The 57,026-nt window shown below is 43.7% G+C and carries 55 protein-coding genes (1 of these 55 running past the window's edge); 28 read left to right on the top strand and 27 right to left on the bottom strand.

Features of this window, described 5'->3' with window-relative positions; all coding sequences use genetic code 11:
• The first annotated feature begins 205 nt into the window (after positions 1–205).
• Entirely contained in the window at positions 206–889 is a 684-nt protein-coding gene (locus AC04MM_RS09425; protein ID WP_475380100.1) for a recombinase family protein, read from the top strand.
• A gap of 113 nt (positions 890–1,002) precedes the next feature.
• Here the strand turns inward: AC04MM_RS09425 and AC04MM_RS09430 are convergent, their stop codons facing one another.
• Positions 1,003–1,539 carry a hypothetical protein gene (locus AC04MM_RS09430; RefSeq protein ID WP_475380101.1) on the bottom strand — a complete coding sequence of 179 codons (537 nt, stop codon included), beginning with the start codon at positions 1,537–1,539 and terminating at the stop codon, positions 1,003–1,005.
• Positions 1,540–1,795: 256 nt separating this feature from the next.
• On the opposite strand from AC04MM_RS09430, the gene AC04MM_RS09435 reads away from it, so the two are divergent.
• The 6 genes from AC04MM_RS09435 (at position 1,796) to AC04MM_RS09460 (ending at position 7,939) form a co-directional block, all read left to right on the top strand.
• On the top strand, positions 1,796–3,421 hold the full coding sequence (locus AC04MM_RS09435) for a hypothetical protein (protein WP_475380102.1): 1,626 nt from the start codon (positions 1,796–1,798) through the stop codon (positions 3,419–3,421).
• A 578-nt stretch (positions 3,422–3,999) separates the two neighbouring features.
• A complete protein-coding gene (locus AC04MM_RS09440) occupies positions 4,000–4,428 on the top strand; it encodes a hypothetical protein (RefSeq protein WP_475380103.1) in 429 nt (142 codons plus the stop codon).
• A complete protein-coding gene (locus tag AC04MM_RS09445; protein WP_475380301.1) occupies positions 4,425–4,652 on the top strand; it encodes a tyrosine-type recombinase/integrase in 228 nt (75 codons plus the stop codon). The genes AC04MM_RS09440 and AC04MM_RS09445 overlap by 4 nt, the downstream gene beginning before the upstream one ends.
• Before the next feature lie 265 nt (positions 4,653–4,917).
• Positions 4,918–6,585: a fibronectin type III domain-containing protein gene (locus AC04MM_RS09450; protein WP_475380104.1), complete on the top strand. Its 1,668-nt coding sequence runs from the start codon at positions 4,918–4,920 to the stop codon at positions 6,583–6,585.
• On the top strand, positions 6,582–7,121 hold the full coding sequence (locus AC04MM_RS09455; RefSeq protein WP_475380105.1) for a hypothetical protein: 540 nt from the start codon (positions 6,582–6,584) through the stop codon (positions 7,119–7,121). Before AC04MM_RS09450 ends, AC04MM_RS09455 begins: the two co-directional genes overlap by 4 nt.
• Before the next feature lie 269 nt (positions 7,122–7,390).
• Positions 7,391–7,939, top strand: a complete 549-nt coding sequence (locus AC04MM_RS09460; RefSeq protein ID WP_475380106.1) for an NHL repeat-containing protein — start codon at positions 7,391–7,393, stop codon at positions 7,937–7,939.
• A gap of 19 nt (positions 7,940–7,958) precedes the next feature.
• Here AC04MM_RS09460 and AC04MM_RS09465 read toward each other — a convergent pair whose 3' ends face one another.
• Entirely contained in the window at positions 7,959–9,101 is a 1,143-nt protein-coding gene (locus tag AC04MM_RS09465) for a glycosyltransferase family protein (protein WP_475380107.1), read from the bottom strand.
• Between the two features lie 153 nt (positions 9,102–9,254).
• Positions 9,255–11,342, bottom strand: coding sequence for a hypothetical protein (locus tag AC04MM_RS09470; protein WP_475380108.1), 2,088 nt, complete (start codon positions 11,340–11,342; stop codon positions 9,255–9,257).
• 30 nt (positions 11,343–11,372) lie between these two features.
• Between AC04MM_RS09470 and AC04MM_RS09475 the strand changes: the two genes are divergently transcribed.
• Complete coding sequence (locus tag AC04MM_RS09475; RefSeq protein ID WP_475380109.1) at positions 11,373–12,602, top strand: DNA polymerase Y family protein; 1,230 nt, start codon at positions 11,373–11,375, stop codon at positions 12,600–12,602.
• A gap of 39 nt (positions 12,603–12,641) precedes the next feature.
• Complete coding sequence (locus AC04MM_RS09480) at positions 12,642–13,598, top strand: potassium channel beta subunit family protein (RefSeq protein WP_475380110.1); 957 nt, start codon at positions 12,642–12,644, stop codon at positions 13,596–13,598.
• Between the two features lie 11 nt (positions 13,599–13,609).
• On the opposite strand, the gene ygiD is transcribed toward AC04MM_RS09480, so the two are convergent.
• Complete coding sequence (ygiD, locus tag AC04MM_RS09485) at positions 13,610–14,386, bottom strand: 4,5-DOPA-extradiol-dioxygenase (RefSeq protein WP_475380111.1); 777 nt, start codon at positions 14,384–14,386, stop codon at positions 13,610–13,612.
• 36 nt (positions 14,387–14,422) lie between these two features.
• Positions 14,423–15,058: a YceI family protein gene (locus tag AC04MM_RS09490; RefSeq protein ID WP_475380112.1), complete on the bottom strand. Its 636-nt coding sequence runs from the start codon at positions 15,056–15,058 to the stop codon at positions 14,423–14,425.
• A gap of 115 nt (positions 15,059–15,173) precedes the next feature.
• On the opposite strand from AC04MM_RS09490, the gene AC04MM_RS09495 reads away from it, so the two are divergent.
• Positions 15,174–16,070 carry a LysR family transcriptional regulator gene (locus AC04MM_RS09495; RefSeq protein WP_475380113.1) on the top strand — a complete coding sequence of 299 codons (897 nt, stop codon included), beginning with the start codon at positions 15,174–15,176 and terminating at the stop codon, positions 16,068–16,070.
• Positions 16,071–16,072: 2 nt separating this feature from the next.
• Here the strand turns inward: AC04MM_RS09495 and AC04MM_RS09500 are convergent, their stop codons facing one another.
• Positions 16,073–17,026 carry an esterase/lipase family protein gene (locus AC04MM_RS09500; RefSeq protein WP_475380114.1) on the bottom strand — a complete coding sequence of 318 codons (954 nt, stop codon included), beginning with the start codon at positions 17,024–17,026 and terminating at the stop codon, positions 16,073–16,075.
• A gap of 224 nt (positions 17,027–17,250) precedes the next feature.
• Between AC04MM_RS09500 and AC04MM_RS09505 the strand changes: the two genes are divergently transcribed.
• From AC04MM_RS09505 to AC04MM_RS09530, 6 genes are all read left to right on the top strand, one after another.
• The gene (locus tag AC04MM_RS09505) at positions 17,251–17,835 is read left to right on the top strand and encodes a hypothetical protein (RefSeq protein WP_475380115.1); all 585 of its coding nucleotides are present in this window, start codon (positions 17,251–17,253) and stop codon (positions 17,833–17,835) included.
• A gap of 72 nt (positions 17,836–17,907) precedes the next feature.
• Complete coding sequence (locus tag AC04MM_RS09510) at positions 17,908–18,642, top strand: phosphatase PAP2 family protein (RefSeq protein ID WP_475380116.1); 735 nt, start codon at positions 17,908–17,910, stop codon at positions 18,640–18,642.
• 245 nt (positions 18,643–18,887) lie between these two features.
• Complete coding sequence (locus tag AC04MM_RS09515; protein ID WP_475380117.1) at positions 18,888–19,322, top strand: helix-turn-helix domain-containing protein; 435 nt, start codon at positions 18,888–18,890, stop codon at positions 19,320–19,322.
• A 146-nt stretch (positions 19,323–19,468) separates the two neighbouring features.
• Positions 19,469–19,978, top strand: coding sequence for a hypothetical protein (locus AC04MM_RS09520; RefSeq protein WP_475380118.1), 510 nt, complete (start codon positions 19,469–19,471; stop codon positions 19,976–19,978).
• A 50-nt stretch (positions 19,979–20,028) separates the two neighbouring features.
• Positions 20,029–21,270 carry an RDD family protein gene (locus AC04MM_RS09525; RefSeq protein WP_475380119.1) on the top strand — a complete coding sequence of 414 codons (1,242 nt, stop codon included), beginning with the start codon at positions 20,029–20,031 and terminating at the stop codon, positions 21,268–21,270.
• Positions 21,267–22,220: a rhomboid family intramembrane serine protease gene (locus AC04MM_RS09530; protein ID WP_475380120.1), complete on the top strand. Its 954-nt coding sequence runs from the start codon at positions 21,267–21,269 to the stop codon at positions 22,218–22,220. The genes AC04MM_RS09525 and AC04MM_RS09530 overlap by 4 nt, the downstream gene beginning before the upstream one ends.
• 34 nt (positions 22,221–22,254) lie before the next feature.
• Here AC04MM_RS09530 and AC04MM_RS09535 read toward each other — a convergent pair whose 3' ends face one another.
• The 4 genes from AC04MM_RS09535 to AC04MM_RS09550 all read right to left on the bottom strand — a co-directional run bounded on the left by AC04MM_RS09535 (position 22,255) and on the right by AC04MM_RS09550 (position 28,068).
• Complete coding sequence (locus AC04MM_RS09535) at positions 22,255–25,209, bottom strand: proline dehydrogenase family protein (protein WP_475380121.1); 2,955 nt, start codon at positions 25,207–25,209, stop codon at positions 22,255–22,257.
• Between the two features lie 37 nt (positions 25,210–25,246).
• Entirely contained in the window at positions 25,247–25,885 is a 639-nt protein-coding gene (locus AC04MM_RS09540; protein ID WP_475380122.1) for a fumarylacetoacetate hydrolase family protein, read from the bottom strand.
• Between the two features lie 38 nt (positions 25,886–25,923).
• Positions 25,924–27,447 carry a hypothetical protein gene (locus AC04MM_RS09545; RefSeq protein ID WP_475380123.1) on the bottom strand — a complete coding sequence of 508 codons (1,524 nt, stop codon included), beginning with the start codon at positions 27,445–27,447 and terminating at the stop codon, positions 25,924–25,926.
• 111 nt (positions 27,448–27,558) lie between these two features.
• Positions 27,559–28,068: a histidine phosphatase family protein gene (locus tag AC04MM_RS09550; RefSeq protein WP_475380124.1), complete on the bottom strand. Its 510-nt coding sequence runs from the start codon at positions 28,066–28,068 to the stop codon at positions 27,559–27,561.
• Between the two features lie 57 nt (positions 28,069–28,125).
• Here AC04MM_RS09550 and AC04MM_RS09555 point away from each other — a divergent pair, with 57 nt between their 5' ends.
• Positions 28,126–29,019 (top strand): Hsp33 family molecular chaperone HslO, encoded by an 894-nt coding sequence (locus tag AC04MM_RS09555; RefSeq protein ID WP_475380125.1) that lies wholly within the window; start codon positions 28,126–28,128, stop codon positions 29,017–29,019.
• Positions 29,020–29,031: 12 nt separating this feature from the next.
• On the opposite strand, the gene AC04MM_RS09560 is transcribed toward AC04MM_RS09555, so the two are convergent.
• The 3 genes from AC04MM_RS09560 to AC04MM_RS09570 all read right to left on the bottom strand — a co-directional run bounded on the left by AC04MM_RS09560 (position 29,032) and on the right by AC04MM_RS09570 (position 30,654).
• On the bottom strand, positions 29,032–29,499 hold the full coding sequence (locus tag AC04MM_RS09560; RefSeq protein ID WP_475380126.1) for a hypothetical protein: 468 nt from the start codon (positions 29,497–29,499) through the stop codon (positions 29,032–29,034).
• Between the two features lie 26 nt (positions 29,500–29,525).
• Positions 29,526–30,023 carry a hypothetical protein gene (locus AC04MM_RS09565; protein WP_475380127.1) on the bottom strand — a complete coding sequence of 166 codons (498 nt, stop codon included), beginning with the start codon at positions 30,021–30,023 and terminating at the stop codon, positions 29,526–29,528.
• Between the two features lie 76 nt (positions 30,024–30,099).
• Complete coding sequence (locus AC04MM_RS09570; protein ID WP_475380128.1) at positions 30,100–30,654, bottom strand: hypothetical protein; 555 nt, start codon at positions 30,652–30,654, stop codon at positions 30,100–30,102.
• Between the two features lie 528 nt (positions 30,655–31,182).
• On the opposite strand from AC04MM_RS09570, the gene AC04MM_RS09575 reads away from it, so the two are divergent.
• Together AC04MM_RS09575 and AC04MM_RS09580 are read left to right on the top strand one after the other, a co-directional pair.
• On the top strand, positions 31,183–31,827 hold the full coding sequence (locus AC04MM_RS09575) for a matrixin family metalloprotease (RefSeq protein WP_475380129.1): 645 nt from the start codon (positions 31,183–31,185) through the stop codon (positions 31,825–31,827).
• 23 nt (positions 31,828–31,850) lie between these two features.
• Positions 31,851–32,075, top strand: a complete 225-nt coding sequence (locus AC04MM_RS09580; protein ID WP_475380130.1) for a hypothetical protein — start codon at positions 31,851–31,853, stop codon at positions 32,073–32,075.
• A 52-nt stretch (positions 32,076–32,127) separates the two neighbouring features.
• On the opposite strand, the gene AC04MM_RS09585 is transcribed toward AC04MM_RS09580, so the two are convergent.
• The 4 genes from AC04MM_RS09585 to AC04MM_RS09600 form a co-directional block, all read right to left on the bottom strand.
• The gene (locus AC04MM_RS09585; protein ID WP_475380131.1) at positions 32,128–32,841 is read right to left on the bottom strand and encodes an Hsp20/alpha crystallin family protein; all 714 of its coding nucleotides are present in this window, start codon (positions 32,839–32,841) and stop codon (positions 32,128–32,130) included.
• Between the two features lie 81 nt (positions 32,842–32,922).
• Complete coding sequence (locus AC04MM_RS09590; RefSeq protein WP_475380132.1) at positions 32,923–33,228, bottom strand: hypothetical protein; 306 nt, start codon at positions 33,226–33,228, stop codon at positions 32,923–32,925.
• Positions 33,229–33,266: 38 nt separating this feature from the next.
• Complete coding sequence (locus tag AC04MM_RS09595) at positions 33,267–34,079, bottom strand: hypothetical protein (RefSeq protein WP_475380133.1); 813 nt, start codon at positions 34,077–34,079, stop codon at positions 33,267–33,269.
• A gap of 37 nt (positions 34,080–34,116) precedes the next feature.
• Entirely contained in the window at positions 34,117–34,449 is a 333-nt protein-coding gene (locus AC04MM_RS09600) for a hypothetical protein (RefSeq protein WP_475380134.1), read from the bottom strand.
• A 144-nt stretch (positions 34,450–34,593) separates the two neighbouring features.
• On the opposite strand from AC04MM_RS09600, the gene AC04MM_RS09605 reads away from it, so the two are divergent.
• A complete protein-coding gene (locus AC04MM_RS09605; RefSeq protein WP_475380135.1) occupies positions 34,594–35,574 on the top strand; it encodes a PBECR2 nuclease fold domain-containing protein in 981 nt (326 codons plus the stop codon).
• 71 nt (positions 35,575–35,645) lie between these two features.
• Here the strand turns inward: AC04MM_RS09605 and AC04MM_RS09610 are convergent, their stop codons facing one another.
• From AC04MM_RS09610 to lnt, 3 genes are all read right to left on the bottom strand, one after another.
• Positions 35,646–36,335, bottom strand: coding sequence for a hypothetical protein (locus tag AC04MM_RS09610; protein ID WP_475380136.1), 690 nt, complete (start codon positions 36,333–36,335; stop codon positions 35,646–35,648).
• A gap of 187 nt (positions 36,336–36,522) precedes the next feature.
• A complete protein-coding gene (locus tag AC04MM_RS09615) occupies positions 36,523–38,850 on the bottom strand; it encodes an endonuclease MutS2 (protein WP_475380137.1) in 2,328 nt (775 codons plus the stop codon).
• Entirely contained in the window at positions 38,828–40,462 is a 1,635-nt protein-coding gene (lnt, locus tag AC04MM_RS09620; protein ID WP_475380138.1) for an apolipoprotein N-acyltransferase, read from the bottom strand. Before lnt ends, AC04MM_RS09615 begins: the two co-directional genes overlap by 23 nt.
• Positions 40,463–40,480: 18 nt before the next feature.
• On the opposite strand from lnt, the gene AC04MM_RS09625 reads away from it, so the two are divergent.
• Positions 40,481–41,242 (top strand): hypothetical protein, encoded by a 762-nt coding sequence (locus AC04MM_RS09625; RefSeq protein WP_475380139.1) that lies wholly within the window; start codon positions 40,481–40,483, stop codon positions 41,240–41,242.
• On the opposite strand, the gene AC04MM_RS09630 is transcribed toward AC04MM_RS09625, so the two are convergent.
• The 4 genes from AC04MM_RS09630 to clpS all read right to left on the bottom strand — a co-directional run bounded on the left by AC04MM_RS09630 (position 41,239) and on the right by clpS (position 47,261).
• Positions 41,239–42,657: a S8 family peptidase gene (locus AC04MM_RS09630; RefSeq protein ID WP_475380140.1), complete on the bottom strand. Its 1,419-nt coding sequence runs from the start codon at positions 42,655–42,657 to the stop codon at positions 41,239–41,241. The genes AC04MM_RS09625 and AC04MM_RS09630 overlap by 4 nt on opposite strands.
• 70 nt (positions 42,658–42,727) lie before the next feature.
• Positions 42,728–44,596: a transglycosylase SLT domain-containing protein gene (locus tag AC04MM_RS09635; protein ID WP_475380141.1), complete on the bottom strand. Its 1,869-nt coding sequence runs from the start codon at positions 44,594–44,596 to the stop codon at positions 42,728–42,730.
• Between the two features lie 10 nt (positions 44,597–44,606).
• Entirely contained in the window at positions 44,607–46,871 is a 2,265-nt protein-coding gene (clpA, locus tag AC04MM_RS09640) for an ATP-dependent Clp protease ATP-binding subunit ClpA (RefSeq protein ID WP_475380142.1), read from the bottom strand.
• Between the two features lie 12 nt (positions 46,872–46,883).
• Positions 46,884–47,261: an ATP-dependent Clp protease adapter ClpS gene (clpS, locus tag AC04MM_RS09645; protein WP_475380143.1), complete on the bottom strand. Its 378-nt coding sequence runs from the start codon at positions 47,259–47,261 to the stop codon at positions 46,884–46,886.
• Positions 47,262–47,401: 140 nt separating this feature from the next.
• Here clpS and AC04MM_RS09650 point away from each other — a divergent pair, with 140 nt between their 5' ends.
• The 5 genes from AC04MM_RS09650 to AC04MM_RS09670 all read left to right on the top strand — a co-directional run bounded on the left by AC04MM_RS09650 (position 47,402) and on the right by AC04MM_RS09670 (position 52,566).
• Positions 47,402–47,995 carry a type IV pilin protein gene (locus tag AC04MM_RS09650; protein ID WP_475380144.1) on the top strand — a complete coding sequence of 198 codons (594 nt, stop codon included), beginning with the start codon at positions 47,402–47,404 and terminating at the stop codon, positions 47,993–47,995.
• Between the two features lie 116 nt (positions 47,996–48,111).
• Entirely contained in the window at positions 48,112–48,666 is a 555-nt protein-coding gene (locus AC04MM_RS09655) for a hypothetical protein (protein WP_475380145.1), read from the top strand.
• Positions 48,667–48,721: 55 nt separating this feature from the next.
• On the top strand, positions 48,722–49,861 hold the full coding sequence (gene dnaJ, locus AC04MM_RS09660; protein WP_475380146.1) for a molecular chaperone DnaJ: 1,140 nt from the start codon (positions 48,722–48,724) through the stop codon (positions 49,859–49,861).
• 141 nt (positions 49,862–50,002) lie between these two features.
• On the top strand, positions 50,003–51,922 hold the full coding sequence (dnaK, locus tag AC04MM_RS09665; protein ID WP_475380147.1) for a molecular chaperone DnaK: 1,920 nt from the start codon (positions 50,003–50,005) through the stop codon (positions 51,920–51,922).
• 89 nt (positions 51,923–52,011) lie between these two features.
• Positions 52,012–52,566 (top strand): DUF6580 family putative transport protein, encoded by a 555-nt coding sequence (locus AC04MM_RS09670; protein WP_475380148.1) that lies wholly within the window; start codon positions 52,012–52,014, stop codon positions 52,564–52,566.
• Here the strand turns inward: AC04MM_RS09670 and AC04MM_RS09675 are convergent.
• Positions 52,522–53,640 (bottom strand): ATP-grasp domain-containing protein, encoded by a 1,119-nt coding sequence (locus AC04MM_RS09675; protein ID WP_475380149.1) that lies wholly within the window; start codon positions 53,638–53,640, stop codon positions 52,522–52,524. The two genes, AC04MM_RS09670 and AC04MM_RS09675, sit on opposite strands and share 45 nt — an antisense overlap.
• An 11-nt stretch (positions 53,641–53,651) precedes the next feature.
• On the opposite strand from AC04MM_RS09675, the gene AC04MM_RS09680 reads away from it, so the two are divergent.
• Both AC04MM_RS09680 and AC04MM_RS09685 read left to right on the top strand, forming a co-directional pair.
• Positions 53,652–54,692, top strand: a complete 1,041-nt coding sequence (locus AC04MM_RS09680; RefSeq protein WP_475380150.1) for a tRNA-dihydrouridine synthase family protein — start codon at positions 53,652–53,654, stop codon at positions 54,690–54,692.
• Positions 54,693–54,703: 11 nt separating this feature from the next.
• Positions 54,704–55,216, top strand: a complete 513-nt coding sequence (locus AC04MM_RS09685; RefSeq protein WP_475380151.1) for a GNAT family N-acetyltransferase — start codon at positions 54,704–54,706, stop codon at positions 55,214–55,216.
• Here AC04MM_RS09685 and AC04MM_RS09690 read toward each other — a convergent pair.
• Together AC04MM_RS09690 and AC04MM_RS09695 are read right to left on the bottom strand one after the other, a co-directional pair.
• Entirely contained in the window at positions 55,213–56,784 is a 1,572-nt protein-coding gene (locus tag AC04MM_RS09690; protein ID WP_475380152.1) for a B12-binding domain-containing radical SAM protein, read from the bottom strand. The genes AC04MM_RS09685 and AC04MM_RS09690 overlap by 4 nt on opposite strands.
• Positions 56,781–57,026, bottom strand: the 3' portion of a protein-coding gene (locus tag AC04MM_RS09695) for a hypothetical protein (RefSeq protein ID WP_475380153.1). 222 nt of this gene lie beyond the right edge of the window; only the last 246 of its 468 coding nucleotides appear in the window; its start codon lies beyond the right edge, outside the window; its stop codon occupies positions 56,781–56,783. Before AC04MM_RS09695 ends, AC04MM_RS09690 begins: the two co-directional genes overlap by 4 nt.

Genomic DNA, 57,026 nt, shown 5'->3' on the forward strand with positions numbered 1-57,026 from the left:
CTTTCTTAGCACCATTAGAACTTATCACATGGCGCGGTTTAAGGGGAGCAGGTCACACTCACTACGGCTAGAAATCAAATTCTAAAGATTGATTGGAAGCCTATTGAAATGTTCCCCCAAGAAGCAAAAAGATTTAAAAACTAAACTCTCAGAAGCTCTTAAAACTACTCATCCACTTATTCTGAATTAATAAAAAGGATAAGAAATGAATAAAAGAAAAGTATGTCTATATGCTCGTGTAAGTACTCAAGATCAAACAACAGGTCTTGAGTCACAAGTAAGAGCTTTAAACGAGTATTGTAGACTAAATAATATAACTGATTTCGAGCTATTCGCTGACGAGGGAATTAGCGGCACTAAATCATCACGCCCAGCTTTAGATCGTATGATGAAAGCAGTAAGGGATAATGAAGTTGATTGCGTAGTGGTCTATTCGTTTTCACGATTTGCTAGGTCTACAACGCATATGTTGAATGGCCTTGAAGAAATGAAAAAGGTAAATACTAACTTTGTTTCTCTAACTGAAAAAATTGATACAAGTTCTCCGATTGGGAAAGCTATGTTCGTGATTATTTCAGCTATTGCAGCTTTGGAACGTGATTTAATCGCAGAGCGTGTAAAGAACGGATTAGCTAATGCCAGAGCGAAAGGAAAGTTAATTGGTCGCAAGAAGCTAAGAGATTCAGACCTAATTAGAAAGCTATTAAAAGCTGGCATGACTTATCGAAATATAGCGATCATCGCAAAATGTTCTCATGGCTCTGTTCATCAAGAAAAACTAGCTATGAAACGTGATGAAATGATTGAACAGCAAAAGCTTTTAGAGAAACAAAAGTTAGAAGAAGAACAATTAGTAAGTGCTTCAGTGCAATTCCCAACAGAAGGCTAATTCTACTGTTGTTATATAAGACAAACGAAAAAGACCGCTTCTTTCGAGGCGGTCTTTTTTTTTGTTAAGATTAATCTAAAGTCTGACTAAGATTGAAGTGATTTTGGACAATTTCAATTTTCACGACAAGTAGTTACTGAATATTCACTACGATTATAGTAAGCGCCAAAAATCATCAAATTCAAATCGATGTATTTTAATCTTGAGCGGTCGCGGAAATGTCTGAACTCGACGTGAACGGATGCGTTTATAGGATCAGATACAAACTTTTCTAATATATATTCATCCAAATGTATTGGAATCCAAACTGCTTTAATTGCTTGAGCATCAGTTACTAAAGCTTCTAATTCGTGGTATTGACCGACCTGTTTGCAGTCCCCCGTGTTGTAATCTTTTTCGAGGCATTTTCCTGATAAGCTAAAATATAGATCTATTTTATTTTCAAAAACTTGATTGTTCCAGATATTCTTATGGGTATATCCAGTCTGGAAAGCTAATTTATTATCTTTTACGTAGCGATCAGAAGTGGGCTCATCCTTTAGAAATGAGTATGTGTTCTGCTTATACGGTCCTTGTGGAGTACAAGTCGTCCTAGCCTGTGTTTGAAGGCTACAAATGACAGTAACAAGTGTCAGAATAATTTTTTTCATATTAAAAAAGACTATTCCAAGATGAACACATGGTCATCAACCAAATCCTTTTAGCTTAATAGCTAACCCCCAGAGCTGGGGGTTAATAGCCTATAAAGCCGTTTAGGCTAAAACTCAGTACTTTTTAAGGCAAAGCATCGGGTGACCCATACCCCTGATTTCAGGAAAAATCAGGGGTCCCTTAAAATCAAGAAGCCAATTGTCATATATACGTTTTCAGCCTTAGTGAGATTTGAATTCTATACAAAAGACCATAGTGAATAAAGCTTACTTAAGATACTATTACAAAATGAGTCACAGCGGTTTTTTTATATTTTTAGGTGCGCTATTTTTAAATTTACATTTAGCGAGCGCGTCCTCGCTTTTCATTAGTTATAGCTCGTATAAAAAACTTAACAGCATAGAAAGAAAAGCATATATAAACAATGTCAGAAAATTAACCGCAGATTTTGAAAAAATTAATTTAAAAAATTTAGATATTTCAGAAAATAAAAATATCTATTTTTTATTGATGACATCTATAGCATATGCCGATGCAAACAAGACTTGTTTAATTGGTGGTGTTGAACAACCCCTAATCGCTGATAAGTGTTCTACCAGAAACAATGAGTGCCCGAATCAACCGAATTCGTTTAAATGCGGTGCAATTTTTGGTTCAGCTTGTATTGATAGAGTCCCTATATCGTCTATATCAGATCGCTGTTTAATAGAATCACAAGATATACGAATTAGCATAGAAGATTACACAAAATTTACTGAAACAGCAAATTCTCTCATAGCTAAAAACTGCCAAGCCGATACGATTTCAAAATCTAAAGACGGCTGTAAGAACATTACTTCTAAGCTCGATGCTCTAAAGCAGTTTTATAATCAAAATACAGGAACGAACACAGTTGGAAATTCTCAGGGTGGTAGCCCCTCTGCAAATTGTGTAAAAAAAACAAATCCTTCTGATGAGTGTATTAGCGGCTCACTTGCAATGAAGCCGATGGCAATTCCTTGCACTGATGCGGAACGTAGAACCAATGAGCCAAACTGTCGCGATTTTTATTTAGTTATGTGTCGAGATGGCTATTTCAGTGAAATATACAGCGGAGAAAAGTTGGCGCTTTTAAAATATTTAAATGCACACAAGACAGATTCTGAGGTGGCGGGGTTTCAAAAAAGTTTAAATTTTACAAGTACTGAGAGTCTGATCAATCAAATTACGCGAAACAATGATGACCAGAATATTTTATTACTAGGCGTGACAAAAGACAAAGCTGAGGATTTTTTAAAATTCACAATAAAATACAATAAAGATCAGAATTTTTGCGATAATAATGAAAATATGAATAAAGCTTTTTTAGATCAAAAAAAGATGGATGACGAATGCGAAGAACAGAATAAGACATTCAAAAAAACCAAAAAATCATTTAGCGACTTAAAGTCTATTGGAGCATCCAACAACGATGTTCTTTCAGACGCCGCTAAAGCTTGTGAAAGTGGACAAGCTCCTAAGCTTTCTGCTATAAAACTAATTTTAACCCCGACTAATACTAAGCTAAGACAACTAGAGCCAAGCCTTATACCGATAGGAATCAAAGAAAGTAATGAGGGTACATTACTAGAGTATTTAGATAGTACTGGGGTGTACAGCACTGCTCAAGTTATACAAACAAAAGCTGGGCAGCCTCAGCTGAAATCATCGTTTGGTGATACTATGTATGACATGAGTATCGAAACGGTTCATAGCTGCAAAACTGCAAACTTTTATGAAGCCAAAAGCTACAGCAAGCATCCGGAATGTACTGCTTTGTCTAATCCAAAAGGCTTTTTAAGCGGATCATCAAAAGTAAAACCAAACGTGATTCCAAGTGGCTCAGCTGGACAATCTCGTTAATACTATTTTCAATTGGGCCAATAACACTAGCTACATGATTAAATGATTTATCGAAAGCCACTGAAAAGTGGCTTTTTGTTTTTAGCTCGCGAACAAGGATCGAACATTGTGGCCACAAGCCACAATCGTTAACAAGAAACTCAAATTTCGACTGATTTAGGAAAAATCAGTCGATCTATTTAGGATTCTATAAATTGTAATTGGGATATTTATCAGATGAGCCCTTATTATCTCGTGAAATGTCTATACCTATCAATTAACTGAAAAATTATAATCATTTTATTCTTTAAATTTTGATTATATATAATCGACTTAATGGCTCGTTAAATTTGTTATGACGTCCGGATTCTGGAAATAGACTTCAAAGTAAAACATTTCTTGAAATAACAAGAGCGTTTTATTAAAATGGATGTCACTACTGTTCTTGTTTCTACTATTAAATACTAAATCACTATAGCTCAATGCCGCAGACAACGCCTTATCGCGTTCTCTGTAAGTTTTTATTTTTCATTGGGCTTCACTTATCTACTTCCAGCAAAACAAACGTTTTTACGTCTTTAGGGCGGAAAGGAAGAGTAATGGATAAAGGACTGCAAAAGTTCTTATTAGCATTGGGCGGGTTTATCGTCCTGATGAACTTACTTGGTCTTATGACCATACAGAACGGCTATGACACTAATTCAAATTTAGCATGGAGGATATTTTTCGAGCCGTTGTTTTATATTGAGTGGTGGATAGTTAAAATAGCTATCGGGTTACTGGCTTTAATAGGCGCAAGTGTCGTAGCTGAGTATTTTTATTCAAAGCCTGAACCTAAAGAAACGCAGGTAGAAGTTAAGCCTATAGAAATTAGGCCGATTGTCGCCACTTTATCTGAGGCAGAACTTACAAAACAGTTTGAAGAACAAAAAAAGAAACTTATCAAATATGTTTTAAAGAAAAAGCATCGCGATTGGAAGTTAGTCGTTGTTAAATCGCAAGAACAAGCGAGGCTTGAAGCTTTATAACTCCAGTTAAGTTTCATGACTTGCGAGCAACGTTTATAACGAACTTGTTAGCAAAGGGTGAATCCTTAGCAAGGGTTATGGCGATAGTTGGACACAACGAACTTAAAACTACGAATGGTTACTTGCGAAAAGCTGGGGTTGAACTAAAAGGAGGCACTGATAAGTTGTCCTTTAAGATCCCAAAATTGGAGGGCCAAGTCGTCAGGTTGAAATCTGCTGATTAGTTGCTACTTTTAGCTACTTTAAGGAGCGGAAGCGAGAGATATCGGGTACTTAGACCTAGACCGTCTCCCGCTCCAAATTTAAAAATTGAGAATCTTAAAATTTAAAAAACCCCGATAGAAATATCGGGGTTTTTGTTTTTTACGCTATAAATAAGCTCCTATTTTGTTGGTGTTTTGTTGATAATCCAGCAATATTCAACATTTACCGCGTCTTAAACTGAGACAATAAAGTTAAGCTCAAGTATAAAAAAACCGATAAGTAGCTATGCATTTTAAATGGAATTTAGTGCGTATCACTATCTTTTCTTTTTTGTTTATCAGTTGTCAGGGGCAAAAACTTGATCTTAATGGCGCGTCGTCATTAGGTGAGACGATTGTCGATGGCGGAACCCGCACCGACGGGAGCGATCTCGGGCAAATTTACAACGTCACTACTGTGGTGCAGGCCACTTCAAATATTCCAGAATGGTCAAATGCCGAACTTCCGTTTGCCCCACCTTCGCGGGCGCGCCAGCAGATCGGCGAAAATTTTTCAGATACACAAACGCCGTTTAAATTTACGTACACTTATCCGCCGAACAACTACAAATTAAATACCGCCCATTTATTAATTGATACATCCCGTGATAACTCGGATACCGAAGGGATTTTTGTCGACGGCGTTTTTACCGGCCGTGTACCGGGCAGTATGGTTGGCACAAGCCCGATGATCACCCACAGGCACTACGTGTGTGTGCAGCAGGCGTGTAACGGCGCTATTGCAGCGTCAAGCCCAGCGAACACCTATTACATGGATTGGTCGTTAACTCACTACAAACAACAGACCAGAAATACCTTCGACCTGGATCTTGAAGATCTGCTTGCGCCGACCAGTTTAAATCCGGTGGGGATAGTCTCTGACGGTGTGGTGCGGGTTGTGACCGGAGATGATTCGCCGATTTATCAGGCGCTGCTGGTTATGGAAGGTATCACGATTTCAAAAACCCCGCTGTCATGCTCGAATTCTCCGAACTATCCATTTACCAATGTGTATATCCATAACGATGGCAACAGTATCGCGCAGGCCGCATTTACCGGCACCGTGGTGGCGCCGAATACATCCTGGACCACCAGTCAGACCACATTTCGTTCGGTTGAATTTTACTTTGATCCGAAACTTCCACGCGTAAGCTCGCTCGATTTTATCACGATTTCGTCAGCGACAATTGCTGTTAGGGTCAAGAGGCAGGCCAGCGGAGCCGCTGCTTTAGTTGTTAACGGACTTGGTGTGGCCGAAGCCGGCTTTGATAAAAGTCAGGCAACGGCAGCGGTTGAAAGCTGGGTAGAGACCACAGCTGCCGTGAATGCCTGGACAAGTTTTGTAAGTTCGGTGCCCGCGACGAACACGGATACCGCAGTGACTTTAAATCTGGTGGGTATCTTCGGCGCCAGCGTGGTTAAAGAATTAATTGCGCAGGGTAATTTAAATATTTCTGTGGCCGGAAGCCTTGCTTCAGCCTACGGCCAGGGTCCATCATCAGAGCGGACTTACGGAGTAACCCGTGCCGGACCAGAGTTGTCATTATCTGGTTCGTTCTACAGTCAGATCTGTGCCGTGCCGGATAATCCCGAATCACCGCTAAATGATAACGGTGAGGTTCCGACTGGTTTAGATCAGGCAAGTCCGGTTGTGACATCAGTTCAGGTTGTTAATATCACACAAAATTCAGCAACCATTCAATGGTTGACCAATGAACCTGCGACAACCCAGGTTGGGTACGGCATTGGTAACACGGATACGAATTCAACGCTGGATTCGACCCTGTCTACTTTTCACAGTGTAACGGTGACGGGATTAAGCCCGTACAAGTTTTATACTTACGTCGTTAAATCGCAAGACGGCAGCGCTAATTTGACAATTTCCGGAGCCAAAGTTTTTAGGACCCAACGATGATGAAAACAAAATTTAACATCTGCATTTTAGTTTTAAGTTTTTTTGTTTCGCTGTCGGTGATGGCTCAGGCAAAACGCGTTTACCGTACGTCTCTTAGTTTTATTCCGCTGGCTACTTCGACCAAGCAGGCTGGTAACGGCCCCGAAGGCAGTACGCTACTGACCCAGTTTGAATTCGGGGTGCATAAGCCATTCTGGGGTTACGGTTTATTTTATCAGCTGGATCAGCACGGTGATTTTCAGAAAGATACCGGGTTAGGTTTAAAGTTAGAAGCCACTTACAAAGCCATGTATGTTGATGTTGGTTATTTAATTGACGTCACCCGCGTGTACAATGACCGCACCTATGAAAAAGAAACCGGTGATGGTTATTATGTCGGTTTCGGTGGTCGCATAAATTTTGGCAAACGTTATTTCTTCAATCTAAAATACACTTACCGTGTGCAAAACATCAAAAAGCAAGATGATACCGCATTGTCAGATCCAATTGTGCAAACTGATTCGTATCCGTTACTCGGCGTAGGAGTCAGTTTCTGAGAAACATAATTCTTGCGATTCTATTTTTATTTTCTTTAAGCTGCGGTAAGCGCCCAGCAGAGCTCTTACGTCTGCAGCAGACTTATCCTGAAGACTTTCCGATCTATGCCACTGTCGGTGACGGGACCGGTCGCATCTGGCAGATTAACCGCGATGGCACTCAGACCGAGTTTGTCTCCGGACTAAATGATCCGCAGGGACTGGCCACCGACGGTAAAGGAAATCTCTATGTTGTCGAACAGGGGGCATCGCGCTTATTGCGCTATGATGTGGCTACTAAAACCCAGACGGTAATGGCCACCGGATTGTCATTGCCAACAGCTGTAGCTGTCGATTCAAAAGGCGAGGTCTTTGTTTCTGAAGAAGGGGCGAACCGAATCCGTAAAATTTCTGATGCATCGATCTTGGCTACTTTTGCCAATGCTGCATCGGCCTTTACTTTCGCTGTAGGTGACCAGCCGGTAGTTGGTTTTTTTAATCTAAACCTGGTGCAGTGGGGATTAACCCGTGAGCCCGAGTTTACTGTACAAAAGCCGATCAGCATGACTAAAGATACCTTAGGGCGCGTTTATGTTTCAGAGGGAACTGATTCTGGCTCGCGTGTGATCCGCCTGGGGCCAACGGTATCTGATACACCGGAAGTTATCGTCAACGGTTTAGATGGAGCGTTCGGGGTGGTGGTCGACCGTTCAGGAAATATTTTTATCGCCGAAACAGCAGAGTCACGTATCGTATTTGTGACCCAGAACAATCAATTGTACAAATTTGTCGATATTACTGCGCCATTGTATTTAACCATGACGCGGATTCTTGAATGACCGTCACGCGTGCCAATTATTACACGCGCATCATCGACTCCTGCGAAAACTTATTGCGCTTGTAGGGTAGAGAGCTCATCAGGGTTTTGATCTCAAGTGATTTCATGGCATCAAAGGTCTGATCCCAGGATTTACTGTCTAAGTAGGTGTCAACTTTTTGCAGCCACTCGTGATTCTGCTTTTTTTGCATAGCTTCTTCACAGGCCGCTAAAAAACAGGTCGAAGTTGCGGCTGTCTTGACTAAGCCGAGTGGTTCATATTTTTCTTTTAGCACCTCGTGCGGTGTTGCTACAACCGGACGGCCGGTGGCTAAGTACTCATACATTTGCGAGGTGGTATGTCTGTTTTTACCTTCTTTGTAAGGCGCGATTGTTACATCCCAGCCGGCAAAATAGTTAGGTAAGTATTTATAATCTTTTTTGCCGAAGAAATAGATATTCGGTCGGCGGGGCAGATCGTTATAGCAGTTTCCGATCATCGGTCCTACCATGATGAAATTCCAGCTCGGCCGGTAGTCGGCAAGATCTGTTAATAAATCAAAATTTAAGTGTTCACTGATTTCGCCGCAAAAACCTAATTTAGGTCCCGAGATTTTTTTTTGATCCAGCGGTTCGCTCACCTGACGGGCCTGGCGAAAGTGATTTAAGTCAATGCTGTTGGGAAAGTTATGAATGTTGTGGTGATTGTTCTTACGGTGTGAAAATAAGTTTTCATTGGCCGCAAAAACTAAATCAGCCTTTTCAAGCAGTTCGATTTCAAGCACTGAAAGCTCGGATGGTTTTTCGGGGCTTGATTCGTTGATCACGTCAAAGATCGTGCTGATCGGCGAGAGATGACGTGTAAAATCAATGGCCTTCGGCGTGTCATACCACACTGAAAAGTTAATGATGAATTCATCTTCGATCAGGTCGTCGACGACGCGCTTTAACGCCTCGTTCACCCCTTGGTCGGTCAGATCATTCGGCAGAACCGGTTTTATAACTTCGATACTGTTTTCGGCAAACACTTTGCGGTAGCTGATTTGGTTGGTCTCCGTAAAGATAGGTTCTTCGATGAAGAATACGCGTCGGTGTTTGGCATAACGGGAAAGCAACTGCTGCGTGCGTTGATAGACGAAGCCCCAGCGTGTCTGTGAAAATGCGATCAGATCATTTTTAATCATAAATACCCCTCTTTATTGACTTACATGATTGAGATGTGGGGTGGATTGCAGGCTTAGTGCCAGTATGAGCGGCGTTCTGGGTATTAATGATTAAACCGACGGGGATATTTGGGCGCTTCGTTGCGCCAAACTGCCCCGACGGATTTATCTGAATTAGCGGTTAGAACTGCTTAGAACATCATTTTTCAGGATTAATTCATCTAAAGAGTACGGTTTGCCGTCTTCTTTTAAGAAGTTTCTTAAATTGTATGAGCGATCCAGGATGTAATTGTTTTGTTCAATGATATTTCTAAACAGATTTACACGGGTAAAGCTCTGTTCAGACGGGTATTTTAACACCGCCGAACCCATTTCGTGGCCCGAGTAAGAAAACTGAACCAGTACACACTGAGAGATTGATTCGGGGTTGATAATATTCATCATGATGGCTAGGCCAAAATCAGAGAACAGGTCGTTTTCCATGTTTAACTGGTCAAAAATACTGAATTTTTGATTTAAAGTTACCCGCGTGCTGAAAAGATCTGTTAATTTTGTCACGATCTCATTTTTTTCATCTTCATCTACTTTACCGTTCAATGAATGGATCGTGCTTAACAAGCGGGTTAAGCGCTGTTCGATCACTTCGCGCGGTAAATTTTGATTAAGTTCAAAAATCTGCTTGGTTACGAATAACTCGTAGTTTAAATACGCGTTGTGGTATTTATCGCGGATTTTGCCGCCAACATGAGGAAACGGTACGGCGTTTTTAATTTCCTGTGGCATATGCTGGCCAGTTGATTCGTAAAACTCTAAATACTTACTCTGACGTAAGCCGTAGTGTTCACGTGATTTGGCAAAGTGCACAGCAACAACTTCAGTTTTATTACCGGTAGCATCAGCTTTGAACAGTAGATTTAACTGGGTGCGTTTTTCTTTTTTCCAGTTCGAAAATAAACTGAACTTCGAGTTTTTACCGCTCGATTGTAAGTAGTAATGGTCCTTATCTGTGGCTTTGTCACCAACAACGGCAATCTCAGCTTCGGCGGCATTTTTATTGCGTGTATACTTAAGTAAACGGATAAGGTTAAAAGTACTTGTGTTTTCGTCGGCTTCAGTGTGATTTTCTGCATTAATAATTTTGATTACACGACGTTTATCAAGCGGTTTGTTTTTATCTTCGGCCGCGACTTCATTAAATTGCGACAAATCCGCGAAAAGGTCTTTATTAAATTCTTTACGATCCTTTATGAACTGGGTTTTAGAGATATAATCACGTAAAAGATCAATGTTTAAGATCTTCATTTTTCCGGCAACGATAGAATCATAAAGATCACGGGCATCAGCTGACGCCAGATTTAAAACGTAATCGCCGATATATAGGTCGGTTTTACGGTTTGTCGTTGAACCCGAAAAGATCTTGTCATCTAACAGGCGTTCGATAATTAATGAGGTGACCGGGTCCTGTGCGAAAATCTTAATGCCGCCGAACCAGCCGTGTTTTTTGTCGTTCACGGCGATGATTTTTAAGCGCACAAAGTTTTCGCTCATGCGGAAAACCTGGATATCAAATTCTCCCGAGATGAAGTAGCGGTATCCGCCGTTAATCGGCAGCAGTGTGTCGGCCAGGGTTCTGGCGACGTTTACGCTGACTTCGAAAACCAGCGGGATGCGGTAGCCGATAAAATCGCCGGATTTAAAAATATGCTGGGCATTTTTATCACGGCGAAAAAAATCTGAGGCTGAGCGCGGGATCTTAGTGATCGGGTCGTAGGGAATACGCAATAATGAGTCTTTACGGGTTTTAAACTGCTGGATATAGGTGATTTTTTTCGATGCGCTGGCGCCTATGTGCACCGGCAGATCGTAGTTAAAGATTCGTGAATCGATGCCAGCTTTGATTTCCCAGATATCGATACCTGAATAATTCTGCGCCACCGAGGCATCTGAAACGAAGTTGTACTTGCCGCCAAGTTCGATACCGCGGAAGAGTTCAACCGAAGGTAAATTGATTTTCTGACTTAGTTTAGAGCCGCGGATAGAATCTAAAAATTCTGCCCATAGGCCGTCATTTTTTTTGATCTCGTCTTTTGTGACATTTGTTTGCGCAAAAGCGACCTGCGCCGACAAAAGTAAGGCCGCTGTAAAGACCTTAAACACATTCATACCGTGTTTCATAAGCATATCCTTTTTAAATCTGATTTTATTGTTCGCTGAATTAAGAGTTGCGATCGCTGGGCCAGGTTCAAGATAATGGGTTGACATATGTAAATTATATGTAAATATAGAGGGAGGATGAGCACAACTCAAAGTCTTATTAAATATCTTCTGGTGGATTTAAACTCCTTCTTTGCATCCTGCGAACAGCAGGATAACCCAAGGCTGCGCGGTAAGCCGGTGGCGGTGGTGCCGATGGTTACCGACAGCACCAGTGTGATCGCCGCCAGTATTGAAGCTAAACGTAAAGGGGTAAAAACCGGAACCCGAGTAAGTGACGCGAAGAAAATGTGCCCGGGAATTATTTTTGTATCCGGGGGGCATCGTAAATACACTGAATATCACCATAAAATTGTTAAAGCGGTGAATGAGATCTGCCCGGTCGAAAAAGTTCTGTCTATAGATGAAATGGCCTGCGAGTTAATCGGCCGCGAGATGGTCGAAGCAACGGCCATAGAAATCGCAAAAAAAATCAAACATCATATCCAGACAACGGTGGGCGAGTGTTTAACGACCTCGATCGGACTTGGTCCGAATATTTTGTTAGCGAAGATGGCTTCGGATTTAGTAAAGCCTGATGGTTTAGTCTCGGTGCCGGCGGAAAGAATCGGGCAGGTGTTTGATCATTTACCGGTTGAGATTATTCCCGGCATTGGACCGAATATGAAGCGTAATTTAAACGCCAAAGGTTTTCATACCGTGGGGCAGCTGCGTTCGTTGAACCCGCATCAGCTCAAAGCTGTGTGGGGCGGTATCGTCGGGCTTCGCTTAGGTGAAGAACTGGCGGGACGGGATGTGCCGCGGGTGGAAAACGCCATGAAGGGAATGTCGCACGAACATGTGCTGCCGCCGCAGCTGCGTACCCCGCAGGGGGGGCGCGAGATTTTATTAAAGCTGGCAACTAAAGTGGCTGCGCGTTTACGCGAAGGCAATCAAAAATGCAAATCACTTTACGTTTACATGCGTGATCAATATGGCCTTGATAGTTTAGATAAGTCGGTCAGTTTTTCTGAAACCAATGACACATTTTTTATTTTGCAGCAGGTTAAAAATCTTACCCTCAAAGGCTGTCCGGAGCGGCCGGTAAAAGTTTCGGTGGGGGTTACAGGTTTAACCAACGCCAGTCAAGAACAGCTAAGCCTGTTTGCGGAAGCAAAAACCAATAAGCTCGGTCACATTATGGATGTGGTAAATAAAAAATATGGGGCGAATACGTTAATACCGGCAGAGTTTCTTGATGTGACGGATCAGGCAAAAGTGCGGATTGCGTTTAATCATATTCCAAAAATAGAAGATGAATTTGATTGAGAACAGAGTTAGCATCCGTTTATTCAGAGGAGATTTTTTATGGAATATCGTCGTTTAGGTCAGGCCGGATTAAAAGTATCGGCATTATCTTTTGGTTCATGGGTTACATTTTCAAATCAGGTCGATACAAAACTTGCCGCAAACTGTATGGCGGCTGCCTATGACCACGGGGTAAACTTTTTTGATAACGCCGAAGTCTATGCCGGCGGAAAATCTGAAACCATCATGGGCGAAGTGTTAAAAAAATTAGAATGGCCACGTTTAAAATATATCGTTTCGACAAAATTTTACTGGGGCATCACAGATGGGCCGAACGAACGTAACACATTAAACCGTAAATATTTATTAAACGGGATTACCGGATCGTTGAAACGTCTGCAATTGGATTATGTCGATCTAGTCTATTGCCACCGTCCGGATCCAAATACACCGATTGAAGAAACAGTGTGGGCGATGCATGATATGATCGACCGCGGTTACGCCTTGTACTGGGGAACCTCAGAGTGGAGTGCTGCTGAAATTGATCAGGCTTACCAGATCGCCGAAAAATACCGTTTACGTAAACCGGTGGTAGAACAGCCCCAGTACAATCTGTTATGGCGTGACCGCGTAGAAAAAGAATTTGCCCCGCTGTATGACAAATACGGCATGGGTTTAACAACCTGGTCGCCGTTGGCTTCAGGATTGTTAACCGGTAAATACTTAGGCGGTAAAGTTCCTGAAGGTTCACGTTTAAGTTTAGAAAGTTTAGGTTGGTTAAAAGACGAAGCCTTAGCTTCTGAAAAAACCAATAAAGTGCAAAAATTTGTTAATATAGCCAAAGAATACAATTTCGATCCGGCCCAATTGGCGCTGGCGTGGTGTTTAAAAAATAAAAACGTCAGCACGGTCATTACCGGAGCCTCTAAATTAGAACAGGTCCAGCACAACATGAAGGCGATGGATCTGGTCGCAAAGATCGATGATGAGTTGTTAACCAAATTGAATTCGTTATAGTTTGGCTAGATTTACTCAAACAAGTACGAGCGCATCGAAAGCGAACCGTTTTGTATTTCGTTAAAGAATAATTCCGGTGCTTTGGTGCGGGTTTCATAACTTGCACCTAAACAGTAGATCAGTGGTAAAAAGTGTTCCGGCGTCGGCACGGCCATCTGCGCCTGCGGATGTTCATGCCAGTGTTCGAGTAAAACTTTATCGTCGCGGTTTCTCACCTGTGCATGAATCCATGAATCGAACTCGGCTGCCCAGGGCATAGTCGGCGCTTTTTCTTTCCAGTCAAAGTTTCGTAGGTTATGCACGATGTTGCCAGAACCCAGAATCAGAATATTTTCGTCCCGTAAGTACGCAAGCTTTTCAGCCATGCGGTAGTGTTCGATAAAGGATTTGCTGCGGTCTAAACTTAACTGCACCACCGGAATATCAGCCTTCGGAAATAGGTGAACTAAAGTCGACCAGGTTCCGTGGTCTAATCCCCAGCTATTTTCTGAAGGTTTGATATCCAGCTGCAATTTGTTAGCAAACATCTGCGGGTAACCGGCGGGACGGTACTTTAATTCATACAGTTCATCCGGAAACCCGTACATATCATAGATCTGTTTTGGATTGGTATCTGCCGTATAGTAGGTACCATGATCGGTTTCCCAGTGGGCCGAAACCATAAGGATGGCCTTTGGGCGGTTTAGCAATAAACGCTCTCCCATCTCATTTAGAGTGCGCGCGTATTCGTTGTTAGCTAAGGCATTCATCGGCGAACCGTGGCCAATAAAAAGAACCGGTTGTCTCATGTTACCTCCTTTCGGCAAATAGTCAGTCGGGAAGGGTTATTTTGCTTTTGCGGCTTGTACTTTTAAAGTGATGGTGACTTCGTCGCCGACAACTGGGCCTACCTCAACAGCTTTGCTCCATTTTAAACCGAAATCTTGGCGGTTGATTTTAGTCGTCGCAGTGAAGGCGGCTTTATCATTGCCGTAAGCATCTTTAACCGTACCTAAAAATTTACCGTCTAAAGTAACCTCTTTGGTTTTATCTTTGATGGTTAAATCGCCGACGACTTTGAATTTATCTTTGTTGCCAGTGATTTTTTTGCTGGTGAAAGTCATGCTTGGGTATTTTGCGGCATCAAAGAAATCCGCGCTTTTTAAGTGGTTGTCGCGGTCGCCGTTAGAAGTATCGATAGTTGCAGTATCGATCTTAGCCGTTACTTTTGAGTCGGTGAACTTTTCAGCCAATGCAATTTCACCTTCGAACTTATTAAACCGGCCTTCAACGGTCGAAATCACTAAGTGCGGGATTTCAAATCCGACTTTAGAATGGGCGATATCAATAGCGTATTTACCGGCTTCTGAAGCGGCAGCAGCAGCTGCTGGTTTGGCCGCAGCTTTTTTGTCTGCAGCCTGGGTTGTAAAGCCTAAGCTGGTGATAGCTAGGGCGATTAAAAGTGTCTGTGTATGGTTCATGGTCTTCTCCTTGTTATTAAACAAATAGTGTTAATCTTTAAAGTCAGTATCGCCTGAATTTCAGTGTTGCAAAAGTCCTCATAATTGGAAATAATTGTTCCATTGGTGGAACAATATGACCGAACAATTAGGCTTAGATCTGAATCTCGCTAAAATTTACGTCAAAGTGATTGAATACAAGAGCTTTAGTCAGGCGGCACGAATGCTGCGCCTTCCTAAGTCCACGGTGTCCCGCTCGGTGAGTCAGTTAGAAAAAGACCTGGGGGTTCAGTTGATTCTTAGAACAACCCGTCAGTTCAGCCTGACACATCAAGGGGAAAAATTCTACCACGATTGCCGCCACCTCCTCAGCGACTTTGAGGTTAAAGTAAATCAGCTGTTAGAAAGCAAAAAGGGTGCACAAGGAACCATCCGTGTAACTGCTCCGCTTGATTTAGGGGTTGCGGTGTTAAACCCACTGCTTATCGAATTTACCCAGGCGTTTCCGCTGGTCGAAATCGAAGCCGATTATTCCGATGAGGTCATAAATCTGGTGCGCGAAGGAGTTGATCTGGCTTTACGTATCGGCCCACCGAAAGACAGCCGCTTAAAAATGAAAAAAATCGGCGAGTCGGCAAACTCATTAGTGGCAACTCATGATTACTGGCAGCGCCGTGGTTATCCGCAAAAGCCTGCGGATCTGGAAGAACTCACCTACATTAAATTCAGCCGTTTTAGCGTGATGAAGTTCAGTAACGGCAAAGACAGCTTTACTGTAAAAAACGAACCGCGTGTTTCAATCAATAATATGGAGTCGATGAAAAACATCGTGTTGGCTTCGCAGGGGTTTGGTATTATTCCGGATTTTTTCGTAAAGAATGAAATTCAGCAGGGAAGACTGGCGATCGGGCTTGAGTCATACAAAACACCGGCGGTTCCGATTTACTGGGCGATGCCAGAGCATAAAGAAAATTCGCCGGTGATTAAAAACTTTCGGGAGTTCATTACCCCCAAAATACGTGCGCTACTATAGCATTATAAAAGTAAAAGCATCGAACCAACGTTCGAATAGAACTTTACCTGGCGGTCACGGATAAGCTTTGGGTTACGTACACCTAATAAATAAAAGTGACGGTAGTCTAAAACCTGTTCCCAGTGTTCCAGCGTCAAGACAGATGATCTGTCTGAACGAACCTTGTTAAGGGTTTTTTCAGTCGTTGGAATTGTCGTTGTATGCAGTGCTGATTCGTAACTTACGATGCCGTCAGACGTTCCGGTGATAAATTTATCAGTTACACTTAACACCGCCGACATATTGGCGGCGTTGGTGATATCCCAGTTAACCGGTTGATAACCGCCGTAAGCGATAATTTTAAGGCGTGAAGGAACTCGTACAGATTTAATGAACTGTTGAACAAACGGGGTTGTTAACTGGCGTAGGCCATCGATATGGGCCCAGTCCATTAAGCTTTTAAACAACCAAGAATTTTCGCGCCAGTTTTCAACAAACTCGACACCGTTAAATGGTGTGCTCACGGTGACTAAGACTTTAATGTCGCGCGCCCCTTTGTTGATGGCATAAAGTGAATAAAGCCCGCCGGCGCTGTGGCCGATCACGCTGATTTCAGCGTTTGGAGCCAGCTTACGGATGCTTTGAAATAAATAAAGCACACGTTCGCCGTTTTCTTCGATCGTGCCAACTGGATTTAACTTTTGTGCGATTACAACGGTGAAGCCTTTGTTTTGCATTGATTCAACGATGTCACTTGAGAAGTACTCGGGCGCAAACGAACTGAAAAAGCCAGGCACGAACACGACCACACGTTTGGTCTTTGGTGAAAGCTGTTCGGTTGTTAAGACTTTGTTAGGACTCGCTTCAGCGACAGGCATTTCAAATGTGGCTTGCGCCAGTTTTGATTCACCGGCAGCAGTAAACAGTGGTGAAACTACCACACATACAGACAATATTAAGTTTGTAAGTTTTACCATTATCCCCCCTGGAAAACTCTAGAAAGCTGGGTAAGAACCTATGCTTAGGAACCTTAATCTGTCACTAGCGGTGAATGAAAAAACAAAAAATAGAGTGAAAGCCCTATAAATTTCACCTAATAATCTTTTTACAGTAATTTGACATGTTGCGACATCGCTTGAATTAGGGTATAAAGGTAGGCGCTTACAAAATGAACGAATGAATGACTTGGGGGAAGAAGACTATGTCAAATGCGGAATCAACTCCGGCAGCACTTAATGTATTAGATGGTGCGCTAGAAAAAGAAATCAAAGAAGTTACAGTAGCTAAGATTGCAAAAGACGAAGACCATGACGCTGATGACATGGATATGGAGCAGGATAAAATTCACGACCGTTTCGGTGGTGATGACGATATCGCCTTAGATAACTCTGCGGCCGTTAACCTATTATCTGAAGAAGATGAAGATTTTAACTTCGACGCGGTAGAAAACATTTTAGATTTACCTGAAAATGAATTTCCTAAATTTACTTTAGCTAAAAATAAAGCGCGTTTTTTACGTATGGTATCTTGGTACCGTCAAAAAGAAGAGTGGATCGAAGTAGCTCCATTATCTGGCGTTCAAAAGCTTTTTAAACAACAAACCAAAGAGCTTGAAGGTATCCGCGCATCTAAAATGGATTACGAAATGGAACTTGAGACCGGCACTTTAACGCCGTCACAACGTTCTTATAAACGTGACGAATTAAAAATGTGCCGCGTACAAGAGAAAATGGCTGTTCACTTAATCTCTAAGTTGCAGTTAAAAATTAAATCTGGCCGCCGCTAGGTTTTACTCTGCCGAAGGCAGATATTTTTAATAGTATTTGAACACCGAATTAAAACGGATCATGATAAAAACATGATCCGTTTTTTATTTGTGGCAACTCTGGCTCTATCTCACTTTGCGCTGGCAAAGGGAAGTTTTCACGAATTCGGGGATGAACATTTTTATCCAGTCGTCGACCGGGCCCGCGGGATAAAGTCTTCTTACATCTTACTTACCGGCGCTGTCTTAACGGCTGCCAGCTACAACAAACAGTACGAAATCACCGCTGCTGATGAACGTGAGAAAAAAGCTAAAGAGCAAAAGCTCGGGGAGCAGCTCGGTAACGGGGCGCTGTCACTGGGCCTGATTGGTATACAAGCGGTGTTTGACGGTGATGTTTATAATTACCAATCGCACCTGCGTGGCCTGGCTTACACGGCTGGTTTTATTTTTGGTTCTAAAGCCGTGCTGATGGGACGGTGGCCGGGAGCGAATGTGGATTATCAACCGTTTCCTTCGACCCATACAGCAGTCGCATTTATGAGTGCAACCAGCTTAACTTATGCCTACGGTTGGCCGGCGATGCTGTTAGCCTATCCGGCAGCGGCTTTCGTAGGTTATTCTAAACTTGGAACAGAAAGTAAACGTCTCTCTGATGTAGTCGCGGGAGCGGCCATCGGCATCTGGCTTGGGCGAGCAAGCTACTACGAAAACGCCGAAGTGGCGAAAGATTTACGTCTGCAGAAGAATCCAAAGTTAAGTTCGGTGAAAGTGCTTCCAATTTTGTCGTCTCATCACTTAGGGACTTCGGTTTACTATCAATTTTAACGCCTGTCTTTAGACCAGAAAATTCAGTTTTGAGGCGCCGAGTCTGCGTTATATTCGTTTATACGAAAAAAATGTCATCTTTTTGCAACTGGCCTCTAAAGGTTTTTTATTTCATTCCGATACATTCATTGTGAGTCGTTTGATTCATTGAGAAACAAAAAGTCTCTCGAGATTCAGACACTTTAAGTTTTTATTTTAATGGCAAAGCATCAAGGTGTGGCGCCGACGATTAAAGAGGAGGCCAGATGGCTCGTTCATTTGTATACATAGTATCAGAGAATCCTGAAGTCGTTGAGAAAGTGAAAAAATCTTGCGAAGGTCAAGACGTTAGCTTTTTCAATTATTCGGGCCCGCAATGGAGAGAAGGGATGGATAATCCATTCTTCAGAACACAATTAACTAATGGTGTTCCGGCTCTATCTGCAGGTTTAACACCGGTGAGCAATGAAGGTGGCGGAAACGTAGTTTCTTTCCCGACGTCAGCTGGTCAAACAGAAAAAGTCCAGAAAATGGAAGACATGGAAGCTCGTGCTATCGAAGCTGCTATTTACCAATATAAAGGTAATTTAACAGAAGCAGCAAAAGCATTAGGTATCGGCCGTGCGACTCTTTATCGTAAAGTAAAACAATATCACATCGACCCCTCCCAAGCTCGACGTCGTAAGCTAGTTGCAGCATAGCCTTGGCTAGCTTGCCTCAGGCAAGATTGCAGCAACTTACTTTCGACCGATATTTGTAAAATTGAATTGAATCAATTTAAAACGAACGGCTGGACCTTAGGTCTGGCCGTATCGTTTTTTCAGCGTTTCTGTGAGAGAATATTAGCATGACAAAGCCAAACAAAATTTTTGTATCCCTTGTAGGTGTTATCGCCGTTGCATTTGCCACCCATTACTTTTTTGTAAAACATATCGAAGAGCAGGATCGTGACGTGGCAAGTTTCGGTGAGCGTAACTCTGTTGATCAGATAAAATGGGAGCAAAACCTGGCGCGCGATTTGGCTGAAGGCAAAGTCAAAACCCAGCTGTCATCACAGGTTTCGTGGCAGGATGTTTTTGTCTATGAATTTTTACGTGGCCAGTACAATATTTCACTTAAACAAGGGCAGATCGACCGCATCACTTTGCAGGAACAGCACGAAGGTTTTGCCATTGATGTAAACCAGTTCATGAAAGACTACGGCGCAAAAATTAAGAACTATTCAAAGTACGAAGTTAAAAAGATCGATGCGAAGCAGGATGTTATCGTGTTACAGGATGCTTCTGGACATGATGCCGGAGCCTTTTTATTTAACCGTAATGACCAAGGTCGCGTTACCGAGATCGTCGTTCAATAATATTTATAATTTAGACTCTGATTTAGCCTCTGAGATACCGATGAGAAGTCATGGTGTTTCCAGATTTAAATTCTTACGAATTGACCTCGCAAAAATATAAACCGCTGGTGCCGATCCGTGTGCTATCTTTCGTGATCGATTATTTTATCTTTGCGCCGGTGATCAGCTTTTTAGTGCTGGTGTTTTTTCATAGCGGGGTAGATATCTACCGCTCATTTCCCAAATCTGAAGAAGCCCAATCTGTATTTACCTTTTTGTTGTTAGGGTATGTAATCCTGTCGACTTTTTTTCAGGCTTTATTTATGTCGTTCATGGGAGCGACGCCAGGGCAGTACTTTTTAAAGTTACATGTTGAATTTAAAAATACACAGTATCCTGTTTTTCTGCAGGCCTGGGCGCGCCAGCTCGGTTTTGTGGTCAGTATTCTGTTATTGGGTATTCCGTTTTTAAAGGTTCTGGCTGATGAAAACGGGCAGTGCTTTTACGAAAAAATGACAGAAAGCAAAGTGTTATCAAAATGGCCGATGGATTCGAATTCGTATTTCGCGAAGGCGATCGATATTGACCGTAAATTCTGGTCAGCATCCCTGGCTACCATCAGTTCGTTTTTGATTGCTTTAGGCTTAGTGATGTTCTGGAAAAATTATCAGTTTGTTCTGACTTCACCGGATACCTACGCCAAAATGAAAAGCAAAAAGAAGACCTGTACCGAGTTTGTCCACCTCGATTCAACAGACCGTTTACGTTACGCGATCGCGATGAATTTGGTAGGCACAGTGTCTGACAATTGCCTGGATCAGGAAGCAGATTTTGTTTTATGGCGTAATTTTACCGACGACCGTGCTCTGGCGTATTTTGCAAAATTCGTGTCGAGCACCAATGAACGCCTGGAAAACCGGTATTTAGAACAGGCGTGCAGCGAAGACCCGGCCTCTGAAGGTTGTTACTGGGCCACCACGTTTACCAAAAATAATTTTGCCGAGATCAGAAACAGCCCTGAGATGGCCAGAACCATCCTGGGAAAAGTTTTACTTTATGAATTTGCTTCAAAAGGTAATACCAAAAAACGTATTCAGGCCTTTAATGATTTAAAAGAGTACGCCGCACATAAAAGTGTAAAAAAATATCTTTTACTGGAAAACCTGCACGAACTTAGCAAAGAGCAAGAGGGGCTTGCGGCTAAAACAGAACTTAAAGACCCGAAATCACGTCGTCCGGCTAATTTTGAGCCGTTAAAAAAAGCGCCGTTATTAGATAACGATGAAGTTAAAACGCTGATCGAGGATTTATGATTTTTCCGGGTGATATTTATCATCATAAAATTCAGCCAAGCCTGACGCCGGTATGGGTGTTGATCGCCATTAACGTCTTTGTCTATATTTTTACCCTGGTCGGCTATGATGACCCGGCCCGTAATTACCGTCCTGAAATATACCAGGAAAAAATCGCCAAACTGTCAGAAATGTACCGCCAGACCCTGGATCCGATTGAGCTGGAAAATTTTGATCCGGCCAACGTGTCGGGAATGATCCGTGATTCACGTTTTTGGGTGCGGGCACAGAATTTTCCGTTTAAAGGTGACCAGGTTAAAATCGAAGACACCAAGGCATTTTTAGCTGAGCTTCGATCAGAGTATTTAAAATCGCCGCAGCATACGTTTGGTCTTTCACCGTCGCCAACCTCGATGTGGTCGTGGCTAACTTACCAGTTTTTACACACGGGATTTTTTCATCTGGCGATGAATCTATTTTTTCTGTATCTGGTTTTAACTGTCTTACAAAAATATATTCCGCAGTCGTGGATCTATTCGGTGTACGTGTTAAGCGGCATCGGTGGCGGAGTGGCGTACCTTTTTATGAACCAGTTTAATGAAATTGCGGTTCTTGGTGCCAGTGGTGCAATCTGCGGTTTGATGGCCTTTTTGGCGGTTGTGGCCAATACCAGAAATATGGAGTGGAGCTATTTTCTATCACCTCTGCAAGGGTATTATGGCATTATTTATCTACCGGCATTTTTACTGTTTCCGGTGTATTTGATTTCTGATTTTACCACAGTTTTGTATTACCAGACGGGAATTCAGGCCTCGGTGGCGCACTCGGCGCACATCGGTGGTACGCTGGCCGGTTTTGTGCTGGGTTTGGTCTATCTCTACGATCAAAAAGTTAAAAAACAAATCCTCAAAGAATGGGGCCATGCCCTTACTCGCGAAGAACACTCGGATCTGCGCGATAAAGTCGGTTAAAAAAAGGAGACCTGAAGTCTCCTTTTTTTGTTTGCTACTGATTTTCCTCCGGAGCGAATCCGCGGCGCATCGTGTTTTCAGTCACAACAATTGGCTCAGTGAATTGTTTTAAATAGTCAGGGCCTCCGGTTTTAGAACCGATACCTGACATTTTGTAACCGCCGAATGGGTGACGATCAACCATGGCACCTGTGATACCGCGGTTAATGTACATGTTGCCGACTTCAAGTTCGTGCTTAACGCGTTCAATGTTAGCCGGGCTTCTTGAGAAAATACCGCCGGTTAATGCATATTCAGTTGAATTCGCAATTTCAAGTGCGTGAGTTAAATCTTTGGCACGGATTATCGCCACGATCGGGCCGAAGAATTCGGTTTGGGCCACATCGTCTGAACCTTTTACATCGCCGAAGATTGTGATCGGAACGAAATAGCCGCCTTGCGGAGATTGACCTTTGAATAATACTTTATACTTAGCTGAAGCTTGCGCGATTGAGTTATTTAAACGCGTGTAGGCTTCTTCATCGACAACCGGGCCAAAGTAGCCTTTTGGATTTTCAGCAGAAGAAATTTCGATCGATTTAGCACCTTCAACCAAACGTTGAGTGAATTTTTCGTAAACTTCGTCTAATACGATCACGCGTGAGGCGGCCGAACATTTTTGCCCTGCAAAACCAAAGGCCGAGTAAAGAACACCATCAACCGCTTCGTCTAAATCCGCGTCGCTATCGATGATCACGGCATTTTTTCCGCCCATTTCGATAATACAACGCTTAACATGTGTTTGTCCCGGCTGAACAACGGCTGCATTTTTGGCGATTAATAAGCCCACGGCTTTTGAACCTGTAAAAGCGATCGTTGTCGTGTGCGCGTGCTTGACGATGTAATCGCCAACGATCTCACCATAACCAGGTAAGAATTGCAGAGCGCCATCAGGAAGACCCGCTTGTTTAAATAGATCGTAAAGGCCTTGTGCAACCAGTGTTGATTGTTCAGCAGGCTTCATGACAACAGTATTACCGGTGACTAGCGCCGCAGCTACCTGACCAGTCAGGATCGCAAGCGGGAAGTTCCAAGGAGAAATAACGGCGACCACACCACGGGGTTTATAGATATAGTTACTGATTTCGCCTGGAGCATGACCTACGCGAAGAGGACGCGATAATTCACGCTGGTGACGGGCGTAGTAACGTAAAAAGTCAATTGCCTCAGCCACATCAGCATCTGCTTCAGCCCAAGGTTTACCGACTTCAACGATCTGGTGAGCCATGAGTTTAAATTTATTTTTCACCATTAAATCTGCGACATCGTCTAAGTATTTTGCCCGGCGGAAAGAATCGACATTCTTCCAGGTTTTAAAACCTTCATGCGCTTTTTGCATAGCCTGTTCAGCAGTTTCAACTGAAGCCATAGAGATTTCAGCCACTGCTTGTGAAAAGTTTGATGGGTTTACACGTTTAAATGTTTCACCACCTGAAACTTTTTTGCCACCGATGATCGGTTCAATTTTAACAGGTAACTGCGATTTTAAAGTAGCAATCGCATTTAAGGTTTCAGTACGAACTTCTTCAACAGCGAAATCTAAGTAAGGTTCGTTGTGAAACTGGTTTGGTTTAGTTTCAGGATTTGGGTTGGTCGGCGTTAGGCCTACAGCCGGATCTTTTAATAACTCGGCCGTTGTTTTGCCTTCGGCAAATTTTCCGCGTAACCACGATTCGTTTGATGTGTTTTCTAATAAACGGCGAACAAGGTACGCCATGCCAGGAATGAGTTCACCGACCGGAGCGTATTCGCGCACGCGGTAACCCATGTCTGATAACGCTTTTTTAATCGGTTCAGCCATGCCGTAAAGCATTTGGATTTCATAAGCGTTTTTAGGTAAACCAAGTTGGTCAGCTTTGACTAACGCTGCCGAAATCGTGCGTACGTTATGAGATGCAAGTGCTACGCGGATGTATTTGTAGTTTTCTAACAGAAAATTCGCGCACATTTCGTAATTTGCATCTGATTCAGCTTTGTTTAAGTAAACCGGGATTGACCAGTTTTTTTGTTTGGCTTCGATGGTTTCAGAATCCCAGTACGCACCTTTAACTAAACGGATTGTAAAAGGTACGCCGCGCTGTCTTGCAAACTCTGTTAAGTCTTTAATGTCAGCGTACGAATCACGTAAGTATGCTTGTACGACACAGCCGAAGAAGCGGTAATTTTTAAATTCAGGTTCAGAGATTAGCTCTTTGAAAACTTCTACGGTTAAATGTTTTACCCCGTAGTGTTCCATGTCTAAGTTTACGAATACGCCAAGGTCCATGCCTTTTTTAAAGATCGGGCGAAGACGTTCTTTTAACATCGCTTTAGATTCATCCCAGGCTTTGTCGTTGATCTGCGAATACACCGCCGTCATTTTTACGGATACGTTGATTTTAGGAATCGGCCCATCAGCATCGCGGTCTAGAAGAGGGATTTCTTCCCATTTGGCAGCGTCTTTGGCTAGCCACTCGATTAATTCAATGTAACGTTGCTGGTACTCTAAGGCTTCTTTTTCTGAAAGTGTGGCTTCACCTAAAATATCAACCGTGAAAGTTAAATTATTTTTGCGTGCTTTTTTTAATACGGTCAAAGCTTCATCCGGCGTTTCGCCGGTAATGAACATCTTAGCCATTGAAGTTACATTTTTCTTGATCGCGCCGGCCATCAAGCCCGGAGCCAGCGAGCCTAAACCCAATCCCATGTTGAATACTGAAGGCAATTCAGATTTACCACCTTCAGTGAAGTACTCTTTTAAGTGAGTGGCTACGCCATCAGATGTTGTCAGCGATGGTAAAACGTCGACAAAGCGGAACATGTTGGTTTTGAATTTTTCGTTCTTCATCGACCAGTCCATGACTGAACCGTACCAGAAGTCTTTTGAAAATAATGAGCCTTTAGATTGAGATTCCATTCGTTTAAGAATCTCTTCACCCTTGGTTTGGATTTTTAACTGATTGTCTTGCATAAAATGAAACTCACTTTCAGTGAGATAATTTTTTACGCTAGTTAACATCCCATTGGCAAACTAAAAGCGGCGCTTGCGAGGAGCGGGTTTTGTCTCTCAAAATAGCCTCTAATTTATCGCCGGATCGAAGCGGCCCAACGCCGGCCGGGGTGCCCGTTAAAAGGACATCATGCGCCGCCACCGGAAAGTGCGCCTTAACATATTTTAAAAGCGTTTCTGGGCTAAAAATCATGTCCGCAGCATCGCCTCGTTGTTTAGTTTCGTTATTAATTTTTAGTTCGATCTGAAGTGATTCAAGATTAGGCACAGAGGCTACTTCCAGCCATGGCCCCAGAGGGCAAGAATCAGTAAACGATTTAGCTAAGGTCCACGGCAGGCCATTTTTTTTGGCATCGGCCTGGGCATCGCGTGCTGTCAAATCAAGCGCCAGTGTAAAGTGGGAAAACTGTAAATCTTCGTTAAGCCAGAAGGCGATCTCTAATTCGTGGTGGATTTCTTTAGACCAAGCGGGGAGATGGATGACACTGCCCGAAGAGATGGTGGTGCCAGATTTTAGAAAGATCACAGGATTGGCGGGAACGTCAGCTTTCATTTCTTTGGCATGATCAGCGTAGTTTCTGCCTGCGGCCCAAACATTTCTGACAAGATGTTGATGGAAAATGTTTTTCTCACTCATCCGTCTACTTTATTTGGGCCTGTAACGAAAGCGCAATCTTATTTTTGCGCCTCTTCGATTTTATCTTTTTTAGAGCGATCACGGTTAACAAAGTTACGCATCGCTTTATCTAATTGCATGTTGAAATCGAAATCGCCACTAATGCCCGGCTTTTTCTTCATGTCTTTAAGAAAGTTTACGTAATCAGCGTTGGTTAAAAAAGTCAGCGGCGGATGCTTTGATGTTTTGGTCATCGGGCCTTCGTTAAAGCGCAGGCCTGCAGCTGCGTGGCAACCTAAGCAAGACCCGTTTATGTTATCAACCGGGCCATTTAAGCGGGTGTTGTTCGCATCTAACTCAGGCGGTAAGGCTTCGCCTAATTTTACGCGGCTGATGATGTGATTGTTTCTGGCGCCATTGAAGATATGCGACTGCCCCTGGTCAAGACCGAATTGTAGACCTACCGGGCGCATATATTTTAATGGCTCCGGAATATCCATATCTGCTAGGTGTTCATTTTTATGATTCGGATCGAAATAATAAGTTAACATGACCCAATTTTTTAAAGCGGGAATTGTGCCTTTAAGGCGGGAATCTTTTAATGAAATATCAATTTGCACTAAGGCGGCATTTGATAATTTGCGAAGGCTTTCGTCTTTTGCCGTCTTGCCATCGTCTTGGCGGGCGTGGCTAACGTGTACCCACCAGTTATACGCCTTTAAATCGCCAGAACTGGCTGTCCATTGGCCGCGCATCTGGTTTTCCCAGTCAGGCATGGTGTTAAATAATAATTTGAACGCCAAACCGCCATCCTGTGTGATGAACTGCGGACGCATTTCGGTGATTTGTGGAAGCATGCTGTTTTTCTCATGGAAGAATTCAGCGTAACCATCACAGACTGGTTTGTTGAAAAATGAAATACCCCAGGTCACGGCATCTTCAGTCATTTCAACATCGCGGGGCACGTTGTATACGTGCGTGGTTCTGATAGGAAATTCTTTCGTTAAACCGTGAATGGCTTCGCGGCCTTTTTCAGTGACATTAAGCCACGGTGTGTGGCACCAGGTGCGGTAGCTATTTGATCTAAAGTGGCTGTCATACTGGGTTTTTCCTTTAGTTTTGTCCGCATCAAACCAGCCTTCAAAAATGTAACGTTGAAGCATGTGCGCCAGCTTTTCGGCGTCTTGTTTGTTTGTGACATCTAAGTTTTGTTCAATCCATGGCATTTCTTTAATGTTATTGCGCGCACGTTTTATGGCTTTCTTAGCCAGGGTTCCTGGATTTTCTTTGAATTTAAAAAGCGGATCATAGGGTTGCAAATTTAAAGCTTTTGCTTTGGCTAAATCATCCGGACACATTAAAGGAGTGATGACTTTTTCTGAGTTGCGGCTAATTTTTGTTGGGTTTAGTACGTCTAATACAACAAAACCATTTTGAAAATTGTCAGTGGGGTAATTGACAGTGCCACAGCCTTCACCTTCGGCTTTTGCATTTGGTGTACGCTGCTTTTCAGCCGTTGTACAGCCAAGGACAAACAAAAGACCCATCAAAGAAACTGCGCTAGTTGCTTTTAAAATTCTCATTTGATTTTTTCCTTATACCTTAAATTTTACGCAATGAAATCAATGACACAAAGGCCGGATTTTTTTGCAGCCAATCCTTGGTCCAGTCAGTGTTTGCAATGCATGAGAAAATCAGGCGTTGGCAGCGCCACGGGATTTATAATGCCAGATGCCGTCGTCACCGATGTGAAATTCGATATACTGGGCCGGCGACCAGCCCGCAAATTCGTAAGAATTTAGATTTCTATCGCAATCAATCACGGTCATGGCCTCTTCGACCCAGTCGTAGTGGGTGCAGGCATAAACAACCTGATTTTTATTTTCAGGTTGGGCGGCAAGGTAAGTATAAAGATTTACTAATTTTTGTACACGTGCGCGAAACACCTGGGCGGTGTCGTTGGATTCGCGCAGGTTTAATTCTGTTCTGATTTCGTGCTTTGGTTTGTAGGTTTCGATTAAAGCTGCGAGTGTTTCTTTGGTTCTGATTTTATCTGAGTATAAACAAACAGTAGGAGCCGGAAGTGATTTTTCCTGCACCATTTTTAATAGTTGCCGTGCTTGTTCATGGCCTTTGGCGCTTAAATTCGGGTTGTCAGGGGGTTCCATCGATTTATGGCCGTGGCGTAATAAAATGAAAATCATGTGTTAATCCTGCTATTAACTTGAGAACAAGTCACGAATTTGCTAAGTTAAACCGTTATGTCAAAGATTCATCGCTACTGCTCAAATGATTTCACTGTTCGTATGGCCGCCGTTGATGCAACCCTTGTTGTGCAAGAGATGCAGATGCTGCAAAACACATTGCCCATTGCGACAGTTGGTGTTGGTAAAGCCATGACCGGTGCGCTGTTAATGGCGGCGCAGTTAAAAGAAAAACAACAGGTGGGTCTTTTGTTTCGCGGTAATGGCTCGATAAAATCGATTTATGCCGAAGCCGACTTTGAAGGTAACGTGCGGGCCTTTACCCCGCACCCGCAGTACGAACCACAAAGTTACGCTAACGGCTTATCGGTGGCCGAAGCTTTAGGCTCGGGAACTTTAAGTGTCGCCCGCCACCAGCCGTTTCAAAAACAACCGTTTCACGGGACCGTAAGTTTAGTAAGCGGTGAGATCGCTGAAGATATCGCGCACTACCTGCACCAGTCACACCAGATCCGTTCAGTTGTGTCTCTGGGTATTTACCTTGATGAGTACGGTAAATGTATCAAAGCCGGCGGCGTAATTATCGAAGTTATGCCTGGTGTAGATGAAAAAGTTGTAAGTGCTATTGAAGCCAACGCTAAAATCATGCAGCCAAGTGTTTCTAAGATCCTAATGGAAGGCGGAAAACCGTTTGATCTGGTTGAACCGTTTATGCTGGGTATTCCGTTTACCGAATTAGATCATCCGTTTGAAGCTAAGTACTTTTGTCCATGCAGCAAAGACCGTGTAAAAGGTGCTCTCGAGATTTTAGGCGTGGCTGAGCTGCAAGACATCATCGACAAAAACGAAGAACAAGAAGTCGTCTGTCAGATGTGCGGTAAACCGTATTTAATTACGATTGCGGAAGTGGCTGAAATTAAAGACTTACTTTATAAAAACTCGATGCACTAAAAACGCCTGGCTTTACGGATATATGCCGCAGGCCAGAGCTAATCCTGATTCGCTTTGTTCGTTTTCGATAGCGACCAATACTAAAATTTTTCCCCGTGGTTCAAAAGTAAAAAAGCTATTAGCCGGAGCTACGGCTGAGCCTGCCAGCACTAATTCTTTGGCGGCTGGCTGAAATATTAAAAACTGATTACCTTTGGCGTTGAACGGGATTTTTTTGCCTTTGGCCGTCGGGTCATCGACCATTACCGCTACCGGATCTGAGAAGTCTTTACAGTCACCTTTGCGGTAAACCAAGATAGCGTAGTTCTGATTTTTTTCTTCGACCGTTAATTTATATTTAACTTCGGTGCGTGTGTCTTCGGTAACTGTAACAATGGCAGACGCCTTAGAATTAAAGATCGGCTTTAACTGAATTAAATCTGCAAATGCTGAAGTGCCGTAGACCAGTGAAGCTGTAAAAAATAATGATAAAGCGCGCATAGTTCCTCTAGGCTTAATTCTAACGATTATGGATGTATCCCGCAAGCAACGCCTACGCCGTTAGGCTTGTTGTTGGCGTCGGTTTCTTCGACAACCAGGACTTTGTTTTTAAAGTCGATGTTGGTTATCGGATGGCCGCTGGCTGCGCCAGAGCGCAGTTTGTGATTGGTGAACGTGTGAGGAGGTAAGGGTGTGTCCAGTTGTTTCTGTTCGAATGCCCCCCATTCCATGTGAATGAGCGCGTTTTTAAACTGCCAGTCAAAAGGAGCGGTTACCCCGTCTTTGTCAGTCGATAGAGGAATCACGGGCGAGGAGTAGCTTTGGCAGTTTCCCTGTTCATAGACGACCACCGCATAGCCCTGTTTAACTGTCGTGTGGTCAAGCTGGTAATAAATCTGCCCCTGAGAACTATGAATTGTGATTTCACCGCCGACTTTATGATGGCCAAGTGGCGTTAAAAAGACCTGGTCAGCCTGGACTGAAAGCAAAAAAAGCAGAGCAGAAATGAATACGAACGATCGCATGATTCCCCCAAAGTTCTATTTTATAGAAATAGATAAATCGTTGCGACTTTTTCGGGGGATATCTCAAATTAAGACACTATTGTTTGACTGAAGCCTGTTTGTTACGAAGCTCTGCTTTGCAGATCGTCACCTTTTCTTCGTACTCATCCTGACGGCTGATAAGTTTTGTTTTATAGCCGCGAAATCTCTGGATACGGTCGACTAAAAATTCTTCGGTTACAGCCACTAATTTTTTTTGTTCATCGATACCTATTTTAAAATCGTCTTCTTTGTCGGTGATGCGCTCTAAAGGCTCGGTCCACATTAATTTGCCGTCACCGCCGTAGCGTGGGTCAGTTAACTGGATTTTGCATTCGCGTAGGACGCCATATAAACCTAAAGATCCGAATTTACGGTTACCATAAACACGGTCTTCTAACTCATAAACTTCGTACTGAATTTTTCTAAGCTCTTCGTTGAGTGAAACTTTTTTCTGAAAAACTGCATTGCCATCTTTTACGCCGATGGCACTTTCTTGATTTATCTGATTTTGATGTTCAAGCTTGGTGTTGATGTCTTCAACTTTGTTAGGGTTCGTTTTACAAGATGCTAAAACCGATGTGGCAACCAGAGCTAATAATAGTGTTCTCACGGGAACTCCTTTGATGTGATATTATTTTAGTGAGTCGCTGGTAAAAATGCACAGACAATCACCATCATACTCGGCGTTAATCTGTTGTATTAAAAATACTTATGCGAAAACGCGGAGCTGGTGGCTCGGAGTTTTCTTCCGAATCCAGCGAAGGATAAATTGGGATGGGTAGGGTTCGCTCCAATGGTCTCCACGACTGTGGATGGGAGCGGGCTTGTTGTACTTATCCATATAGCAAGGGCCTTGCCAATTTTCTCATAATGAGATTTTCTAGTTTAATCATATAGTTACATGACTGGTGCCATGTTGGAACTTTCTGTTCCTGATATCAGGCTCGCAGCGGATAAAAACTGGGAGCAAAACGAAGCCGCCTGTTCGGTGGCAGGGGTTGCACCACAGCCTGCCCCCTTTTTGGGCTGCCCCTGTTATCGTTTTTTGTCAAAGGGCGGTAAGGATCTCAGTTTGATACACTCAGATCGATTATAGGCGATCAAACTTGGTCGAATTGTTGAAACAATGTGTTTTGACATGAATATTAAGATTATCATTCGCTTTATTATGTTCGTTTTATTAGGTGCTGCGGTTACTTCGTGTGCACCTAAAAAATCAGAAGACTGCGGCTTTGTACAAAACGTGTATGGCCAACGTATTTCATGGAAAACCACTGCACCTATTCAACTATATATAGGTACAAGCGTTCCTGCTGAGTTAAGACCGGCGATCTATCGTGCTGCGGCAACGTGGGAGCAGTCGACGGGCCGTAAAGTCTTTGAAGTTATTGAAGAAAATTCTTCACAGTCTTCATCTCCAGGTCGAGATAAGAAAAATGGTATTTACTTTTTATCGCAATGGGAGTCAGATAGAAAGTCTGAGCAAGGTCGCACGTCAGTCTACTGGGCTGGAGATGAGATTCAAGAAGCTGATATTCGTATCAATTCTCAAGATTTTTCGTACTACGATCAGAACAGAACACAACAGGTAAAAGCGGTAAGTAACAACACTTCGGCGGGTTATAACTTCGAAGCGCTTGTGCTGCATGAGCTAGGTCACTTTTTGGGCCTAAAACATCGTGAAAACGGTGGCACAGTTATGGCTAAAGAGCTTGGGGCGTATACGGATAGAATCAAATTGTCTTCAAACGACGTAGAATCTGTTCAGTGTGAGTATAAATAAAGAAGTTTAAAGAGAGATAAAAAATGAAAACGGTAAATACAACGAACTTAAATGAAATCATCAACCCACAAGCTGAAACTGCGGTTACTATCGAGTTAAATATGCCGGTTTACAATGAGCTAAATGATCAGACGCAAGGCTCAGTAAATGTATTAGCGATGATTAATGAACAATTTAAGCAGATCCACGAAATGAATAAACGCCGTTCTTTGCTTTTAAAAGAAGTGTCTGGGTATTTGGTAAAATAACTTTAATTGAAAAATTTAGATAAAAAAAGAGAGCTTTTAGCTCTCTTTTTTTTTAGCTTTCTTCGTCGAAGCGAAGAGCTTCTAATTTAGGGATAAAGAATTTTACATAATCACCCTGGCGCTCGCGGGTCATGCCCTCAGAAGCGACCGGGCGTTCAAACTTAAACTCTTCATGGAAAGTCTGAAAGTTATTAGTGCTCATTTTTTTTATACCATCTTCAACCGAATCCTGAAACTTTCTTTTGCCGGATAAAGTTGCGCGGTTGTTGGCGACCGACATTCTGATGTTATCTTTTTCGTGTTCCGGAGCGTAGGCTTCGATCACATAACCGTCGTTGTTTTCAGACACGCGGCTACCGCGGTCTTGAACTTTGTAGAACTGATCGGTTTCCTGGGTTACGTAGTTTTGTACCATAGGCGCTGGTTTTTCCACCATGATCGAACGGTTGTTGCGATTTGATGCCTGGTTTACTTCCTGGCCATTGCTGTCTTTAGCTTGGCCTTTACGGTTATACGTCGCAGCTTTAGCTTCGGCACGTTCGGCTTTCATGGCTTCGTTTTCTTCCTGAGCTTCGTACTTGATATGATTGATTGCGGCTGCAGAATCATTATCAATTTCTTTGCTCAGTTCCTGGTACTTAGCTTTAAGCTCTTTCATTTCTTCGCGCTGAGCTTCAGCGAGCTGCTTTTTCTTGTCAGCTTTTTCCTGTTGAACCATTTGAATGTTTTCTTGCGATACTCTTCGTGTATGAATTGCGTCTGCCATAGCTAAAATAATAACAAAGCTTGTCGCAAAATAAGACGGGCAAAAAGTCTAGATTTGTCTACTATTGTGTCGAAGACGCATCTATTGTGGCGGGTCTGTCGGTGGCGGAGCGGGTTCGGCCGCAGTGGTTTGTGCCGGTGTTCTTTTCTCAGGTTGTGCACAGTGGGGTTTAAAGTCGCGGGTAGCGCCTTTACAGCGCCAGGTCTGGGTGTACTGGATAATTTCATCCTGTTTTAGCGGATAGAAAGTTACCCATTGATCCGGGTCTAAGGTCGAATCGAACTGTTTATTGGCCCCGGTTTTTGTGTTGGTAATCATCAGCGTGAATACGCGGTATTCAGCTAAGACGTTTGAAGCCAGTAAAAAAACAAAAAGGAAAGTTTTCACTTTCCTTTTATCGGTTTACTGGTGATTCAATTTGAGTCTTATTTTTTTACGGCTTTAACTTTCTGATCCATCGCTTTGCGCAGCTCTTTTACTTTAGCGCCGATTATGCGGTGGTTTTTATCCGCGATACTGGTGTTAACCAGTACAAAGTCGATATAAGGAAGAATGGTTTTGACGTTGTCTGCCGAAACGCCAGAAGCCGCACCCATCGGGTGGTTGCCGATCACCGAGCGGGCATTAATCGCGCGGCTCGGATCAGTGGCTACACCGGTTTTAGGGCCTGTGATTACGATACCATCCACCCAGCCCATGGCCTGTAAAGCAGAACGCTCGATGGTTTTAGTTGGATCAACTGGGGTTGAGTACTTCATATGGATACCGCTGACGTAAAACACATCGGACGGCTTTAAAGCATCAATAGCGTGCAGACTGGTTTCAGGGGCTTCTTTGATCAGATCCACACCCGAAAAATCTGTCCAAGCGATTTGTAAGTTATGTTTTTTTGCTAATTCAAAGGTTTCTTTGTAGGTCATCAGTTTTTCGTCAGGGCCTAAAAGATTTACGCCGAAGGTTTTATCCGGGTATTTGGCTTTGATGGCTTTTAAAGCCTCGTCTAATTTTTTGTAGTCATTGGTTTCCCAGACAATAGCGTCAGCTCCGTTATTAAAAGCTTCTTCGCAGTCTTTGTAGTAATCATCCAAAGTCGCATTTACGTAGCCGACCACCCAGATCTGTTTTTTAGTACCGAATTTTTGCGTGAAAAAATCTCTGCGAGTTTGATAAGTCGATGCTTCCATGGTCTGCGAGTATAGAGCTATTACAGCGAATATAGAAATAAATACTTTTTTCATGGGTAAAGTCTCCTTGCGAAAAAAAAGGGGGGAGTAATTAGTGCGATGTATGTTTTTTGTTTGAACGCATATTGTTTTCGATAATGTAGAAGTAAGCACGGATCAGGCGTTCTTGATCCTCAGGGCTTAGTTGTCTTACAAAATCCTGCTTGTCGGTTAAACTTTTAAACTGGAGCAGTTTTAGCAGATCGTCTTGAATGCGTTTTAAATTTTCAGCCTGAAAAAAATCATCTTCTGAAAAAGCCTTTTGAAAAACATCAGCAATTTTTTTGTTGTCAAAAAGTAAATGAACGCCCAATTGTGATTGATCTAAAATTCCTTTTAGATTCTTGATCTGATCGTCATTTAAATAAACTTCTACTTTAGACAAATTTTTGGATTCCTTGCTTAGCTCAAAGCCTACTAAGCCCCAAGAGAGTTTCAATCAGAATCGATTGACTTTGTAAGTCATTCGATTTCTGCTTAGAGCTAAGAGTCTTTAGATGCTATATTTTTGTTAGGAAAAGGATAAAGTATGAGCAAAGTTGCCAGTAAATTGAACAATAAGTTAAGTAAAAAAATTGGCTCCGGTGCTGGCAGCAAAAGTAAGCAGATTAAAATCAAGGTCAAATCCAAGCTTGGCAAAAAGAAATCGCAGAAAAAAGTAAAAGCTAAAGCCAATAAGGCTGCAAAAAAAATCCAGGATAAAGAGTTAATCGTCATCGACGAATCACAGGGTCTGATTTTTGAAAACGATAAAACGCTTTTTGGCTATTTCTCTGAACAGATCAAAGCTATGGAAGACCGTTATGCAAAACACTACGCGCCTTCACGCGATTTTAACGAAGCCGAAATCGATGCCAAAGAAAATTGGTTAGAATCCACGCTGGATGATCCGGATGAAATCTGGATCGATACTGAAACTTCTCCTGAAGTTCCGCTCTACACTTTGATTAAAGCAATCGACGACCCTGAAGAGCCGTTTATCTACGTGGCCGTGGTGTATTTAAATGCCGAAGAAAAATACCCAAGTTTTGTTTTTATCCATTTTGCAACCAAAGACACGCAGCTGGCTGAAACATTTCGCCAGAAAGAAATCATATATCACCGCAAACTTGAGGCTATTCAGTTTGCGGCTATCGAAGGTGATTCGTTGTTAGAGGGCGATCATTTGGCTATCGGGCTGTTAGAGTCGATGATGAAACTGCGTAATGAAAAAGATGTGCCTGCAGAAAAATTTCAGGACTTCGCAGAACAACGTGAAGATACGATCAATAACCCTGATGAAATCTGGCGCAAGGTTGATTCAGAAGGGCACACCCTGGTTACATTCATCCGCGATATCAGCGAATTTAAAGCTGATCACTGGTACATCGTTGTCACCGAAGAAGATCCAAACACCGAGGTACATTCGCTATTATTCTCATTTCCGACTAATGACAGCACCTTAGCTGACCGTTACCGTCAGGGTGAAAACTTAGAAGCTGAAGAAGTTTCACAAGAGAGCTCCCACTAAAAGTACAAAGCCAGAGTTTGGGGGATAACTCTGGCTTCGTTTGGGGGCTTAGTTTGTTTGGGACCTGGGGACTAGAAACAAGTTGCTTGGTAGTATTTTACAAAGTCTGTTGCGGTCCATGCTGATACATCTGTTGTAGCCAGTGGGTGTAAGTCTCTTAAGATTTGGGCGCGGGCCGAACCGTCGGCGTTGTAAGCATAGTCAGCTGGTACACCTAAGAACTGTGGGATTAAGATATTTTGTTGGGCCACGACTGAACCAGAAGAGCTGTAAACCACGGCTTTTAATACCTGGTAGATGCCATCAGCGTCATCTAAGTTGATATAATAGCCCTTAGAAGTGGTTACTGTTGAAGCTGTAATACCGTCACGGGTTGAATCATCAACATTGCCAGATGATAAAACATAACGGGTTACATCTAATGGCGTTTGGTCTAAAGAAGCCGAAGAACCGGTAACTCTCCATTTAAAGAAGCGGATCGTATTACCTGCAGCTGTTGCCGCAGTCGATAAACGGTTAAATTTGATTTTTACCAAGCTGTTATTGATGGTGCCGTTTGAATTTTTAACGGCAGTGATATTTACAGACATATCGGAACCAACGGCTTTTTGGCATGAAGTAACAATTTTGTTGCCGGCATTTTCAACCGTCGATGACTGAACGATCGTTGTCGTTGTTGCTTGAGATGATTTTTTAGAACCACAAGATGTTAAAGTTACGATTGAAGCGGCTAAGATTAAAGTCGTTGTTAAAATTTTCATATATCCCCCGATATGTTGAAAGTTTGTTGTTACAAACCTATAAAGCAAGCACGGGGCCATATCTCAGTCTGAGACCGCGTGCCGGGGATTGTTATTATGCAGCTAAAAACGAAATTCTCACTCTGAGAATCCTGCGTTAAGTCGGATTGAGACGTACGGTGAATTACGGCACCCGCTGTCACATAAGTTACAGGCCAAGCTCTACCCAGGTGATGCCATCGCCACCCGTATCAGCGGTGCCGGCTTTCCATTTTTTTACATAAACAGAACGGGATAGGTAGGTGCGGATCGCTTTTTTAAGTGATTCGGTGCCGTGGCCGTGGATAACCTTAAGCCGTTCTTCCTTTTGGACAGAGGCGCGGTCTAAGGCGATCTCAAGTTCTGATAAAGCGCTATCGACGGTTTTACCTCTGAGGTCAACGGTCCTGTCTTCATCGTGAAAAGAAACCTGAACACTTGAGTTGCGTTGGGCCAGTTGGCTGGTCGGGTTGGCAAATTTATGTGCCGGTTTTAAATCCTGCCAGTGCAGCTGAAGGCGGATTGATTGCGATAGAATCATCACTTCGCCTTTGGCATTTGGCAGTGACTGCACGATGCCGTCCTGATTTAAACTTGTAACAAACACTTTTGAACCCGGCGGAAACTTTTTACCGAACTCTTGCGCCGATTGCACAGCGCTCACCTGAACAGTCTGGTTACCTTTAACGATTTCAGGTAAGTTGTATTTAATATCCTGTAATTGGCGGTGCTTGTTTAAAGTCGCTGCGGCCTTTGCTGACTGAATGGCGTCTTCAACTTTAACCGAAGCTTTTTTGATCGTTTTTTCTAATTCGTTTTCTTTCTGGCGTTCGAATTGCTGGATTTGCGCTTCTAATGATAAACGTTTTTGTTCAACACCTTTAAGTTCTTTTTTAAGTTTGTCCTGAAGGTTGGCGATATCTTTTTTTAAAGATTCGATTTCTTCAAGCTGTGAAAGCTTTTTTTGTGCCAGCGGTGATAGGTTCTCGGTGGCTTTAGCGATAATCTTTTGGTCAACGCCGACACGCTTGGCTGTTAGTAAGGCCAGCGAATCCCCGGGAATACCCGGTAAGAAGTGGTAGGTGGGTTTTCCCGAAGTTGAGTCGTATTCTAAGCTTCCGTTGACCACGACATCGTCCGGCTTCCAACCGGTTTTAAGCGGGCTTAAATGCGAGGTGATAATCGCAAAAACTTTTTGCTCGGCATAGGCTTCGATAAACGAGCGCGCTAAAGCGCTGCCTTCTTCAGGATCGGTCGATCCGCAGATCTCATCGACCAGGATTAAATTTTCAGAACCTTTAAGTTTTAAAGCCTGATCTAAAGTTTTTAAGTGAGCGGCAAATGTACTTAAGTCTTCGTCTACACTTTGTGAATCACCGATGCCGGTGCAGATTTCTTTAAAAAACGGAAGGCTCGAGCTGCGGTCGGCACAGATCGGAAACCCACAGCGTGCCATCTGCGCCGCTAAACCGATTGATTTAAGTAATACGGTTTTACCGCCGGCATTCGGGCCGGATAAAATCAGAATCGATTTTTCAGGGGTTAAGCTTACGGAATTTGAAATAACCGTACGGCCTGTCATTTTTAACAGAGGGTGATAAAGCTCGCGAAGATCAACTCTGTCGTTCGTAAAGCGGCAAGGTTTGGCTCCTAGCTGAATAGTTAACTGTGCTTTCGCGAGTAAAATATCCGCAAGCAACATTTCTTTTTCGGTTTTTTCAAAGCCGGCTTTTTGTGTGCTTAAGTAATTTGAAATCTCAACTAACAGCCGTTCGATCTCTTCTTCGATTTCAACTTCGATCTGGCGTAGGCGGTTATTTAACGGAATTACAGCTTCCGGTTCGATATACACAGTTTGTTTAGATTGCGATGCTGCGTGCACGACACCCGGAACAAAGTGCTGCATGCCGCCTTTGACTGGAATAACCCAGCGGCCTTCACGGGTTGTGACAAATTTTTCCTGCAACATGTGTTCGATCTGGTGGTCTTTGACCAGTCGGTCCATCTGAGACTGAATCTGGCGGGCTAAAGAGTCTTTTTCTTTTGAGAGGCGAAATAATTTTTCAGACGCATCCATGCGGATATCGCAAGACGGTGTGATTAAATTATCGATTGCTGAAAGCGGCTCTTCGGCGTGCATAAGTTTATCATGCAGATCTACGGCCCAGGCATTACCTTGTTCTTTTAAGGCCTCTTTAAGTGCAATCACTTCTAAACAGAAGTGACGGATATCTTTTAATTCAAGTGGTTTTAACACGGCGTTTTTACGAACGCGCGTCATCCACGTGGCAAAAAGGTCTAAACTTTCCATGTGTGGGCGGATACCGCCGGATAAAATTCCGGTGGCGCATTCGATTTCATAAAAACTTTTTTCTGCCTGTTCCGCAGAAGCCAGTGGTTTAATCGCACCGATAATCGTTTTGCCCTGTTCTGATGTGGCAAAAGCCGCGGTTTTGTCTAAAATTTCTGACCAATCAAGATTTTTGATGACGAGCACGATGCCCCCTCTGAAGAATGAATAGCAAACCCAAGACCCATAGCGCCCAGTCCCAGTAGCCGTACTTGGTGTAAAAAGTAAGATTAGTATTTTTGCGGTAAGGTACCGTGAAGGTGTGAACCCATTTCTGGTAAATCGGAGACTGATCTAAAATATCGCCGTTGGATAGAATCACTGTGCTAATACCGGTATTGGTTGCACGTATTAACGGTCTGCGGTTTTCAAGGCCACGCGCTAAGGTCATGATCATATGTTGATACGGTTCGGCCCAGTCACCAAACCAGGAATCGTTGGTCACGTTAAAAAAGATATCCGCACCGATAGTTGCAAGGCCGCGGGAAAAACCAGGGTTTAAAGATTCGTAACAAATCTGCGGGCCAAGCATTAAATCACCTGAGGGGAGCGGCATGGCTTTTCTGACCGGGCCGGGGCCACGTTCATAAACGCCGACAAACGGAAAGAGTTTGTATAAAAACGGCGCTTCTTTACCAAATGGCATGTATTCGCCAAACACTAACAGATCGGTTTTATAATAAGGAGCCGTCACTTCGCCCTGGCCGTTTAAAAAGAAGACTGAATTGCGGATAATTAAATTACCCATATGGTCACGCTTGTAGGTGTCCTGTGAGTAGGCGCCGGTGACCAGATTTTTATTCCAGGTTCTGATGCGGTTTAACACGTTCTGTTGATAAGCTCTTGAGTGGTAGGCTTTGTCTAAAGCGATCGGTAACGCCGTCTCCGGCCAGATGATCAGGTCGGTTTCGTTATTTACGCGCGCTAATTCCTGTTCGGTCAGTTTAAAGTATGAATCAAAAACATAAGGCACGTAATCATAGCCTTTTTCAGATTGCAGCTTTTCTTCGTTAGAAATATTGGCCTGAACCAAGGTGACTTTCATTTGGCTGTCGGTTTGGCTGAAGTGCTGATGTTTTTGTTTGCCTGTTACCCATAAGACCAACGTGACCACCAGGGTAGCGCCGATGGCGATCAGGCTTTTGCGTTTTTGTGTCTGAAAGTTGGATAGGCAGTAGTACAGCACCGCCTGGAAGACAAATATCAACGCCGATAATCCCCAAAAACCAACCGTGTCTGCCCATTGGGCGAACGGCGAGTTAATCCATAACAGTGTATAGCCTAAATTCCATTCAAAAATACTTGGCCAAAAACGCTCAAACAGGATGTGCACAAAAGCCAACGTGAAGATAAAGGCCGTAGGCTTTAAGGCGAACTTGCGCTTTAAGTAAGTGGCCGCAGTCAGTGCGGCCGGAATGTACAGGTGTATAAAAGCTGCAAACAGGATCACTGCCGCTAGGCTCAGTGGCACATTGAGGTGGCCGAATTCGCGGGCAGTAAAGTAGATCCAGTTAAAGCCCAGAAGGGTTAACGTAAATTGTGAAATCCAGCCCAAAAAGAAAATAAATTTTAATGATTTGCTTTCAGACGCCTTTACCGTGGCCCACCAGAGCGGGAGATAACAAAAGGCAATGGCCCATGGCGGGTAGGGAATGTAAGAAGTTCCAACCAGTACACCAGTAAGCAGTGCTAAGAAGCCTAAAAAATAAATGCTTGGATTTTTACAATTCCGCTTGAAAACTTCGCTGATATTAGCCATCCTTAATACAGGTAGCATATGAATGTAGAATTAGCAGCCGAAATTCGATTCCGTTGTCCACACTGTCAAAAGTTATTTTGTACGGATCAGACAGCTTTTGAGGGTCTGAGCGCAAGCGCTCAGGGCGCTGATTTTCAATGCACTGATTGCCAAAAAGACTTTGTTTTAACTAAACAGACTCTGGCATCGGGTCTTTACGAGACCCTTGAAATGCGTAAGCCGCAATTTTCTAACTGCCCTAAATGTTCGACCTTAAAACCTATCGGACAGGATGAGTGCCCGCACTGCGGGGTTCTTGAATCTAAGTTTACTGAACTGCAAAAAGTCGAAAACCCGCGATTGTTTCAGTTAAATAAAGCTTGGGAGACGATCTTAAAAGATATTACGGTTGAGGCTTCTCACCATGTGTTTTTGGATCAGGCGCAGAAACAGTCGGCATTAAACTTTGCTGCGCAAAAATACAACGATCTGAAAAAAATTATGGGTGAAGACCCGTTAATTGAAAAGTATCTCAAACAGATCGAACACCGTTTAGAAGCGCACGTGCAGTCGCAATTAATGAAGACACGCACAGAAGCACCGGAAGCGCAGCAGTCGCTTTTAGCGAGCGGCCGTCTTTTTATTTTTGCTGCACTTTTTGGAACCTTTATTTTGATCTTAAATAAAATTAAGCCGATGTTCCCGAACTTAACGGGTTTGGTCGTGGCAATGACTGTTCTGTCATACGGACTGTGGTTTTTAACTCGTCCCACAGCCGGCGGTAAAAATAGTAAAAATTAATTTTCAGGTAATTCGTTGGTTTTAGTACCTAAACGTTCAGGTGCAGGCTTGATCGCGGGCTTTTTATTTTTCTGGCCCATCACTTTTAATAAATCCTGGCCAAAACCGGCAATCTGGTCAACTTGCTGGCGGTTACCGACATTCGGGTCGTTGCCTTGAGCCGCTTTTCCTGACGAGAAAAAGCTTCGATCCATCGTATCTAAGAATTTGATTCCGGAAATTCCCGTAGTTTTTTCCAAGATCGTAAGAGATTTAAACAGGTTTAACTGGCGGGCTGTACGGGTTTTGTTGGCCAGTGACTGTGATGAATCACCGGTCGCTAAGATGAACTTTTTAACTTCGGTGGCATTGTGGTAAAGTTCTTTGTTGGCCATAACCAAAACGGCGGCACCGGTGACAAAGGCTGTGGCCTGCGAAGTTCCGGTCATTAAACCGTACGAGCTGTTTGGTAAGCACGATAAAATAGTCTGGCCCGGGGCTGCGATATCGACAGTTTCAGTTCCGTAGTTTGATGAAGATAAAACTTCAGTCGTTGGGTCAATCGCTGTGACCGAAATAATATTATCTAGATTATAATCGGCCGGGTAGTAATGATGTTCATCAGAGTTTGAGCGTTCGTTACCGGCAGCAGCGACAAATAAGATATTTTGTTTTGCGGCAGCGGCGACGGCCTCATATTCTTCTTTCGAGTACTCAGTACCACCACCCGAGTAGTTGATGATATGTGCGCCCATTTTGACCGCGTAGTTGATCGACTGGATGGTGTTTTTTAAGTTGTCGGTGTTGGGCACTTTCGGGTCGTAATATTTTAAAATCATTAAACTGACTTCCGGAGAAATACCGCTGATGCCCTTTTTGTTTCCCGCTTCAGCACCGATGATGCCGGCGATATGGGTTCCGTGACCGTGGTTGTCATCTAGCCTGTTATTGTTGGATACGAAGTTCCAGCCATACACGTCGTCAACGTAGCCGTTACCGTCATCGTCAATGCCATTAGTGGCTTTGTTTCTGCCTCTGGCATCTTTGCCGGATTCACCCGGATTCTGCCATAAATTATTTTTTAAATCTTCGTGGTTAATATCAATACCGGTATCGATCACTGCAACGATAACTTTTTTGCTGCCTTTTGTAATTGACCACGCACGGGCCGCATCAGATTTTTTTAAGCCCCAGGCCTGTTTGATTGCCGGGTCATTAAATAATGCCGAGGGTTCGTTCGGAACCTGTGTTGATGAATCAACAACGGTACCTAATTCTAACGTTCTGTTATCGATTTTTTTGATTTTTGATTTCTGTGATTGCGCTGTGCGCTCGGGGCTCGGGTTTTGTTTCTGCTTCCAGAAATAATATCCACCCAGCGAACAACAGAACACCACAAAAGAACCAATAACAGCATTAAAGAATTTATTATCCATAATGTGTTTATCGGTACACCGGCAGCCAAATCTTAAGAATTCGGCTGTCTTATTTTGAGATTAAACGGGCCTAGTTTTGCGTGGCCACGTCAGGCGAAAGAACGGACGGAGCACCGGTAAAGGCGTCGGTTTTTTTGATAAATTTCTCGGGAAAGCCGGTTTCTTTGGCCGGGGCTTCGATGCGATCGTAAAACAGATGGTTGCGGGCGATGATTTTTACATACAGTCTGGTTTCGTCGTAGGGGATCTCTTCGATAAAATCAACAATATCGAATTTAGGGCGGTAGCGGTTTTTAATCCAACGGGCCACGGCATTTGGTCCAGCATTGTAAGCGGCGGCAACTAACGCATACTGATCTTTCTGTTTTTTTACCTGCTCGGACAATTCGTAACTGCCGATTTTGATATTGATCTGCGGGTTGTATAGATCTTCAGGTTTTTTGTAGTCGACTTTGTGCTTGCGCGCTAAGTGTTTGGCTAATGGTGGGATAACCTGCATTAATCCTAAGGCGTTGGCACCGCTGCGTGAGTTTATATTAAAAGCTGATTCCTGGCGCATGATGGAAAAAATCAAACTTGTAGGAAGACCTGTGACATTTGCCATTTCTTTAACTTCGCTCTCCCATAAGCGCGGAAAGAGTAAGTGTGACTTTTTAACGATGATATCCTGTTTTTGTTCAACCGGAAGTTTGGCAAAGGCGATAAACAGCGGTAAAAAACGCTGGCCACGGCTGGCCAGCTCAAGACCAAGCTGGGTGAGTTGTTCCGGTTTATCGGTTAAGGCCAAAGCCGTGCGCTCGGCCAGGTCGATTTCTTCGTGCTGAAGAAGGGCATTGAAGAGGTCTTTTTGTTTGGGCTGTAAGAACGATAGTGATTTGTCGAAGTTAAATTTATCAGTGGCCTTTAGCGTGTTGAAAGCCGGAATTTTAAGTTGCAATTCATCGTAAGCTAGAAGTGAATAGTAGCTGTAAAAATCCTCTTGGGTCATGGCTGTCCAGATTTTTCTGGCTTCATCTTTTTTATCTAAGCGCACCAAACAGCGGGCCAGGAAAAAATTAGCGCGTGATTTTTCAGCGATATCTAAAGTTTCAAGTGCTAAACCTTTCATGGCCTCAGCAGCTTTCTCCCACTCTTCAGATTTGTAAAGTACCCAAGCCTTGGTCCACAGGATTTTCTCGCGGGTGATGGCCGGATTTTTTGATGGGCCCTTTTTTAATTCTTCTAACAGGCTCTCGTAATACAGCAGGGCTTCGGTAAGTTTTCCTTCATCTTCTTTCACTTTACCCAACAGATACGAAATCTCGCTTAAGTTTTGCTGTAGTGGTTTAAGGTCAACCACTGCGGCTGTTAACAATCTATTGGCTTTAACAAAATCATTTTCAGAATAATGGTGACGGCCCAAGTTAAGTGTGGCCTCTAAGTAAAGCTCTTGGTGTTTGCTGTTCTTGGGATCTTTTTTGAACGTTTTAAGAGCCAGGGCATGAAAGTCTTTTAGTACTTTAAGTGAATCATTGCGACGGTTGTTCGAGCGGTATTTGGCGCGCAATTGTTTCATAAGGCCCATTTTTTCAATGGCATTTTTTTCTTTACGGATTTGAGACCTTAAACTGTCAATCGAAGCTGTTTCTGTCTGCGCAACTTGCACCGGAGCCGAGGCTGCCGCGGCCGGAAGAATTAAAATATTGGCTTCAGCGATTTCCTGCATAAAGATTTTGCGCTCAAAATCAGAAACCGATTTCATATCAAATTTAAAACCCGGACATTTTTTAATGCCGCGGATACCGGCCAGTGAATTTAAGGCAAAGTCTTTATCGTTGGCCGCGGTCATGAGCTGGGCACAGCTCATATCTTTAACTTTGGTAAAGCCCAAAAGCTGCGCATGGCTGCAGGCAAAAAAGAATGGAATCAACAGAGAAACTTTTTTTATCATCGAAATCATGGTGTTCATCCTAAGCGTAATGAAATTCTAAAAGTTTGTTGTTAGCTGAAAAGCTTACGGTGATTTTACCGCCGTTTTTAAGTTTGCCGAATAAAAGCTCGTCGATGATTCTGGATTTAACAAGTTCATCGATTTTTCGGTGCAGCGGTCGGGCGCCGTACACCGGGTCGTAGCCGCGTTCGGCGATGTGGGTCACTACGGCATCGTCAAAGATAAAATCAACTTTTTTTGCGGCTAAAGTGTGTTTTAATTCGGTTAAAAACTTATCGACAATATTTTTAACCAAATCTAAGGTCAGGCCGTTAAAATATATAATTTTATCTAAACGGTTAATAAACTCAGGCGAGAAGGTTTTTTTAATCGCTTCAGAGCTGACTGAGCCCGGGTTAGCATGGCCCAAGCCGATATTGCCGCGGGCCACATCAGCTGCCCCGGCATTTGAGGTCATAACCAGAATACAGTTTTTGAAATCAACGGTGCGGCCGTTACCGTCAGTGAGTCGCCCGCCATCCATAATCTGTAACAGGATATTATAAATATCCGGGTGGGCTTTTTCGATTTCGTCGAGCAGGATTAAAGAATACGGGCTTTTTGAAACCGCTTCCGTCAGTTGGCCACCTTGTTCGAAACCGACATAGCCGGGAGGAGCGCCGACTAAGCGTGAGATCGCGTGCTTTTCCATGTATTCACTCATGTCAAAGCGCTGGTAGTTAACCCCTAAGATGCGCGCCAGCTGTTTACACACTTCGGTTTTACCGACACCGGTTGGGCCGGCAAATAAAAAAGAACCCCACGGCTTTTCTTTGGTCTCTAATCCGCTTCTGGCAAATTTAATCGCCTGGGTTAAAGCGGTGATGGCATCGTCCTGACCGAAAATAAGGGATTTAAGTTTAATGTCGAGATCTTTAAGCTGTGACAAATCATCAGAAGTAAGTTGGGTGGTCGGTACACCCGAAATTTTTGAAATAATCGCCGCAACGTCAGCGGTATCGACAGTTTTCTGTTTTTTTAGTTTCGTCGTCGAACCCACTTCATCCATGATATCAATCGCTTTATCCGGAAGTTTTGCCGATGTCAGGTATTTAACCGACAGTTCCACACAGGCGCGTACTGCTTCAGGGGTATAAGTCACATCATGAAATTTTTCGTACTGCGGTTTTAAGGATTCTAAAATCTGAACCGTGTCATCGACGGTGGGCTCTTTGATATCGATTCTCTGAAAGCGGCGGTTAAGGCCGCGGTCTTTTTCAAAATGCTGGCGGTATTCCTGAAACGTGGTGGCACCGATGCAAGAGATTTCGCCTTTAGAAAGTGCTGGTTTTAATAAGTTGGCCGCATCCATTGAAGAACCCGACGTCGATCCGGCCCCGACGATATTGTGAATCTCGTCAATAAACAGGATGATGTTCGGATCGGCCTTGGCTTCTTTTAAAATATTTTTTAATCGTCCTTCGAAGTCGCCGCGGTATTTCGCTCCGGCCAAGAGTGAGCCGACATCAACAGAGTAAATCGTTTTATTCTGTAAGAAATCCGGCACCTGACCAAGATTGATCTTTTCGGCCAGGCCTTCTACGATCGCAGTTTTACCCACACCGCTATCGCCGATAATCAGCGGATTATTTTTTTGCCGGCGCCCTAAGGTCTGAATCATTTTTTCGATAATGTCCTGGCGTCCGATAAGCGGATCTTTTTTGCCGCTTTTGGCGTATTCATTTAAATTAATGGCAAAATCTTCCAGTGCGGTAGCTTTTTTGTCAGCCGCATTTGCAGAATAGGTGTCGCCGGAATTCGCGGTTGGTTCAGTTCCGGTTGTAGAGCTGGCAGAAAGTTCGTGGCTCACCACGGAAATAACGTCGAACTGGGTTAGTCCCATTTTTTGTAGGACAAAACAGGCTTTGGATTTTTTTTCATCAAACACCGCAATAAAAACCGAAAGTTCATTGATCTCGGTGCGTCCGGCATTTTGCATCTGCAGCGCTGCGCGCTCAAACGCCCGGTGAACAGAAACGGTAAGTTGCGCCTTCCATTCGCTGGCATCGCCTTCAGTGAATGTTTTTTTCTGTTCTTCGGTCAGAGTTTCGTTCTTGCTGATATAGGTGTTTAATTCTTTTTTGATTTCGGCGACATTCACTCCCAGTTTGTCGCAGACCTCAATCACCTGGGGGGCTTCAAGCAGGCAGTACGTGAAGTGTTCGAGTGTCACGAACTCGTGCGATTTTTTGGTCGCCAGATCGATCGCTTTACCTAATCTTTTATCAAGTTCTTTTGAGATCATAGCACCCAGCCTTTATTTATCTTCTTCTACTATTGATTTTAGCGGGTATTTGTTGCTTTTAGCAAACTGGTTCACCTGCAGGGCCTTGGTTTCGGCCACTTCGAAATTGTAGATGCCAGCTACACCAGAACCCTGTTTATGCACGTCGAGCATGATTTTTTCAGCTGAACGATCGTCGTGTTTAAAAAAAGTTTTAAGCACGTACACGACAAAATCCATCGGTGTGTAATCGTCGTTTAAAAGTATAACCTTATACAGGTTTGGCTCTTCAGTTTCGACCGCGTCCAGTAAATCAATACCGGTTGCAGAGTCATGTTTACCGCCACTGTCGTTTTGTCCAGTTAGGTGAATTTTGTATTTCTCAGAGTGAAACGTGTTTGTTTGATACATAATTATTTATTCTAGTGAAGGTCTTGTTAAAATCAACCGACAAAATGAATATCAATACTTGTCAACGACATCGAATGTTATAATAATTTATGGGTGTGTCGTTAACTTATATTAACAATCCAAAAGGGGACAAATTCTATATGAAAAACACTGGGACGTTAAATCAAAAAGGTTTCTCGCTAGTCGAGCTAATGATCGTTGTTGCGATCATCGGTTTATTAGCGGCTGTGGGTGTGCCACAGTATCAAAAATTCCAAGCGCGTGCTCGTCAGGGTGAGGCGAAATCTTCATTATCTGCACTTTATGCGTCTGAGCAATCGTTTTACGGTGAGTGGAATCAATACTCTTCGAATTTAAGTAATATCGGTTTCGGTGTGACTGGTACAGCGCTACGTTATGTTGTCGGTTTTCAGGCCGCATGCGCTCCATACGATATTGCTTCAGGTGCTCCTCCACAAACAGCTGGTGCTGAGTTTTCACATTTAGCTACCGTGTGCCGTAATAATGCGGCGACTTGGAAAACGGCAACTGGTACTTCAGCGGCTTGTACGCCTTACTACCAAACTACTTTAGCTGGTACAACTTCGACATGTTCGAATGCAGCTGGTGCAGCGGCATTCCGTGCTATCGCCGTGGGTAACCCGAATAACACGATTGCCAATGCAACGCCGTTAGACGGTTGGACAATTGACCAAGTAAAACGTATCACCAACTCTACGCCTGGTATCCGCTAGTAGTAATGTTTGTTAAAATTTCTTTAGGAATTTTAGTTTTAATAACGTGGCTTTCGAGCCACGTTTTTTTTTCGAAAAGCTATAATCGCTTCGAAGAGCCTTATATCGCGCCGCCGATGGCAATCCGGCATTTAACCGCGGGCTTTCAAATCCAAACCGCCGACTCACTTTGGATTCGTGCTATTCAGGATTTTGATCACTGCAGTAAAAAAATTAGTGAAAATCTTTGCGAAGGCAATTCGTGGTTAGCTTCAGTATTGGATTTAGCCAGTACCTTGGATTCGCGCCTAGAACCCAGTATGTACCAAACCGGTGGTTTGGCCTTGTCGGTGCTGGTCAGTGATGTTGAAGGGGCGGCAAAATTTTTTGGCCGGGGGACGCGCGTATATCCTAATAACTGGCAACTGATTTATGGCGCAGCCTATCACGCACTGTATGAAGAAAAAGATAAGAAAAAAGCCGCCAAACTCTATTTGCGCGCTTTTGAAAATGGCGCTCCGGATTGGACGCAGGTTTTAGCGGCTCGTTTGGCCTCAGATGAGGGCGACAGCGAATTTGCCACCCGGGTGCTGGAAGATATGATTGCTCAAAACCAGGACGAAAAACTCATAAATCGCTTAAAATCTAAACTGCAAGAAGCGAAAGCGCAGAACCAAACCTCAAAGCAGTAAAAATCTCACCGTTCCATTCTTGACGGCGGCTTAAAAGACCTCCTATTTTAATGCGATGTCTACAAAGCGCGATTACTATGAAATTCTGAATGTCGAGCGTAACGCTGATGGCGATACGATCAAAAAAGCCTATCGTAAATTGGCGATGCAATATCATCCGGATCGCAACCCCGGAGATAAAGAAGCTGAAAATAAATTCAAAGAAGCTGCAGAAGCCTATGAAATTTTAAGCTCTCCCGAGAAAAAAGCGCAGTACGACCGTTTCGGCCACCAGGCCTTTCAAGGCGGCATGGCCGGCGGCGGTTTCGGTGGCGGTGGCTTTCATGACATCAACGATATTTTTTCGCAGTTTGGTGATGTGTTCGGTGATTTTTTCGGCGGTGGCGGCGGGAGTCCGTTCGGCCAGGCCAGAGGTGGTAAGCCACGTGGCCCGCGCAAAGGTTCTGATCTGCGCTACATCACCGAAGTTGATTTAGCTTCGGTGCTAACTGACGGCGAAAAGCAGATTGAATTTGAAACCGAAGAGCACTGTTCAGACTGTAATGGTTCGGGCGCTGCAAAAGGCTCAACCGCAGTGACTTGTAAAGTGTGTAAAGGCCAGGGCCAGGTGATCCGCCAGCAGGGATTTTTCACTATGGCAACGACGTGTTCGGTCTGTAACGGTGCTGGTGAAGTGATCGAAAATCCGTGCAAAACTTGCCAGGGCAAAGGCCGTTCGAAAATTAAACGTAAGATCAAAGTGAGCATTCCGGCCGGTGTTGATAACGGCACCCGCTTGCGAATTCAGGGTGAAGGCGAAGGCGGCTATAAAGGTGGCTCAGCCGGTGATCTGTTTGTTGAAATCAGAGTCAAAGAGCACGATGTTTATGAACGTGAAGGCGATCATTTGTTTGCTGATTTAGACATCGCTTTTGAACAGTTCATGTTAGGTGGCGAAATCAAAGTCGATGGTTTAGACGGTGAAATTGAAGTTGAAATTCCGCGCGGGGCACAGCCTGGTGACCAGATTAAAGTTGCGGGCCGTGGTGTACCGTCTCTTCGTGGGTCACGTCGGGGCGATTTGCATTTCACCCTGCACCCGGAATTCCCTAAAAAGATATCGTCTGAAGAAGAGGCTTTGCTGAGACAGTTGGCAGAGTTGCGTAAAATCAAGGTTAGCGGCGAAAAAAAGGGCTTTTTTGGCCGTAAGAAATAGTCAAAAAGTCGCTAAAAATTAGCTTTTTGGCGGCTTGACGATGTCCGAACCGGACACACATTAATAGAGACTTAATTTAATTAAAAATAGGGGAGAAGGATTGGCCGGTCGGTCGTCCAACCCGTTAGGGAGAATTCAGTTATGGGAAAAATTATCGGTATTGACTTAGGTACGACAAACTCTTGCGTAGCTATCATGGAAGGCGGCGAGCCGAAAGTTCTAGTGAACGAAGAAGGCGCTCGTACAACTCCTTCAGTTGTTGCTTTCACCAAAGACGGCGACCGTTTAGTGGGCCAAATCGCTAAACGCCAGGCAGTTACAAATCCAGAAAACACAATTTACTCGGCGAAACGTTTTATCGGTCGTCGTTTTGAAGAAGTGCAATCAGAATTAAAATTAATTCCGTACACCGTAGAATCTAAAAACGGTGGCGCGGATACAGCGTTTAAAATTCAGGGCGGCAAATCAGCTTCTCCTGAAGAAATCGGTGCAGCGGTTTTAGCAAAACTAAAAAAAGTTGCTGAAGACTACTTAGGTTCTGAAGTCACAGATGCAGTTATCACTGTTCCTGCTTACTTTAACGATGCGCAAAGACAGGCGACTAAAGATGCCGGCCGTATCGCTGGCTTAAACGTTCGCCGTATCATCAACGAACCAACAGCAGCGGCACTGGCGTACGGATTAGATAAAAAGAAAGATCAAAAAATTGCTATCTACGATTTCGGTGGCGGTACATTCGATATCTCTATCCTAGAAGTGGGTGACGGTGTTGTTGAAGTTAAATCAACAAACGGTGATACACACTTAGGTGGTGATAACTTTGACGTGATCATTTTAGAATGGTTAATCACTGAATTTAAAAAAGACCAAGGTATCGATCTTAAAAACGATAAAATGGCCTTACAACGTCTTAAAGAGGCGGCTGAAAAAGCTAAGATCGAACTATCGTCAGCGCAAGAATCAGATATTAATCTTCCGTTCATCACGGCAGATCAGTCTGGTCCTAAGCACTTACAGATGAAATTAACACGCGCTAAATTCGATCAAATGACTGAAGATTTAGTGAAACGTTCGATCGAGCCATGCAAAAAAGCTTTGGCAGATGCAGGTCTTTCAACATCACAAATCGACGAAGTGGTTTTAGTGGGTGGTTCGACACGTATCCCTTCAATCCAAAAAGCTGTAAAAGACTTTTTCGGTAAAGAGCCAAACAGAACCGTTAACCCGGATGAGGTTGTGGCACTAGGTGCTGCGGTTCAGGGTGGTGTATTAGCCGGAGATGTTAAAGACGTATTACTATTAGACGTAACACCGTTATCACTTGGTATTGAAACAATGGGTGGCGTTATGACGACTCTTATCGAGCGTAACACGACGATCCCTTCGAAAAAATCTCAGGTGTTCTCAACAGCTGCGGATAATCAGCCTGGTGTTGATATCCACGTGTTGCAAGGTGAGCGTAAAATGGCTTCAGATAATAAATCACTAGGACGATTCGAGTTAACAGGAATCGCGCCGGCGCCAAGAGGCATGCCGCAAATCGAAGTGACTTTTGATATTGATGCCAACGGTATCTTACACGTATCAGCGGTTGATAAAGCGACTAATAAATCGCAACAGATCAAAATCACGGCGCAATCTGGTTTATCTGAAGAAGAGATCAAAAAAGCCGTGAAAGAAGCAGAAATGCAGGCTGACGCCGATAAAGAAAAAGCTGAAGCAGCTCAGTCACGCAATAATTTAGATAACTTAATTTACCAAACTGAAAAGTTAGTGAATGAGAACAAAGATAAATTAGGTGCAGACGCTGATACAGTTAAGGCTGCCGTTGATGAAGCTAAAAAAGTTTTTGAAAATAAAACTGCTTCTACAGCTGAATTAAAAGCGGCTTTTGAAAAACTGCAAACATCATCACACAAAGTGACTGAGGCTTTATATAAAGCAGGTGCAGCACAAGGTGGCGGTGACGGTTCTGGTGGTGGCGCTCAGGGCGGAGCTTCTGGTGACGCTAAAAAAGACGGCGACGATGTGATCGACGCTGACTTTAAAGACGTCAACTAAAGGTGTCAGGCCTTTTTTGCCATAATTAAAATGCTTATTAAAAAAAGCCGATTGAAAAATCGGCTTTTTTTATGCTATACTCAGGGCTTATGAAAAAAATCACTGCTGAAAACTTTGCCTTTATCGTCTTATTAGTTATTGCCGCTGGCTCCCGCTTAATTGAGCACAGCTGGAACTTTACGGCAGTGTTGGCTGCAACTTACGTGTTTGCAATCCTTTTTAAAGATGCAAAGACCAAAGCAATCATGCTTCCGGTGCTGGCCATGTTAATGTCTGATTTATTTATCGGCTTAAATTCACCAAGCTTTTTTCACTCAACGATGGCTTTTGTTTATTTAGCTCTTGGCCTGGCGTTGTTGCCGTTTTTCTTGAACAAACAAGCATTAGATAAAATGTTTCCGCGTATGGCGGCGGTGTTAACCGGCAGTTCGATTTTCTTTTTAGTGTCGAACTTCGGTGTTTGGGTTATGGATGGTATGTACCCGATGACTGGTGCAGGTTTGGTTCAGTGTTATACAGCGGCGATCCCGTTTTTTCAGAACCAGCTAACTGCGGATGTCATCTTAACACCGCTATTATTGTTTGTAATGAAGCGCGTGCTAGCTCTTGATTTTTTTCAGGTCGTAGTCGGCCAACGCCATTAAATTTTTTAAGTTATTTCCGAAATAGTTAATATGACCTAATTTCTTTTTAGGTCTATTGGCTTTTTTGTCATACCAGTGAAGTTTACCCTGTAAGCCCACCTGAATTGCTGGTTTACCGTAGCCGGTGCCCACGATATTTTGCATTAAAAATGATTTTGTCGATTGCACTTCAAGCGGGAATGCATCGTTGGTCAGTGCGCGTAACTGCATTTCAAACTGGTCAAATGAAAACGCGTCCTGGGTGATATGGCCCGAGTTGTGTACGCGCGGGGTGATTTCGTTCACCAGTAATTTTGAGCCGACATCAAATAACTCAAACGTAATCAGACCCACATATTCGATATGGTTTAGCAGGGATGTGATTTTTTTGGTTACTTCATTTAAAGCCGGGTGGTGATCAGGCCCCCAGACGCGAAAGCACTGCTGGTTTTTCTGAATGCTGTTCATTAAGGGGTACATGAAAATATCGCCCTGTTGGTTACGGCAGACAATTAACGATTTTTCGCTCTTAAAGTGCACCAGTTTTTCGGCGATAAACTGGGTTTCCTGGTTTTTGTGGGTGCGTTTAAACAGTTCAAACTGCGCTTTGGATTTAATGATATAGGTGCCAAAGCCATCATGACCGCCAAGCCGTTTTTTCAACACCAGTTCGCCGTCAAAAACTTTGTACGCAGCTTCTAAATCATCTTTGCCGGTGATTTTAACAAAGTCGGCAGTCGGTATTTGATAATCCCAGAGCAGTTCTTTTTGCGGCCAGCGATCTTGTAAAATCGCCAAATGGTCAAGTTTCGGAACGCAACGGGTTTTTGTTTTACCTAATCCCTTGGCAATTACACGGGCCGGGATAAACTCGGTTTCAAAGGTGAGCGCATCGACTACCCGGGCAAGCTTTAAGATGTCGTCTTCATTAAAGATTTTACCCTTAATCCAGCGGTTGGCGTAACCGACAGCGGGATCGTCTTTATCTTCACATAACACCGTTACATGAAAGCCCATCTGACGTGCCCGTTGGGTCATCATCTGTGCCAATTGTCCGCCGCCTAAAATACCTATCTTTTTTCCGATAATCGCCATACATATTCATTATGCAGTTTAGTTTTCCGTTATGTCTAGCCCCAATGGTGGGATTATCCCACGTAGTCTTGCGAAAGATCGTGTACGATTATTTGCCGCAGGAAGAGCAGACTATTTGGCCAACCGAAATGTTGAACTCACGCCGAGTGCCGCAAGAAAAATTGGGGCATACTGCCGAGACGATTTTGTTTGAAGGCGAACGTAATCTGGTGCCGCAGATCTTAGGCAATGACAAAGAAATGATCCAGAAAACCATTCAGAAAATGATCAATGAATGGGGTGATATTAATACAGTTTCAGGAATCGATATTAATATGGGATGCCCCGTGCAAAAAGCCCTGCGCCATAATTACGGCGTGGCTTTAATGGGCGATCTTAATTATGCAGCCCAGGTTGTTGAATTTGCCGCAACCGCAAGTACCAAACCAGTTTCGGTAAAGTTACGCGCGGTCGGAAGTGATAAATCTATTCCCGAACTGATTCATTTTGTAAAAACCCTGCGTGATGCCGGTGCCCAGTGGATTACCCTGCATCCGCGCACCGCCGCCCAGAAACGCCGCGGGCAGGCTGACTGGAACCAGATCACCGAACTAAAAAAGGCACTCGATATCCCGATCATCGGTAACGGCGATATTCAGACCGTGGATGATGTGTTTGCCATGCTTGAGCAGACGGGCTGTGACTTGGTGATGTCGGGCCGTGGTTTAGCCGCACGCCCGTGGATGATGTGGCAGGTGGCCTACCGTAAAGGTTTAACCAGTGAAGTTCCTCCCGTTGGCGAATACGAAGAGGGTGCTGAGTACGGCAAGATGCTGCTTAAGTTTATTCACTTAAGTCGTTATTATTTCTGTGAAAAATTAGGTCATAAGCCTGATTATGCCTTTAGAAAAATCCAGTTTTTTGTGCGCACCACACATGTGTGGCTTGAGTGGGGGCACCCCTTGACGGCAGAAGTTAACCGTTCAAAAACTTTTGATGAAATGATCGAACGGGTCGAGAAATTCTTTGCACAGCCGCAACGGATGTTGCCTTATACTGAACTTCGCCAATAAGCTTTAAGCCTATGTCGTTGATCGTACGTGAGTTAACCGTAAATGATGAAGCCGCTTTTTTCAGTGGAATGAAGCACTGGTCTGAAGACGACCGGACTTGGTACACCTTTGCGTGGAAGCCCGGCATGTCTTATCAGGAAATGTTAACTCTATTAACCGATGAGCGGCTTGGTAAAAACCTTGCGCCCCAAAGGGTGCCGCACACGATGTTGTATGCTTTTTTAGAGGGGCAGATTATCGGCCGCGTAAGTATCCGCCACAGTTTAAATGATTTTCTCCTGAGAAGGGGCGGGCATATCGGCTACGCGGTTGCTGAAAGCTTTCGCGGGCGGGGGTATGCTACTCAGCTCATGAAGGCCGGAATGCATTATTGTAAAGATGTGCTTGGGTTGTCGCAAATCCTGGTCACTTGCGATGACCAGAACACCCCTTCATGGAAGATTATCGAAAAGTTTAATGCAAGCTTAGAGAATAAAATCGACGACGAAGGAAAAATCATCCGCCGCTACTGGGTAAAACTTTAAGACAGGTGAGCGATCTGGCGCGAGTTTAACGACGATGATTTTTTTGCCGACGAGCCAATGGCCGATTTTTCGTAAACGCCCCTAGCGATGGCCTGCGCTTTCATAAACGGCGGAATATCGCGCTTTTTAGCGCCGTCGCAGAAATCAGCCCTAATGATATCAAATGCCTTATCTGAGTCGTCCGTACGCATAAGCACATAATCATAGGCTTTCTCGGCCAGATTAATTAACGAGATAGAATGGGTTTCTGAGTATTTCTCTGAGAGGTAATCGACAAACTTCATAAAGTTCCAGAAGAAAGATCCCTCAAAGCCCTTAAGCCACGCCATAAACTGCGGGAAATCGCCACTGTTGGCGTATAAGTCCCAGAACTTGGCAAAGCGGTTCATCAGCTGCAGGGTTGAATAATTCATCGTCGAAGTCGATAAAATCTGAAACGGCGAAAAATCCTGATAGCGCATCTGAAAAGCGGCCTCATGGCGGATAATAGGTGTGCCTTTAAGACGTTTTAAAATGCCGACCTGGATTTCGTGCGGGCCCATCGCCGCCAAGCGGTCAAAGCCTTCGCCAAAGGATTCCAGTGTTTCGCCCGGAAGCCCTACGATCAGGTCTGCATGCGTATGCACATGGGTATTGCTGTTCAGGAAGTTAAAGTTTTCGGCCACTTTAAGCAGATCGTTCTTGCGCGAAACATTGATCGCCACTTGCGGGTTTAGGGTTTGGATGCCGACTTCAAACTGTAAGCTTCCGGCCGGGAAATCTTTGATTAAATCGCGGATCTCAATCGGCAAACGGTCAGGCACCATCTCAAAATGCAAGAATAAACCCTTATCAAGATGAGCTTTAAAGAAGTTTAAAATCTTTGTTGAAGTGGACGGGCTTAAATTAAAGGTGCGGTCGACAAACTTAAAACAACGGGCGCCGCGGTTGATGAGTATTTCCAGTTCGCTTAAGAAGTGATCGAGATTAAAGCTGCGCACGGATTTATCTAAAGAAGATAGGCAGTACTCACACTTATACGGGCAGCCACGCGAGGCTTCGACATAGATCACACGGTTGGCGATATCATTATCACTATATAGATAATACGGAAGTTTTAACTCCGGTAATGGTGGTAAAGCCCCGCGCACGATTTTCGGTTGGGTGTCGTTACCACTTAGGTGTTCACGGCAGAACTGCGGAAACAGTAGATCAGCTTCGCCACAGATTATATGATCAGCTAACGGATAAAGACGCTGGCCTTCGGTTTCATAAGAGACCTCAGGGCCGCCTAACACAAGCTCGATATCCGGCGCCACTTTCTTAAGAATTGAGCAAACTTCAAAGACTTCTTCGTTGTTCCAGATATAAACGCCAAAGCCCACAATCTTAGGGTTAAAGCTTAAGATCTTTTCAACGATGTTGCGTGGGTTTTCTTTGATCGTCCACTCAAGCATTTCGGTCTGTAGGGTAAGTTCGGCCATCTGAGCCAGAATATAGCGTAACCCAAACGAGCTATGCTGATAGGTTGAGTTCAGGGTGCATAACAGGATATCTTTTTGAATTGTCGGGCTCAGGGCTTGGCTCATGTGGCCTTTGTTTTAACGAATCCCTCTAAGATATCATAGCATTTTTTGATTTCTAAAAAACTTTCATGGCAGCCGCCGCTGTCCGGGTGGTTTTTCAACGCGGCAAGTTTATAAGCTTTTTTTAACTGTAGTTGGTTAAAGCCTTCGGGCAGTAGGCGGTGAGCGGTAAGGATAGGAAGTTCTAAGGCATAGAACAAAGTTTCATAGGCTTTAAACTGCACATCGGTCATCCCTTGTGATTT

The sequence above is a fragment of the Bdellovibrio sp. SBM16 genome, from assembly GCF_056175625.1.

What these genes read in the sequence shown, in the direction of transcription:
- AC04MM_RS09425 (WP_475380100.1), top strand. Translation starts at nt 206, where the DNA reads ATGAATAAAAGAAAAGTATGTCTATATGCTCGTGTAAGTACTCAAGAT.
- AC04MM_RS09430 (WP_475380101.1), bottom strand. Translation starts at nt 1,539, where the DNA reads ATGAAAAAAATTATTCTGACACTTGTTACTGTCATTTGTAGCCTTCAA.
- AC04MM_RS09440 (WP_475380103.1), top strand. Translation starts at nt 4,000, where the DNA reads ATGGATAAAGGACTGCAAAAGTTCTTATTAGCATTGGGCGGGTTTATC.
- AC04MM_RS09450 (WP_475380104.1), top strand. Translation starts at nt 4,918, where the DNA reads ATGCATTTTAAATGGAATTTAGTGCGTATCACTATCTTTTCTTTTTTG.
- AC04MM_RS09455 (WP_475380105.1), top strand. Translation starts at nt 6,582, where the DNA reads ATGATGAAAACAAAATTTAACATCTGCATTTTAGTTTTAAGTTTTTTT.
- AC04MM_RS09465 (WP_475380107.1), bottom strand. Translation starts at nt 9,101, where the DNA reads ATGATTAAAAATGATCTGATCGCATTTTCACAGACACGCTGGGGCTTC.
- AC04MM_RS09470 (WP_475380108.1), bottom strand. Translation starts at nt 11,342, where the DNA reads ATGTCAACCCATTATCTTGAACCTGGCCCAGCGATCGCAACTCTTAAT.
- AC04MM_RS09475 (WP_475380109.1), top strand. Translation starts at nt 11,373, where the DNA reads ATGAGCACAACTCAAAGTCTTATTAAATATCTTCTGGTGGATTTAAAC.
- AC04MM_RS09480 (WP_475380110.1), top strand. Translation starts at nt 12,642, where the DNA reads ATGGAATATCGTCGTTTAGGTCAGGCCGGATTAAAAGTATCGGCATTA.
- ygiD (WP_475380111.1), bottom strand. Translation starts at nt 14,386, where the DNA reads ATGAGACAACCGGTTCTTTTTATTGGCCACGGTTCGCCGATGAATGCC.
- AC04MM_RS09490 (WP_475380112.1), bottom strand. Translation starts at nt 15,058, where the DNA reads ATGAACCATACACAGACACTTTTAATCGCCCTAGCTATCACCAGCTTA.
- AC04MM_RS09495 (WP_475380113.1), top strand. Translation starts at nt 15,174, where the DNA reads ATGACCGAACAATTAGGCTTAGATCTGAATCTCGCTAAAATTTACGTC.
- AC04MM_RS09500 (WP_475380114.1), bottom strand. Translation starts at nt 17,026, where the DNA reads ATGGTAAAACTTACAAACTTAATATTGTCTGTATGTGTGGTAGTTTCA.
- AC04MM_RS09505 (WP_475380115.1), top strand. Translation starts at nt 17,251, where the DNA reads ATGTCAAATGCGGAATCAACTCCGGCAGCACTTAATGTATTAGATGGT.
- AC04MM_RS09510 (WP_475380116.1), top strand. Translation starts at nt 17,908, where the DNA reads ATGATCCGTTTTTTATTTGTGGCAACTCTGGCTCTATCTCACTTTGCG.
- AC04MM_RS09515 (WP_475380117.1), top strand. Translation starts at nt 18,888, where the DNA reads ATGGCTCGTTCATTTGTATACATAGTATCAGAGAATCCTGAAGTCGTT.
- AC04MM_RS09520 (WP_475380118.1), top strand. Translation starts at nt 19,469, where the DNA reads ATGACAAAGCCAAACAAAATTTTTGTATCCCTTGTAGGTGTTATCGCC.
- AC04MM_RS09525 (WP_475380119.1), top strand. Translation starts at nt 20,029, where the DNA reads ATGGTGTTTCCAGATTTAAATTCTTACGAATTGACCTCGCAAAAATAT.
- AC04MM_RS09530 (WP_475380120.1), top strand. Translation starts at nt 21,267, where the DNA reads ATGATTTTTCCGGGTGATATTTATCATCATAAAATTCAGCCAAGCCTG.
- AC04MM_RS09535 (WP_475380121.1), bottom strand. Translation starts at nt 25,209, where the DNA reads ATGCAAGACAATCAGTTAAAAATCCAAACCAAGGGTGAAGAGATTCTT.
- AC04MM_RS09540 (WP_475380122.1), bottom strand. Translation starts at nt 25,885, where the DNA reads ATGAGTGAGAAAAACATTTTCCATCAACATCTTGTCAGAAATGTTTGG.
- AC04MM_RS09545 (WP_475380123.1), bottom strand. Translation starts at nt 27,447, where the DNA reads ATGAGAATTTTAAAAGCAACTAGCGCAGTTTCTTTGATGGGTCTTTTG.
- AC04MM_RS09550 (WP_475380124.1), bottom strand. Translation starts at nt 28,068, where the DNA reads ATGATTTTCATTTTATTACGCCACGGCCATAAATCGATGGAACCCCCT.
- AC04MM_RS09555 (WP_475380125.1), top strand. Translation starts at nt 28,126, where the DNA reads ATGTCAAAGATTCATCGCTACTGCTCAAATGATTTCACTGTTCGTATG.
- AC04MM_RS09560 (WP_475380126.1), bottom strand. Translation starts at nt 29,499, where the DNA reads ATGCGCGCTTTATCATTATTTTTTACAGCTTCACTGGTCTACGGCACT.
- AC04MM_RS09565 (WP_475380127.1), bottom strand. Translation starts at nt 30,023, where the DNA reads ATGCGATCGTTCGTATTCATTTCTGCTCTGCTTTTTTTGCTTTCAGTC.
- AC04MM_RS09575 (WP_475380129.1), top strand. Translation starts at nt 31,183, where the DNA reads ATGAATATTAAGATTATCATTCGCTTTATTATGTTCGTTTTATTAGGT.
- AC04MM_RS09580 (WP_475380130.1), top strand. Translation starts at nt 31,851, where the DNA reads ATGAAAACGGTAAATACAACGAACTTAAATGAAATCATCAACCCACAA.
- AC04MM_RS09585 (WP_475380131.1), bottom strand. Translation starts at nt 32,841, where the DNA reads ATGGCAGACGCAATTCATACACGAAGAGTATCGCAAGAAAACATTCAA.
- AC04MM_RS09595 (WP_475380133.1), bottom strand. Translation starts at nt 34,079, where the DNA reads ATGAAAAAAGTATTTATTTCTATATTCGCTGTAATAGCTCTATACTCG.
- AC04MM_RS09605 (WP_475380135.1), top strand. Translation starts at nt 34,594, where the DNA reads ATGAGCAAAGTTGCCAGTAAATTGAACAATAAGTTAAGTAAAAAAATT.
- AC04MM_RS09610 (WP_475380136.1), bottom strand. Translation starts at nt 36,335, where the DNA reads ATGAAAATTTTAACAACGACTTTAATCTTAGCCGCTTCAATCGTAACT.
- lnt (WP_475380138.1), bottom strand. Translation starts at nt 40,462, where the DNA reads ATGGCTAATATCAGCGAAGTTTTCAAGCGGAATTGTAAAAATCCAAGC.
- AC04MM_RS09625 (WP_475380139.1), top strand. Translation starts at nt 40,481, where the DNA reads ATGAATGTAGAATTAGCAGCCGAAATTCGATTCCGTTGTCCACACTGT.
- AC04MM_RS09630 (WP_475380140.1), bottom strand. Translation starts at nt 42,657, where the DNA reads ATGGATAATAAATTCTTTAATGCTGTTATTGGTTCTTTTGTGGTGTTC.
- AC04MM_RS09635 (WP_475380141.1), bottom strand. Translation starts at nt 44,596, where the DNA reads ATGATTTCGATGATAAAAAAAGTTTCTCTGTTGATTCCATTCTTTTTT.
- clpA (WP_475380142.1), bottom strand. Translation starts at nt 46,871, where the DNA reads ATGATCTCAAAAGAACTTGATAAAAGATTAGGTAAAGCGATCGATCTG.
- clpS (WP_475380143.1), bottom strand. Translation starts at nt 47,261, where the DNA reads ATGTATCAAACAAACACGTTTCACTCTGAGAAATACAAAATTCACCTA.
- AC04MM_RS09650 (WP_475380144.1), top strand. Translation starts at nt 47,402, where the DNA reads ATGAAAAACACTGGGACGTTAAATCAAAAAGGTTTCTCGCTAGTCGAG.
- AC04MM_RS09655 (WP_475380145.1), top strand. Translation starts at nt 48,112, where the DNA reads ATGGCAATCCGGCATTTAACCGCGGGCTTTCAAATCCAAACCGCCGAC.
- dnaJ (WP_475380146.1), top strand. Translation starts at nt 48,722, where the DNA reads ATGTCTACAAAGCGCGATTACTATGAAATTCTGAATGTCGAGCGTAAC.
- dnaK (WP_475380147.1), top strand. Translation starts at nt 50,003, where the DNA reads ATGGGAAAAATTATCGGTATTGACTTAGGTACGACAAACTCTTGCGTA.
- AC04MM_RS09670 (WP_475380148.1), top strand. Translation starts at nt 52,012, where the DNA reads ATGAAAAAAATCACTGCTGAAAACTTTGCCTTTATCGTCTTATTAGTT.
- AC04MM_RS09675 (WP_475380149.1), bottom strand. Translation starts at nt 53,640, where the DNA reads ATGGCGATTATCGGAAAAAAGATAGGTATTTTAGGCGGCGGACAATTG.
- AC04MM_RS09680 (WP_475380150.1), top strand. Translation starts at nt 53,652, where the DNA reads ATGCAGTTTAGTTTTCCGTTATGTCTAGCCCCAATGGTGGGATTATCC.
- AC04MM_RS09685 (WP_475380151.1), top strand. Translation starts at nt 54,704, where the DNA reads ATGTCGTTGATCGTACGTGAGTTAACCGTAAATGATGAAGCCGCTTTT.
- AC04MM_RS09690 (WP_475380152.1), bottom strand. Translation starts at nt 56,784, where the DNA reads ATGAGCCAAGCCCTGAGCCCGACAATTCAAAAAGATATCCTGTTATGC.